57 protein-coding genes and 2 pseudogenes (1 of these 59 running past the window's edge) are annotated in these 57,671 nt (G+C 41.5%); 22 read left to right on the plus strand and 37 right to left on the minus strand.

The genetic code is table 11. The annotated features are described in order from the left end of the window. From L4C37_RS00115 to L4C37_RS00130, 4 genes and pseudogenes are all read right to left on the minus strand, one after another. Window positions 1–117, minus strand: a pseudogene (locus tag L4C37_RS00115) (flagellin); the annotation flags it as partial. 234 nt (window positions 118–351) lie between these two features. Continuing rightward, complete coding sequence (locus tag L4C37_RS00120) at window positions 352–1,485, minus strand: flagellin (protein WP_137373610.1); 1,134 nt, start codon at window positions 1,483–1,485, stop codon at window positions 352–354. Between the two features lie 134 nt (window positions 1,486–1,619). Then, entirely contained in the window at window positions 1,620–2,543 is a 924-nt protein-coding gene (locus L4C37_RS00125) for a Dyp-type peroxidase (protein WP_429767584.1), read from the minus strand. A gap of 63 nt (window positions 2,544–2,606) precedes the next feature. Next, complete coding sequence (locus tag L4C37_RS00130) at window positions 2,607–3,068, minus strand: DUF2919 domain-containing protein (RefSeq protein WP_429767585.1); 462 nt, start codon at window positions 3,066–3,068, stop codon at window positions 2,607–2,609. A gap of 111 nt (window positions 3,069–3,179) precedes the next feature. On the opposite strand from L4C37_RS00130, the gene L4C37_RS00135 reads away from it, so the two are divergent. Both L4C37_RS00135 and L4C37_RS00140 read left to right on the plus strand, forming a co-directional pair. Further along, window positions 3,180–3,524, plus strand: coding sequence for a DUF2956 domain-containing protein (locus tag L4C37_RS00135; protein ID WP_429767586.1), 345 nt, complete (start codon window positions 3,180–3,182; stop codon window positions 3,522–3,524). A gap of 9 nt (window positions 3,525–3,533) precedes the next feature. Next, window positions 3,534–3,869: a DUF4156 domain-containing protein gene (locus L4C37_RS00140; protein ID WP_429767587.1), complete on the plus strand. Its 336-nt coding sequence runs from the start codon at window positions 3,534–3,536 to the stop codon at window positions 3,867–3,869. A gap of 111 nt (window positions 3,870–3,980) precedes the next feature. Here the strand turns inward: L4C37_RS00140 and L4C37_RS00145 are convergent, their stop codons facing one another. Further along, window positions 3,981–4,268: a winged helix-turn-helix domain-containing protein gene (locus L4C37_RS00145; RefSeq protein WP_137373605.1), complete on the minus strand. Its 288-nt coding sequence runs from the start codon at window positions 4,266–4,268 to the stop codon at window positions 3,981–3,983. A gap of 205 nt (window positions 4,269–4,473) precedes the next feature. Between L4C37_RS00145 and L4C37_RS00150 the strand changes: the two genes are divergently transcribed. The 4 genes from L4C37_RS00150 (at window position 4,474) to L4C37_RS00165 (ending at window position 6,927) form a co-directional block, all read left to right on the plus strand. After that, a complete protein-coding gene (locus tag L4C37_RS00150) occupies window positions 4,474–4,821 on the plus strand; it encodes an ArsC family reductase (RefSeq protein WP_429767588.1) in 348 nt (115 codons plus the stop codon). 72 nt (window positions 4,822–4,893) lie between these two features. Next, window positions 4,894–6,030: a succinyl-diaminopimelate desuccinylase gene (gene dapE, locus L4C37_RS00155; RefSeq protein ID WP_273295350.1), complete on the plus strand. Its 1,137-nt coding sequence runs from the start codon at window positions 4,894–4,896 to the stop codon at window positions 6,028–6,030. Between the two features lies 1 nt (window position 6,031). Beyond that, a complete protein-coding gene (locus L4C37_RS00160; protein ID WP_429767589.1) occupies window positions 6,032–6,706 on the plus strand; it encodes a M15 family metallopeptidase in 675 nt (224 codons plus the stop codon). Window positions 6,707–6,714: 8 nt separating this feature from the next. Then, window positions 6,715–6,927, plus strand: coding sequence for a DUF2897 family protein (locus L4C37_RS00165; RefSeq protein WP_273295354.1), 213 nt, complete (start codon window positions 6,715–6,717; stop codon window positions 6,925–6,927). A 96-nt stretch (window positions 6,928–7,023) separates the two neighbouring features. Here L4C37_RS00165 and bamC read toward each other — a convergent pair whose 3' ends face one another. Then, window positions 7,024–8,055, minus strand: a complete 1,032-nt coding sequence (gene bamC, locus L4C37_RS00170; protein WP_137373600.1) for an outer membrane protein assembly factor BamC — start codon at window positions 8,053–8,055, stop codon at window positions 7,024–7,026. 47 nt (window positions 8,056–8,102) lie between these two features. Further along, on the minus strand, window positions 8,103–8,981 hold the full coding sequence (gene dapA / locus L4C37_RS00175; protein WP_171736746.1) for a 4-hydroxy-tetrahydrodipicolinate synthase: 879 nt from the start codon (window positions 8,979–8,981) through the stop codon (window positions 8,103–8,105). 371 nt (window positions 8,982–9,352) lie between these two features. Between dapA and L4C37_RS00180 the strand changes: the two genes are divergently transcribed. Beyond that, complete coding sequence (locus L4C37_RS00180) at window positions 9,353–9,895, plus strand: glycine cleavage system transcriptional repressor (RefSeq protein WP_137373598.1); 543 nt, start codon at window positions 9,353–9,355, stop codon at window positions 9,893–9,895. Between the two features lie 65 nt (window positions 9,896–9,960). Beyond that, window positions 9,961–10,431, plus strand: coding sequence for a thioredoxin-dependent thiol peroxidase (gene bcp / locus L4C37_RS00185; protein ID WP_429767590.1), 471 nt, complete (start codon window positions 9,961–9,963; stop codon window positions 10,429–10,431). 182 nt (window positions 10,432–10,613) lie between these two features. On the opposite strand, the gene L4C37_RS00190 is transcribed toward bcp, so the two are convergent. Further along, window positions 10,614–11,693: an AI-2E family transporter gene (locus L4C37_RS00190; protein ID WP_137373596.1), complete on the minus strand. Its 1,080-nt coding sequence runs from the start codon at window positions 11,691–11,693 to the stop codon at window positions 10,614–10,616. Beyond that, window positions 11,686–11,925 carry a sulfurtransferase TusA family protein gene (locus L4C37_RS00195; RefSeq protein WP_137373595.1) on the minus strand — a complete coding sequence of 80 codons (240 nt, stop codon included), beginning with the start codon at window positions 11,923–11,925 and terminating at the stop codon, window positions 11,686–11,688. Before L4C37_RS00195 ends, L4C37_RS00190 begins: the two co-directional genes overlap by 8 nt. A 196-nt stretch (window positions 11,926–12,121) precedes the next feature. Between L4C37_RS00195 and bepA the strand changes: the two genes are divergently transcribed. The 4 genes from bepA (at window position 12,122) to L4C37_RS00215 (ending at window position 14,987) form a co-directional block, all read left to right on the plus strand. Then, entirely contained in the window at window positions 12,122–13,576 is a 1,455-nt protein-coding gene (bepA, locus tag L4C37_RS00200) for a beta-barrel assembly-enhancing protease (RefSeq protein ID WP_273295359.1), read from the plus strand. Window positions 13,577–13,638: 62 nt separating this feature from the next. Next, on the plus strand, window positions 13,639–13,989 hold the full coding sequence (gene arsC / locus L4C37_RS00205) for an arsenate reductase (glutaredoxin) (protein WP_137373593.1): 351 nt from the start codon (window positions 13,639–13,641) through the stop codon (window positions 13,987–13,989). 6 nt (window positions 13,990–13,995) lie between these two features. After that, complete coding sequence (wrbA, locus tag L4C37_RS00210; RefSeq protein ID WP_429767591.1) at window positions 13,996–14,568, plus strand: NAD(P)H:quinone oxidoreductase; 573 nt, start codon at window positions 13,996–13,998, stop codon at window positions 14,566–14,568. Beyond that, entirely contained in the window at window positions 14,568–14,987 is a 420-nt protein-coding gene (locus L4C37_RS00215; protein WP_273295363.1) for a DUF2069 domain-containing protein, read from the plus strand. The genes wrbA and L4C37_RS00215 overlap by 1 nt, the downstream gene beginning before the upstream one ends. A gap of 159 nt (window positions 14,988–15,146) precedes the next feature. On the opposite strand, the gene L4C37_RS00220 is transcribed toward L4C37_RS00215, so the two are convergent. Beyond that, window positions 15,147–16,343, minus strand: a complete 1,197-nt coding sequence (locus L4C37_RS00220; RefSeq protein WP_429767592.1) for a DUF2066 domain-containing protein — start codon at window positions 16,341–16,343, stop codon at window positions 15,147–15,149. 283 nt (window positions 16,344–16,626) lie between these two features. On the opposite strand from L4C37_RS00220, the gene L4C37_RS00225 reads away from it, so the two are divergent. Further along, window positions 16,627–17,865 carry a uracil-xanthine permease family protein gene (locus L4C37_RS00225; protein WP_137373589.1) on the plus strand — a complete coding sequence of 413 codons (1,239 nt, stop codon included), beginning with the start codon at window positions 16,627–16,629 and terminating at the stop codon, window positions 17,863–17,865. Between the two features lie 149 nt (window positions 17,866–18,014). Here L4C37_RS00225 and upp read toward each other — a convergent pair whose 3' ends face one another. Then, window positions 18,015–18,641, minus strand: coding sequence for a uracil phosphoribosyltransferase (gene upp, locus L4C37_RS00230; protein ID WP_137373588.1), 627 nt, complete (start codon window positions 18,639–18,641; stop codon window positions 18,015–18,017). 169 nt (window positions 18,642–18,810) lie between these two features. Between upp and purM the strand changes: the two genes are divergently transcribed. Next, window positions 18,811–19,851 (plus strand): phosphoribosylformylglycinamidine cyclo-ligase, encoded by a 1,041-nt coding sequence (gene purM, locus L4C37_RS00235; protein WP_137373587.1) that lies wholly within the window; start codon window positions 18,811–18,813, stop codon window positions 19,849–19,851. 174 nt (window positions 19,852–20,025) lie between these two features. Next, window positions 20,026–20,664 (plus strand): phosphoribosylglycinamide formyltransferase, encoded by a 639-nt coding sequence (gene purN, locus L4C37_RS00240; RefSeq protein WP_137373586.1) that lies wholly within the window; start codon window positions 20,026–20,028, stop codon window positions 20,662–20,664. 184 nt (window positions 20,665–20,848) lie between these two features. On the opposite strand, the gene L4C37_RS00245 is transcribed toward purN, so the two are convergent. Both L4C37_RS00245 and lpcA read right to left on the minus strand, forming a co-directional pair. Then, window positions 20,849–21,703 carry a class II glutamine amidotransferase gene (locus L4C37_RS00245; RefSeq protein WP_273294812.1) on the minus strand — a complete coding sequence of 285 codons (855 nt, stop codon included), beginning with the start codon at window positions 21,701–21,703 and terminating at the stop codon, window positions 20,849–20,851. Between the two features lie 107 nt (window positions 21,704–21,810). Then, window positions 21,811–22,386, minus strand: a complete 576-nt coding sequence (lpcA, locus tag L4C37_RS00250; RefSeq protein WP_137373584.1) for a D-sedoheptulose 7-phosphate isomerase — start codon at window positions 22,384–22,386, stop codon at window positions 21,811–21,813. Window positions 22,387–22,731: 345 nt separating this feature from the next. On the opposite strand from lpcA, the gene fadE reads away from it, so the two are divergent. Further along, the gene (gene fadE, locus L4C37_RS00255) at window positions 22,732–25,176 is read left to right on the plus strand and encodes an acyl-CoA dehydrogenase FadE (RefSeq protein ID WP_429767593.1); all 2,445 of its coding nucleotides are present in this window, start codon (window positions 22,732–22,734) and stop codon (window positions 25,174–25,176) included. Window positions 25,177–25,290: 114 nt separating this feature from the next. Here fadE and L4C37_RS00260 read toward each other — a convergent pair whose 3' ends face one another. Then, complete coding sequence (locus tag L4C37_RS00260) at window positions 25,291–26,541, minus strand: TIGR03503 family protein (RefSeq protein WP_429767594.1); 1,251 nt, start codon at window positions 26,539–26,541, stop codon at window positions 25,291–25,293. A gap of 8 nt (window positions 26,542–26,549) precedes the next feature. Beyond that, window positions 26,550–27,302 carry a DNA polymerase III subunit epsilon gene (dnaQ, locus tag L4C37_RS00265; RefSeq protein ID WP_137373581.1) on the minus strand — a complete coding sequence of 251 codons (753 nt, stop codon included), beginning with the start codon at window positions 27,300–27,302 and terminating at the stop codon, window positions 26,550–26,552. A gap of 56 nt (window positions 27,303–27,358) precedes the next feature. Here dnaQ and rnhA point away from each other — a divergent pair, with 56 nt between their 5' ends. Then, entirely contained in the window at window positions 27,359–27,823 is a 465-nt protein-coding gene (gene rnhA, locus L4C37_RS00270) for a ribonuclease HI (protein ID WP_372267402.1), read from the plus strand. Between the two features lie 27 nt (window positions 27,824–27,850). Here rnhA and L4C37_RS00275 read toward each other — a convergent pair whose 3' ends face one another. Then, on the minus strand, window positions 27,851–28,642 hold the full coding sequence (locus L4C37_RS00275; protein ID WP_429767595.1) for a class I SAM-dependent methyltransferase: 792 nt from the start codon (window positions 28,640–28,642) through the stop codon (window positions 27,851–27,853). 53 nt (window positions 28,643–28,695) lie between these two features. Between L4C37_RS00275 and gloB the strand changes: the two genes are divergently transcribed. From gloB to L4C37_RS00290, 3 genes and pseudogenes are all read left to right on the plus strand, one after another. Then, entirely contained in the window at window positions 28,696–29,454 is a 759-nt protein-coding gene (gene gloB, locus L4C37_RS00280) for a hydroxyacylglutathione hydrolase (RefSeq protein ID WP_273294802.1), read from the plus strand. Between the two features lie 241 nt (window positions 29,455–29,695). Next, window positions 29,696–31,099, plus strand: a pseudogene (locus tag L4C37_RS00285) (LysM peptidoglycan-binding domain-containing protein); the annotation flags it as partial. Then, on the plus strand, window positions 31,096–31,773 hold the full coding sequence (locus tag L4C37_RS00290; protein ID WP_429767596.1) for a YIP1 family protein: 678 nt from the start codon (window positions 31,096–31,098) through the stop codon (window positions 31,771–31,773). The pseudogene L4C37_RS00285 and the gene L4C37_RS00290, both read left to right, overlap by 4 nt. A 56-nt stretch (window positions 31,774–31,829) precedes the next feature. Here the strand turns inward: L4C37_RS00290 and L4C37_RS00295 are convergent, their stop codons facing one another. The 21 genes from L4C37_RS00295 to rpsB form a co-directional block, all read right to left on the minus strand. Then, window positions 31,830–32,750 carry an endonuclease/exonuclease/phosphatase family protein gene (locus L4C37_RS00295; protein ID WP_429767597.1) on the minus strand — a complete coding sequence of 307 codons (921 nt, stop codon included), beginning with the start codon at window positions 32,748–32,750 and terminating at the stop codon, window positions 31,830–31,832. A 58-nt stretch (window positions 32,751–32,808) separates the two neighbouring features. Continuing rightward, complete coding sequence (glnB, locus tag L4C37_RS00300) at window positions 32,809–33,147, minus strand: nitrogen regulatory protein P-II (protein WP_017063373.1); 339 nt, start codon at window positions 33,145–33,147, stop codon at window positions 32,809–32,811. 163 nt (window positions 33,148–33,310) lie between these two features. Next, the gene (locus L4C37_RS00305; protein WP_137373573.1) at window positions 33,311–33,625 is read right to left on the minus strand and encodes a c-type cytochrome; all 315 of its coding nucleotides are present in this window, start codon (window positions 33,623–33,625) and stop codon (window positions 33,311–33,313) included. Between the two features lie 59 nt (window positions 33,626–33,684). Next, window positions 33,685–35,031 (minus strand): tRNA lysidine(34) synthetase TilS, encoded by a 1,347-nt coding sequence (tilS, locus tag L4C37_RS00310; RefSeq protein ID WP_429767598.1) that lies wholly within the window; start codon window positions 35,029–35,031, stop codon window positions 33,685–33,687. Window positions 35,032–35,196: 165 nt separating this feature from the next. Then, entirely contained in the window at window positions 35,197–36,156 is a 960-nt protein-coding gene (gene accA / locus L4C37_RS00315; RefSeq protein WP_137373571.1) for an acetyl-CoA carboxylase carboxyl transferase subunit alpha, read from the minus strand. A 45-nt stretch (window positions 36,157–36,201) separates the two neighbouring features. Further along, complete coding sequence (gene dnaE / locus L4C37_RS00320) at window positions 36,202–39,681, minus strand: DNA polymerase III subunit alpha (RefSeq protein ID WP_429767599.1); 3,480 nt, start codon at window positions 39,679–39,681, stop codon at window positions 36,202–36,204. 81 nt (window positions 39,682–39,762) lie between these two features. Next, window positions 39,763–40,383, minus strand: a complete 621-nt coding sequence (gene rnhB / locus L4C37_RS00325) for a ribonuclease HII (RefSeq protein ID WP_137373569.1) — start codon at window positions 40,381–40,383, stop codon at window positions 39,763–39,765. A 1-nt stretch (window position 40,384) separates the two neighbouring features. Beyond that, window positions 40,385–41,569 carry a lipid-A-disaccharide synthase gene (lpxB, locus tag L4C37_RS00330; RefSeq protein WP_429767600.1) on the minus strand — a complete coding sequence of 395 codons (1,185 nt, stop codon included), beginning with the start codon at window positions 41,567–41,569 and terminating at the stop codon, window positions 40,385–40,387. A gap of 83 nt (window positions 41,570–41,652) precedes the next feature. Next, window positions 41,653–42,441, minus strand: a complete 789-nt coding sequence (gene lpxA / locus L4C37_RS00335) for an acyl-ACP--UDP-N-acetylglucosamine O-acyltransferase (protein ID WP_429767601.1) — start codon at window positions 42,439–42,441, stop codon at window positions 41,653–41,655. 1 nt (window position 42,442) lies between these two features. Continuing rightward, window positions 42,443–42,895, minus strand: coding sequence for a 3-hydroxyacyl-ACP dehydratase FabZ (gene fabZ / locus L4C37_RS00340; RefSeq protein ID WP_137373566.1), 453 nt, complete (start codon window positions 42,893–42,895; stop codon window positions 42,443–42,445). A 91-nt stretch (window positions 42,896–42,986) separates the two neighbouring features. Beyond that, window positions 42,987–44,018, minus strand: coding sequence for a UDP-3-O-(3-hydroxymyristoyl)glucosamine N-acyltransferase (gene lpxD, locus L4C37_RS00345; protein WP_429767602.1), 1,032 nt, complete (start codon window positions 44,016–44,018; stop codon window positions 42,987–42,989). A gap of 3 nt (window positions 44,019–44,021) precedes the next feature. Further along, window positions 44,022–44,522, minus strand: coding sequence for an OmpH family outer membrane protein (locus L4C37_RS00350; RefSeq protein WP_137373622.1), 501 nt, complete (start codon window positions 44,520–44,522; stop codon window positions 44,022–44,024). A 27-nt stretch (window positions 44,523–44,549) separates the two neighbouring features. Continuing rightward, a complete protein-coding gene (bamA, locus tag L4C37_RS00355; RefSeq protein ID WP_137373564.1) occupies window positions 44,550–46,961 on the minus strand; it encodes an outer membrane protein assembly factor BamA in 2,412 nt (803 codons plus the stop codon). Window positions 46,962–47,009: 48 nt separating this feature from the next. Beyond that, a complete protein-coding gene (gene rseP, locus L4C37_RS00360) occupies window positions 47,010–48,368 on the minus strand; it encodes a sigma E protease regulator RseP (protein ID WP_429767603.1) in 1,359 nt (452 codons plus the stop codon). After that, on the minus strand, window positions 48,365–49,573 hold the full coding sequence (gene ispC, locus L4C37_RS00365; protein ID WP_429767604.1) for a 1-deoxy-D-xylulose-5-phosphate reductoisomerase: 1,209 nt from the start codon (window positions 49,571–49,573) through the stop codon (window positions 48,365–48,367). The genes rseP and ispC overlap by 4 nt, the downstream gene beginning before the upstream one ends. A 51-nt stretch (window positions 49,574–49,624) precedes the next feature. Continuing rightward, window positions 49,625–50,467 (minus strand): phosphatidate cytidylyltransferase, encoded by an 843-nt coding sequence (locus tag L4C37_RS00370; RefSeq protein ID WP_372267426.1) that lies wholly within the window; start codon window positions 50,465–50,467, stop codon window positions 49,625–49,627. A gap of 12 nt (window positions 50,468–50,479) precedes the next feature. Next, entirely contained in the window at window positions 50,480–51,235 is a 756-nt protein-coding gene (uppS, locus tag L4C37_RS00375; protein WP_137373560.1) for an undecaprenyl pyrophosphate synthase, read from the minus strand. A 97-nt stretch (window positions 51,236–51,332) separates the two neighbouring features. Continuing rightward, window positions 51,333–51,890, minus strand: coding sequence for a ribosome recycling factor (gene frr / locus L4C37_RS00380; RefSeq protein WP_137373559.1), 558 nt, complete (start codon window positions 51,888–51,890; stop codon window positions 51,333–51,335). 97 nt (window positions 51,891–51,987) lie between these two features. Continuing rightward, on the minus strand, window positions 51,988–52,719 hold the full coding sequence (gene pyrH, locus L4C37_RS00385; RefSeq protein ID WP_009847418.1) for a UMP kinase: 732 nt from the start codon (window positions 52,717–52,719) through the stop codon (window positions 51,988–51,990). Between the two features lie 179 nt (window positions 52,720–52,898). Next, on the minus strand, window positions 52,899–53,744 hold the full coding sequence (gene tsf, locus L4C37_RS00390; protein ID WP_137373558.1) for a translation elongation factor Ts: 846 nt from the start codon (window positions 53,742–53,744) through the stop codon (window positions 52,899–52,901). 139 nt (window positions 53,745–53,883) lie between these two features. After that, window positions 53,884–54,618, minus strand: a complete 735-nt coding sequence (rpsB, locus tag L4C37_RS00395) for a 30S ribosomal protein S2 (RefSeq protein ID WP_137373557.1) — start codon at window positions 54,616–54,618, stop codon at window positions 53,884–53,886. 432 nt (window positions 54,619–55,050) lie between these two features. Between rpsB and map the strand changes: the two genes are divergently transcribed. Next, complete coding sequence (gene map / locus L4C37_RS00400; protein WP_137373556.1) at window positions 55,051–55,929, plus strand: type I methionyl aminopeptidase; 879 nt, start codon at window positions 55,051–55,053, stop codon at window positions 55,927–55,929. 161 nt (window positions 55,930–56,090) lie between these two features. Beyond that, on the plus strand, window positions 56,091–57,671 hold the 5' portion of the coding sequence (glnD, locus tag L4C37_RS00405; protein ID WP_429767605.1) for a bifunctional uridylyltransferase/uridylyl-removing protein GlnD. Its footprint extends 1,041 nt past the window's final position; 1,581 of the gene's 2,622 nt are visible here — the first part of the coding sequence; its start codon is at window positions 56,091–56,093; its stop codon lies beyond the right edge, outside the window.

The following is a 57,671-nucleotide window of genomic DNA, read 5'->3' on the forward strand; positions in this document are numbered from 1 at the left end:
ATTAATCTTAGAACCAGAAGCTAGACGCTCCATTGAGGTTTGTTGAGCACTGTTCGCGTTGTTTAGGTAACGTTGCGCTGTCATTGCTGATACGTTTGTATTTACATTCACTGCCATGGTGATTTCTCCAATTGATTTTCCGGTGTTGCGGTTTCCGACGTCTCGGAAAACCAAGTAGTTCTCTCAAAGTTACTTTTTATAACGGCGTAATTTCGAAATTCTTTAGAGATATTTAGAAAAAATATTGGAAAAAATAGGTTTGAAAGGGAAAACGTGATGAGAGGTTTAAAAAGTACAAAAAGATGAAAAAAGGATTAAAGTTCGTATTCATGCTGCCGATATTCGGCGAATTTAGCCAAGTAAAGTTAATGCTAAATTCGGGGCTTGTTTAGCTTGCGCAAGAATAGTAGTGCTGACTTGTTGAAGAATTTGCTGCTTTAACATTTGAGTGGTTTCTTTTGCGTAATCCGTATCTTTAATGCGGCTGTTCGATGTAGCCAGGTTTTCATGAACATTTTCTAGGTTATTAACTGCATGACCAAAGCGGTTCTGCATTGCCCCTAGCTCAGCTCGATGGCTATCAACATACTTCATTGCTGTATCGAGAATAGATACAGCCCTTTGCGCTCCACCAGCACTGGTGATGTCAATATTATCTACTGATTCATATTGCCCACCAGATATCGCTAGTTCATTAGCCAGTCCACCAGAGAACGCGATTGTCCCTGAAGACTCATCGCCTGCCATATATATTTGAAGCTGACCATCATCATTCACGGAAGCTGAGACTAAATCAGTCTGACCATTGATATAAGTCGCCAGCTCTTCAATATCATCACCAGCTTTAGCATTAATAGTAATTTCCTGCTGCTGCCCAAAGCGATCTGTAAATGACATGGTCATATCATTACTTCCACTTTGAACTGACCATGAATCGCTTGCCATTCCATTCGCTATATAACTAAAACCGCCCATCTCAAGGGTGTCTGTTCGCATGTTATTCAAGTTAACTTGAACCGCCTCTCCTGATGCTGAACCAATTTGAAAAGCAGTACTGCCAAAGCTCCCATTTAAGAGTTTTTTTCCACCAAAAGAGGTGGTTTCTGCAATTCGATTCAGTTCATCATTTAGCGCGCTTATTTCTTCTTGTAGTGCTACTCGTTCAGCTTGGCTATTCGACCCATTTGATGACTGAAGTGAAAGATCACGCATTCGCTGCATGATGTTCGTAGTTTCATTCATCGCACCTTCTGCAGTTTGCATGATAGAAATACCATCATTTGCATTTCTAACCGCCACATCAAGACCGCTCATTTGAGCCTCTAGTCGATTCGAAATCTGAAGCCCTGCAGCATCATCTTTAGCACTATTAATACGACTCCCTGAAGCTAGACGCTCCAAGGATTGATTAAGCATATTGTTTGCGTTAGAGAGATTTCTCTGAGCAACCAATGCCGAAACATTTGTATTTACAGTAATTGCCATAGCACACTAAATAAGGTGAAAACTTAAACACCTATCGACCGTTTACAAAAAAACTTTAATAAAAAAGGAGCACAACGGCTCCTTAATATTTCACTGTATTCAGTGATAACTTTTACTGATTTCTTGAATCGTATCTACTTAATGTTTAACTCACCCAACATAGTGCTTGATGGTGCAAAGAAGTACGCGCCAGTTACCGCTTTAGTAAAGCGCAGCAGTTGGTCTGTTTTACCGTCAGTAACGCCATACATACTTTCAAGCATCGCATCAAAGTTATGACGCACATTACAATATGCAATGAACAACAAGCCATGATCACCAGTAGCACTTCCGTAAGGTAAGCTGTGGCGCACAATCTTTAGCCCTTTGCCTTCTTCTTTAATATCAACACGACCAACGTGAGACGCAGCAGGAACATTGTCTAGCTCAATTGAATCAGGTTTAGTTCGTCCAACTACTTTCTCTTGCGCAGAAACACTTAGGCGGTTCCAAGCAGGTAGATTATGGATAAAACGTTGAACCATCACATAACTACCACCAGCAAACGTGCCCTCAGGTACAATTGCTACTTCAGCTCTTTGTGCTTCTTTTGGATTCTCTGTGCCATCTACAAAATCTGTCATATCACGAGAGTCTAAATAACGATAACCATATGTTTCGTCGACCACTTCTACATTGTCTGCGACTTCAGATAGCAGCTTTCTCAGAACATAAAAGTGTAGATCGTGTCGATTTGAGTGACAATGAATCAGTACATCAACCTCACTTGATGGCGCTGTAATTTCGCCCTCTCCAAGTTCAGGGAATGCGATAAGGTCAGAAGGAGCATCTTGTTCAAACTTATCCCAGAAAACCTTAGAAAATGCGATAGACGCCGCTAGATCAGCACCTGGTTGGCTTTGGTTCAGTTCTTCAATTAAGTTCGGCAAACTCTGTAACTGTTCTAATACTGTTGAGTCATTACTCTTCACTTTTAACTGGACATAAAGAGCAAAAGGTCCTGCTTCAGGCAATATTGCACTTTGTACATTTTGCGCGTCATGTGACGTGTTAACCATAAATACATCCTCTCGATTTTTACTTCAGTATAATTTTAATTAATTTTCTTATTTTGATAATTATCAGTCTTTAGCTAGAGTCATTCGGAAACAATCTTTCACTAAGCGGCTATTGAATAAATACAGTGCAAACCATAGCAACATCACAAGGGTGATCGCATTAGCCCAATGGAACCCACCATTATCTAAATATACAAGGTAACCGGTATGAAGCATTTGCAGTAAGACAGTGATCATAGTGATACACCTCCCCCACGTAACCAATCGATTGATCCTTTCCCTATCTGGTGAACGTAGACCAAATAACCACATTGAAGCCAAACTGGGAAAGCTCAAAACTATGCCTACATAAAACATGTCATGATCTGGGTAAATGATCTCTAATATTTTCGCACCAGACTCTCGGCTAGCACCAGCAACAACAAATACGACTAATGCTTTTGCAAGAAACAACCAGACAAGCCAAAGCAACACTGGTGCTTTTAAAAAGCCGTGCTTATCGTATTGATCAAAGGAATATCGCACAAATAACTACTTAACTTTATTTCAAAGCAACACTTTAACGTAATTTCTTCATATTCGGCTAGATTTTGAGTTATCTTATTAGAAAGTCTGTTTCTATTTCACGATATCACTATGAAAAACAAACCAAACACACCCTCAGTTGAATCTCAGCAAGAAGCAATGAAAATAGCCAAAGCAACTCAAAAGCCTAGCCAAACAAAAGAGCAAACAAAATTGATTGCTCAAGGTATAGAGAAAGGTATAGCTCTCTATAAAAAACAACAAAAAGAGAGAAGCCGCCAAGCTGATAAAGCCAAGAAAAAGTCTCAAAAAGACAAGCAGCAAACTCAAGCTCTGCAAAACCAAGAGGCTGTAGAAGCAACCGTAGAGGTAGGTGATAGCTCTAATAATAAACTGCCTTGGGGATTATTAGCCCTAAGTTGGATCGGCTTTGCCGCCTATTTTTTCCAATCCTAAGGTAATTATATGAAAAGACTTTATTTCATTTTTGCGTTGGTGGCTCTACTCTCAGGGTGTACAACACCAACAAAACTTGCCCATTCTGATGCGGCGTCTGTAGAGGTCGACATATTGGGTTTATTTGATGTAAGTAAATGTCAGTATTTAGGCGATGTAACTGGAAATGAAGGGCATTGGTACAGTTTTCTATTTTTTCCGAATGACACCCTGATTCAAGGTGCATTAAACGAGCTTAAAAGTAATGCCATCAACCTCGGGGCTGATACTGTTATTATTTCCGTTCCACAAACGTTCAATACATCAGTTACTATGCTAGGTACCGCCTATTCTTGTGGTAAATAATAGCGAGCATTTTTTTAAACTTAAATACCAAGGGGCTTCTGGTACTTTGAGCATGCGCCTTACAATGTATTTTTAGCTACTACAGATAAAAGAAAGCCAGCTTTCGCTGGCTTATGCACTAAATCCAAGGCTTGTTGCTATATCATTCCGACGCTCAAGCACCCACTGGCTATCAAATGGTCCCCAATCAGATAACTGGTAGTAACCATCATTATGACGCCGCCCATCTTGAATAAACATCAGTTCAATTCCAATCCCCGGTAAAGCCTTGAGTACGTCTTGAATTGTACGACGAGGCCATCCCGTTTTCTCGATGAGTTTAGGCACATTAGGCCTTTCAAGGCTTTCGACTAATAATGCTAAATATAGCCGCCTTGCAAAAACAGGACTCAACTCCATTGACACCTCCTATGTCTGTGCCAATCAATTATTTCTTTTTTCACTCATGACATGTTGAGGTTGATCAATAAGTCTCCAATAGTGGCATTTTCTTACTGTTTTTTTTCGTTCTAGTAAATATTTCACGCTGGATTTTGTCTGATTTACTGCTTCCTGTTAGGATTCAAAGCATAAGAATGAAAAAATATCACCAAAAGGAAGAATAATGACTGTCACCATATTCGGTATTCCAAACTGCGATACCATCAAAAAAGCGAAAAAATGGCTTCAAAGTGAAGAAATTGAGTTCGATTTCCATGATTACCGTAAACAAGGTATCAGTGAAGCGCTCATTACTGAGTTTTGTTCAGAACTAGGTTGGGAGCTAGTCGTCAATAAACGTGGCACGACTTATCGCCAACTGACTCAAGAGCAAAAAGACAATTTAAATGAAGCTTCTGCGATTCAATTATTAATAGAACAACCTGCGATGATTAAACGTCCTATTTTAAAAGTGGATGCGCAATATCATTTAGGCTTTAAAGCCGATCAATACTCAGCTATTTTTGCATAGCTTCGATTTATTCGGTCACGAATCAAATAGCATTACATTCAAAATTACGTTTACTTAACAAGGAATTCAAGGATGACAGATAGCCCAACTTTGGCTCTCGCAAAAGACCTAATTAGCCGCCAATCGGTAACACCAGAAGATGCAGGCTGCCAAGAGTTAATGATTAACCGATTAAAAGCACTTGGCTTTGAGATCGAAGTAATGGTATTCGAAGATACAACTAACTTCTGGGCACGTCGTGGTACTGAAGCTCCGCTATTCGCATTTGCAGGGCACACAGATGTCGTACCATCAGGTCCTGTTGAACAATGGAACACAGCTCCTTTTGAACCAACCATTATTGATGGCGTTCTTTACGGTCGTGGCGCTGCTGATATGAAAGGCTCACTTGCTTCTATGGTAGTCGCAGTAGAACAGTTCATCGCCGAGAATCCAGATCATTCAGGGTCGATTGGTTTTTTGATCACCTCTGATGAAGAAGGTCCATTCATTAATGGTACGGTTCGTGTTGTTGAAGCTTTAATGGCTCGAGATGAACTCATTGATATGTGTATTGTCGGTGAACCTTCAAGTACTAAGTATGTTGGAGATGTCGTCAAAAACGGACGCCGAGGTTCAATTACTGGTGATTTAACTATTAAAGGGGTACAAGGTCACGTTGCTTACCCTCACCTGGCTAGTAACCCAATTCACAGCTCTTTGTTAGCAATTAATGAACTCGCAACAACCGAATGGGATAAAGGTAATGATTACTTCCCACCGACGAGCTTTCAAATTCCGAATGTAAGTGCTGGAACAGGCGCATCAAACGTTATTCCTGGTGAATTTAACGTCCAGTTTAACCTGCGCTTTAGCACAGAGTTAAACAACGACATTATCGTAGAACGCATCTCCGCGATCTTAGATAAGTACGACTTTGAATATGACTTACAATGGACTTTCAATGGTGACCCATTCTTAACAGATGCAGGTGACTTACTTGATGCTGTAGTGGAAGCTGTTGACCATGTTAACGACGTAAAACCAGCATTGCTCACCACTGGCGGTACATCTGATGGCCGATTTATTGCCCGAATGAACGGACAGGTGATTGAATTAGGTCCAGTTAATGCCACTATCCATAAAGTGAATGAGTGTGTGAATATTGCCGACTTAGAAAAACTCACACAAATGTACCAACGTACCCTAGTTAACCTTTTCGGAAAGTAATATGACCCCTGAGCAGCTGACCGGACAAACTGAATCACACCTTACTGAGATGCTAATCGGTGAGAAATACTTTCTCACTCACCCTCAAGTTCAGAGTGATTTACAAAGTTTGGTCAAAGCTGCTCATGATGATGGCTTTAAATTAGAAATTGCGAGTGGATTTAGAAGCTACGCAAGGCAGGCTTCCATTTGGAATAGTAAATTTTCTGGGCAGCGCACAATTTTAGATTCACACAGCCAGCCTATCGATTTTGATTCACTCAATGAGCAAGAACGAATGTGGGCGATTTTAAGGTGGTCTGCACTTCCAGGTGCAAGCCGTCATCATTGGGGCTGTGATTTCGATGTATTCTCACGAACCTGCTTACCCGAAGCTACTCAGCTTCAATTAGAGCCTTGGGAGTATTTAACTGGGCACCAAAAATCCTTCTATAATTGGATGCTTACTAACATAGAGAAGTACCATTTCTTTTTCCCCTACAGTAAAGATTTAGGGGGGGTTGCTATTGAACCTTGGCATATTAGTCATCGTTCAATATCGAAAGATTGCTTATCTCAGTTATCTCCATTAATACTTGGTAATCAGCTGCTATCTGAGCCAATATTAGGGCAAGCGAACATTATTGATCAGTTAGATAACATCTATTCTCAATTTATTGGAAACATCAGCGATTAGGAGCCTTTATGTTAGAGATCTTAACGAATCCATGGGTCATTTGCTTCATCGTGGTCAGTGTTATTGTCGGAAATATCGCGGCATTAAAATACACTGCAAATATGAACGTAGGTAAGCCAAGTAAACTTAAAGGTGAAAGTGATTTAGATAAGCTGAACCGTTTAGATAAATTGAATAGTGCGAGAAAGGCAGCCGAGCAAGACGCCCATAAAGACGCATAATTAAACTTAGTTGATACATAGTTGATCAGTTAAAACCGACAGATATAAAAAAGAGGACTTACGTCCTCTTTTTGTATCAGCTAACCAACTTTTTCTTTATTCAGCTGGTTCTTTAATTTCTACAATTGCGGCTAAAACAGGAGCTAATGATTTAAGGAACTCTTCTTCTACCGGTTTACCTGACGCATCAGTCACGTTAATTGAAGTTCGGTTACCTAAATCACCCATTAGGAAAGTGTACGTCCCTGTCTCAAGTTCAAGAGGTTTAACACCAATGCTTTCCCAAAATTCATCATCTGGAGAGGCATATTTAGCTTTGATTGTTCCTTGAGATTGATTTCGTTCTTCAAGCTCAAAACCCATCGTCGGTAATAGTTCAGGTAAGCGCTGCCACAATACATTGTATGGAGTACGAGCAATAATTACAGGGAATCCACTTCTGTCTGAGCCCATTGTAATTGGGATTCTCTTCACCAATTCTTGAGCTTTTAATGCCGCTTCATCTCGCAAGTCTTGATCGTATCTTGCTGTCACTAAGTTCGTCATAAACGCGTTATAACGTTCTTTGTTCGTTGCTGTCACCGGCTGAACAGTCGTGCCTTCTCGCCAATCAATCAGATTAATCTTAAAACCAAATCGGTTATTGGCTTCAAAACGAGAAATAGAGTATCGGCTGCCGATTTCAGTTTCTTCATCTTCAGAAACCCACGTAACCCAACCTGTCTCTACAGAGTCTGTAGATTGCTCACGAATTTCAATTTGTCGAGCAGATAACATATCCACCGCAGTTTGCCATACTCTGTCAGCTTCCTCTTTACGCAGCAGCCAAAGCGTTACTTCACCATTTTGACGTTCAGCACGAGCACCGGGAATAAGCTCTAAGATTTGCTGAGGTGGTCGAATATCAACACTAGGACCAGTACCGCCAGTGAACTCACCTTGTGGGATATCAAAATTAGGGTAAAAGAATGGCTCAGCACCTTCAGGTACTTGCCACTGTGTAAATTCTGGTGTTTCTAAATACTCAAAATCATCTTTGGCTTGGCGACGTTGAGTCGCACTGCCTGAACACGCAGTAAGAACAAAAACAGCCAGTGAACCGATCACTAGCTGGTGAGAATACTTCATTTAAGCTCCTAAATGCCGAAGTTTACTCCGGCATTATTTCATACTAATTAGTAAATACACGCTTCTGTCATAGCTTGAGCAACCGTAGGTTGTTGTTCAGCTGAAAGTTCTGTCAGCGGTAAGCGTAAACCACCCTCAGAAATTAAGCCAAGCTTGTGAACCGCCCATTTTACAGGAATTGGGTTTGACTCAACAAATAGGTTTTTGTGCAAGGGCATCAGGCGTTCATTAATAATCTCTGCCTCTTCAAACTTGCCTTCTTTGGCTAGTTTAAACATTTTAGCCATGTCTGCAGCTGCAACATTATTAGTAACCGAGATAACACCATCACCGCCACGCTTAACAAACTCAAGACCTGTTAAGTCATCACCACTTAGTAAGATGAAATCTTCGCCACAAAGTTCACGGTGAATTGCAATTCTTTCTAAATCACCTGTCGCATCTTTCAAGGCAACAATGTTTTCAATTTTAGATAAGCGAGCTACCGTTTCAGGTAATAGATCGACAGCGGTACGACCTGGTACATTGTATAGAATTTGAGGCACATCACTCACTTCAGCAATGGCTTTATAATGTTGATATAAGCCTTCTTGAGTCGGTTTGTTGTAATAAGGCGTCACGCTTAAACAGCCAACAATGCCAGAACCATTAAGCAAACGGCTAAATAGTACTGATTCATGAGTCGCATTCGCGCCCGTACCTGCAATAACAGGGATACGACCGTCAGCAAACTCAACAATCTTATTCACGACTTTGACATGCTCTTCAATAGTAAGTGTAGAAGACTCACCTGTTGTACCAACAGCAACCAAACCATCACTTCCAGCAGCTACATGATGATCAACTAACTTTTTAAGGCTGTCGAAATCCACTTCACCATCTAAGTTAAATGGCGTAACGAGCGCAACGATACTTCCTGAAAACATGTCTATCTCCCTTAATTTAATCTTTTTGCATGGTACTGTATGGCGATTGATAAACACAAGACTTTAAAGCCTCTTACCGACCACATCGGCATTAAATATTGTCGTATGTTTGAGGTTGCACCAACTTAAGCTTCGGAAGCTTAAACATTTGGGTAACAACTGTTCGCATGTATGGCTCTCTGGTCCTTATTTAAGGGATAAAGTACCTGCTTGTTTCTATTCAATGAAAGTGACTCAAAACCAAAATCAGCCATAGATATGCGCCCTAAAACGGCATATACCCTTTAAGTAAAAACCTTTACCGTCACTTATTCATTTTGGTAACTGTGCTAACATGCATGAAACAATGGAATATTAAGAGACGTGATTTTATGACTCAGCATCTAGTAATCACAGCTGTGGGCACAGATCGCCCGGGTATATGTAACCAAGTGGTTCAGTTAGTCACCCAATCAGGCTGTAATATTATTGATAGCCGCATTGCTTTATTCGGTGAAGAGTTCACCCTGATTATGCTGTTATCAGGTAAAGCAAGTAACATTACTAGAGTAGAAACTACCTTACCTTTATTGGGGCAAGAGCACGATTTCATTACCATAATGAAACGCACTTCTACTCATGCACAAATCGATAACTCATATACCTTAGAAGTATTCGTCGAGTCCGATGACAAACTTGGTTTAACTGAAAAGTTCACTACTTTTTTTGCAAATCGCCAAATAGGTATTGATTCATTGAGTGCTCAAACAATCAATAAATCAAAGGTTGATCTAGATAATGACCAATTTCATATCTCAATTACCGCTTCCGTTCATTCAGAATGTAATTTGATGCAGCTACAAGAAGAATTCAATTCATTGTGCCAAGAGCTCAATGTTCAAGGTTCGCTCAACTTTATTAAAAACAGCCAATAATTATGTACCCTTTGACCATTTCTGATGGCTCTTTGAAAGCATAGTAACCGTAAAAAGGAAAACTCATGAATACGCTGACAGCTGGCACTCCGGCTCCTGCTTTTTCTCTACTCGATCAAGACGGAAATACCGTTTCTCTTAGTGACTTTTTAGGAAAAAAAGTACTTTTCTACTTTTACCCGAAAGCGATGACGCCTGGTTGTATTGTTCAAGCTGAAGGTCTACGAGATATAAAGCCTCAACTTGATGATCTCAATGTAGTTGTACTTGGTGTGAGTATCGACCCAGTAAAACGCTTACCTAACTTTGTTGAGAAAAAATCCCTTAACTTCACTCTATTATCGGATGAAGACCACGCTGTCGCTGAACAGTTCGGAGTATGGGGAGAGAAGAAATTCATGGGTAAAGTGTACGACGGCCTTCACCGAATTAGCTTCTTAATCAATGAAGAAGGCGTTATTGAGCACGTATTCAATAAATTCAAAACAAAAACGCACCATGAAGTTGTATTGGATTACTTCAACAAAGACGCTTAAGCCTAACTCATAAAAATAGCCCACGGTTTAATTGCCGGTGTAGTTATTTGATATAACGTAACGGTGCCTAACGTTAACGTTGGGTTAGTTGGAAATACAGATAGCAAAAGGGCGAACATTTTCATGTTCGCCCTTTTTATCATCAATAACTAACCCGAGACATATCACGGGGTGAATATGAATCAACCTTTAGCTTTAGACTCTGCTTCATGTAACTCATGACTTGGGAGCGCGTTCCAAACAGCTTTAACTAAAGTTGCTAATGGAATCGCAAAAAAGACGCCCCAAAAGCCCCATAACCCGCCAAACACTAGTACAGCAACAATAATAGCCACAGGGTGCAAGTTCACCGCTTCTGAGAACAATACTGGTACTAAAACATTACCATCCAGAGCTTGGATTATACCGTAAGCTAAAAGCAACCAATAAAACTGTGGCTCTAACCCCCATTGGAACAGACCGACAATCGCGACAGGAACTGTCACAGCTGCAGCACCTATATACGGGATCAACACAGATAAACCGACAGCAACCGCAAGTAAAGCGGAATAGCGAAGATCAAGAATGGCGAACGTGACGTAGCTAACACCGCCTACAATTAGAATTTCAACAACCTTGCCTCGAATATAATTGGAGATCTGTTGATTCATCTCCACCCACACTTTCGTAGCAAGTCGACGATTTTGGGGCAATATGCCACTTGCCATCTGAATCATTTCTTCTTTGTCTTTCAACAAAAAGAAGATGAGCAAAGGGACCAAAATTAAATACACCGCTAATGTCGCGATACTAACCAATGAAGCTAGCGATCCTTTCACGACGCTCTCTCCCATCCCTAACACTTTATTTTTCGCATTAGAAACAACAGATTCAACAATCTGAAGGTTGGCTAATTCAGGGTAGCGCTCTGGAATAGTAGAGATAAAATTCTGCAATCCACCATACATGCTTGGAATGTCATTAATCAAATTTCCCACTTGGTTCCATATTGTCGGGACCAAGCCAAACAATGCTAGAAGCATTAAGCTGAAGAACATCAAAATGACTAACATAACCGACGGTGTTCTAGGAATACCTATTCTTTGCAGTTGAACCACCGGCCACTCTAAAAGGTATGCCAATACAATCGCTACCAATAACGGAGCAATTAGGTGACCAAAGAAGTAAATAGTAATAAAACCGAAAAGAATGATAGCAACTAAGCTGACGGCATGAGGATCTGAAAAACGTCGCTTATACCAGCGACTGACCATTTCAAGCATTTGACTGCACTTCCTTTTTAATAACTTGGATTTGGTGAAAACCAGAACTCGCTTCCTGTTCTACAGAATAAGCTTGTTGTGATAAGAAGTTCACAATGTCTTTCATTGAGCTCATGTCAGATATATATATTAATAATGATTGACCGTTCTCTAACCTAGCAGCATAACGCTTCGCTAATAATAGTGCCATTGGGCAACGCTCTTCGCGTAAATCGAGAATATTAGGTTTCATTCTTGAGCTCGATGCTTATTATAAGAGGCGTATTGTAATCTGTTTTTTAAAACGCGCCATCTTTCTATTTCATTAACACGAGAGATGAGAGTCGCGTATCGTGAAGTTTTATCTCATAAAGCTTTATGAGATAAAGGAAACCAATTCAAACAACCCTTGTCTTAATGTCAGATGAAACGGAGTATTACTGACTAATATGTTAAAACGCACCCGCTCGATTGTTTGCTTGTGTATAGCAACTGCATTAAGCACCCCTATTTCAACCAATGCAAATAGCCTAGATCTCCCAGATATTGGCACTGCTGCAGGTGGCACATTAACCATAGATCAAGAACTCGTTTATGGTGATGCTTACATGAGGATCATCAGAGGTAGCCAGCCTATCGTCAATGATCCGGTGTTAAATGAGTACATCAGTAACCTCGGTCATAGACTCGTTGCGAATGCCAACGATGTAAAAACCCCTTTCGAGTTCTTTATGATTCGTGACCGTAATATTAATGCCTTTGCATTTTTTGGTGGTTACGTCGCTTTGCATTCAGGGCTATTTCTTCATGCCCAGTCTGAAAGTGAAATAGCCTCTGTTATTGCACATGAAATCGCACATGTAACTCAGCGTCATTTAGCTCGTAGCATGGAAGATCAAGCAAGACGCTCCCCAGCAACTATTGCTGCGCTTGCAGCTTCTGTCTTACTGGCTATCGCAGCCCCAGAAGCTGGTATTGCAGCGATTACAGCTACGACTGCGGGTAGTATGCAAAGTCAGATCAACTACACTCGAAGCAACGAAAAAGAAGCTGACCGTTTCGGTATTAACACTTTGGCTAAAGCTGGGTTTGATGTAAAAGCAATGCCACGATTTTTTGGTCGATTAGCCGATGAATATCGCTACGCAAGCACACCACCACCCATGCTGCTTACTCACCCACTGCCTGAAGACCGTATTACTGATTCTCGTGAGCGTGCACGTCAATATCCACCTTTAAAAGTATCGCCATCTCTCGATTACCACCTAGCACGAGCTCGGATTGTTGCTCGTTATGCGGGTATAGAGAATGATTCGGCTTTAGATTGGTTTGAACGTAAGTTGAAGAAAGCCCCTGCATCACTAGTGCCTTCATTAGAATACGGTAAAGCCTTAGTTTATTTAGATTCTAAAAAGCTAGATAAAGCCGAACCAATCCTGACAAAATTGATCACTAATGACCCACTAAATACCTTCTATCTAGATGCTATTTCAGACCTTCACATAGAACAGAATAAACCTGAACTAGCCATAAAAGAGATGAAATCTGCACTAACTCGTAAGCCAAATAACCCAGTATTAACAATTAATTATGCCAACGCCTTATTAGAAAAAGAGCAATACCAAGAAGGGATTCGCGTACTACAACGCTACACTCACGATAACCCAAACGACACCAATGGTTGGCACTTACTATCTAAAGCGAACATCAGCCTAGCGAATAGTGATGAAGATCTCGCAGCTCGAGCGGAAATTCTAGCTTTACAGGCTCAATGGAATAAAGCCATCCAGTACTACACACAGGCTAGCCAACTTGCTGAATTAGGAAGTTTAAAACAGGCACGCTACGATGCCAGAATCGATCAACTGATGATTCAACGTGATCGCTTTCTATCATTACAATAATGGCTCTATTTCTCACGCGGTAACTGTGTAAAATTAACAACAATAATAATTAGGAGAACAATATGTCTGTCGTCATTTACCATAACCCTCGTTGCTCAAAGAGCCGCCAAACGCTCGCAGTGCTAGAAGAAAACGGGGTTCAACCTGAAATCATCAAATATTTAGATACACCTTTTACTGTTGAGCAACTGAAAACGTTATTCTCTCAGCTCGGCTTTGAAAGCGTTCGTGAAATGATGAGAACAAAGGAAGCTGATTACAAAGAAGCGAATTTAAGTGATGAGTCACTTACTGATGAGCAACTTTTTTCTGCGATGGTAGATAATCCAAAACTATTTGAAAGACCTGTTGTTGTTGCGAATAACAAAGCAAAGATTGGTCGCCCACCAGAACAAGTCTTAGAGATCTTATAACTCACGATGAGCATTAAAATACTGGTGCTGTACTACAGTCGCCATGGTTCTACTCAAGCACTCGCAAGACAAATCGCAAGAGGGATAGAATCTATCCCTAATTGTGAAGCCGTATTACGCACAGTTGAAGACATCACCCCGCATGGCGAGCCGATAGAACCGATAGCCACTCTAACTGAACTTAGAGAGTGTGATGGACTCGCACTTGGTAGTCCTGTCTGGTTTGGTAATATGTCTGGCTCTATGAAGCATTTCTGGGATTCAACCACACCACTTTGGTTAAATGGCGATCTTATAGATAAGCCAGCTTGTGTGTTTACTTCGTCTTCGTCATTACATGGCGGGCAAGAAACCACTCAACAAACCATGATGCTGCCACTGCTGCACCACGGGATGATGATATTAGGTATTCCTTACTCTGAACCACTTCTGCACACCACTCAATCGGGTGGAACACCTTACGGTGCCAGCAGTGCCGGTCACTCAGCTTCATTAACAAAAGATGAAATGGAACTGGCTCAGAAGTTAGGTAAGCGCTTAGCTAAAGTTGCTATAAAACAGAAGGAAGTTCAGTTGTAATGGATATGTCACTGCGCACTAAGCAATTTCGTTACCTTGCATTAATCAGTAATGTTTCATTACTTGTTTGGGTGGTTTTGTGGCAGGTCACACTATCGCCCCACCCCCATTTAAACAACTTAACACTAGCTTTTGTATGGGCGATACCATTGTTGTTACCACTGCCAGGGATCATTGCTGGTAAGCCTTATACGCATGCTTGGGCTAATTTCGTGCTCATGCTGTATTTCTTACATGCTCTCACTATTTTCTACGTTGACGGTGGTGAGCGTATGCTCGCCGTGGTTGAATTCGCCCTCACCTCTTTAGGTTTCGTTGGCAATATTCTTTACACGCGTGCGCGCGGCAAAGAACTAAGCCTTAAGTTACCATTGTTATCAGAAGTGGAAAAACAAGAGAAATCAAGATTCAATCAGTAACCCTTATTTTTCTTAAAGTTTGTTTTTTTCCGAATACAAGCTGAGTTCAACAACTTCACAAGACACCGTTTGTTCATAAAAAAAGCCCGATACATCCATTATGGCGTATCGGGCTTTTTATAATCACTTACAGTTTTATTTACTTATCTACAATTTTACTTACTTAGTAAGCCACTCATAAACCAAGTCAGGCTTAACTTCCTGAACGGGAACCACGATTTCGGCTTCATTCAGTTCAGTTGATTCCCCGTCTTGACCTTCGAAAACACCTTCAATAGAAGACTGTTCTACCACCTCAAGAGCCTCACTTTCATCACCAACCGTCTGCGTGTTAACTTGTTTTTCAAACCCTGGCGCAACTTCCGGCATATCAGATTGTCGCTCGATAGCAGTCACCTGACGAATTCGCTCTACTTCTTGTTCAAACTCTTGTTGAGTCGACAATAAGTGAATACGGAATGTCACTTCACTGTTTTGAATTTTTAAAATATCTAAGCTTGCTACAGAGTTTAATCGTTTCAGTGCATTTTCTAGCTCAAAGAAATTTTTAGCATTATTAATACTAATAAACTGAGCCAAAATAGATTCTGAAGATTCGCTTGCTACTGTAACTGCGCTTTTGCTCGCATAGTAATGGCTCACTTCATCAATTAGTTGCTTAGAAGAGGAAGCAGAACCACTTAAAGGTGCTTTAGGTGAGCTTGTCATAAATGCAGGTTGCTGGTCGTATAAAGTCCAACGTAGCGAGTTGCCTTGAGACTTAATCACTAAAACAGCATCGGCAGGGTAACGCTGACTCGCGGTACTGATTGGCCCAACAAAACCTCCCCATAAATCAGAAGTAGCGATTCCTGTAATATCATCAAAATCACCAACAGGCAGAATCAAGGGTAAACCACGGGTTTCAGCATTAATTTGTAAACCAGCAGCTAATTCAGAAGCAGAATGTTCCCAAACAATATTCTTATCAAAGTTTTGCTCTTCTACCAGCCACACTAAAATATTCGAGCGAGTATCTGGCCAGTAAGGTAACTGTGCTTGGGTGAGTAATGAACGAATTTGCGCTGAATTAAATCTCATGCGTAGTGTCGTTTGGTCGCCCTGCTCACCATAGCTTAGCTGAGAGATATATTGAGAGCTTTGGCGCATCGCTTTTTTGATCATGTCATTAGACGCTACGTCTTTTAGACCTGTAGCTCTAACAAGAACTTGCTGCATACCAGTATTTCTAGCGACCGTTTCTGGTTGCTTATTTTCACCGTTAATTACGACTTCGGAACTAAAGATATCGACTTGAGTTAATGCGTAACTCGGTAATGACAAAAAAACCATCAACAACAATGCTATATAGCGCATACTGATCCTAATATTCTAATCTTGTGGCTTGATGATAAGCAACTATCGAAAAAGGGGCAAGGATAGTCCGTTCAGATAGCTTGATAAAAATTAAATTGAAATAGCCTAACTAGGCATCACTCATTCAAAAACGACATGAAATAAAAAATTTTCCTCCTCAATCTATCATTTAGACGAATAAGTTTGATCTACCCGACATAGCAATCGATTGCCAAATGATAGAATCCTGCGAATTTTATTTATCTTAAATTTTATCTTCTCACTTAAGTTCAAAGGATATTCCATGAAGAATGCTTTGCAGGGCGCTCAAATGCTGTTTGTTGCATTTGGTGCACTCGTCCTCGTACCATTATTAACTGGCTTGGATCCAAACGTTGCATTATTTGGTGCCGGCATCGGTACCCTTTTATTCCAACTTATTACACGCCGTTCAGTGCCAATCTTCTTAGCATCTTCTTTTGCATTCATTGCTCCTATCATGTTTGGTATACAAACGTGGGGCATAGGCGCGACCATGGGGGGGCTTATGGCTGCAGGTGTTGTGTATGTGTTGATGGGCGCTCTAATTAAAGTAAGAGGTGTCGGCTTTATTCACAAACTGCTTCCGCCGGTGGTTGTTGGTCCTGTAATCATGGTTATCGGTTTAGGTCTAGCGCCTGTTGCGGTAAACATGGCTTTAGGTAAAACAGGAGATGGTGCAGTTCAGCTTGTTGATGCTGACGCGGCACTTTGGATTTCTTCGATTTCACTGCTAGTAACGATCGTCGTCAGTGTATTCTCAAAAGGCTTCCTGAAGCTGTTGCCGATTTTCTCTGGTATTGTCGCGGGATACGTCACGAGCTTAGTGTATGGTGCGGTAGACTTCACCCCAGTAGCTCAAGCATCTTGGTTAGCTTTACCAAACTTCACAACACCTGAGTTCAACATCAACGCCATCCTATTCATGATATTTGTTGCGATTGCTCCAGCTGTCGAGCACGTTGGTGACATGCTTGCTATCTCTAATGTGACAGGCAAAGACTACCTTAAGAAACCCGGTTTGCACCGTACTATCACTGGCGACGGTGTAGCAACGATTGCAGCTTCTATGTTGGGCGCACCGCCAAACACAACCTATAGTGAAGTAACAGGTGCTGTAATGCTTACTAAGGCATTTAATCCAGTGATCATGACTTGGGCTGCGGTGACAGCAATCGTTCTTGCGTTAGTAGGTAAGCTCGGCGCTCTACTGCAAACGATCCCAGTTCCAGTAATGGGCGGCATCATGATTCTACTGTTTGGTTCTATTGCAACAGTCGGTTTGAATACCCTCATTAAAAATAATGTAGACCTTCACAAATCACGTAATCTAGTGATTGTGGGCATTACTTTAGTTTTTGGTATAGGCGGCATGGCATTTGGCATCGGTGATTTCAGCCTACAAGGTGTAAGCTTATGCGGTATCGTTGCAATATTACTTAATCTAGTACTTCCAGAAGAGCTAGGTGACAACACTGTAGTAGACAAAGCTCAAATCGATTAATCAGTCGTTAAGGCTACCTACAAGAAATTACAAACTAACAAGATCAAAAAAGGGAGAGCATCAAACGCTCTCCCTTTTTATTAATGCGGTTAATTAAGCCAATTCAGCGAGTAAAAAACTGTTCAGATTAACTTAAACAAAAAACCGAATTACTTAGTACCGAAGATTTTATCGCCTGCATCACCAAGGCCTGGAACAATGTAGCCCTTGTCGTTTAGCTTCTCATCGATTGCAGCAGTGTAAAGCTCAACATCTGGGTGTGCTTTTTCTAGAGCAGCAATGCCTTCAGGAGCAGCAACAAGTACAAGTACTTTAAATACTTTACAGCCTTGCTCTTTTAGAAGGTCTAGAGTTGCAATCATAGAACCACCAGTTGCTAACATTGGATCAACAACTAGAGCAATACGCTCATCAATGTTAGACGCTAGCTTGTTGAAGTATGGTACAGGCTCTAGTGTTTCTTCGTCACGGTAGATACCCACCACACTGATACGAGCACTTGGCATGTGCTCAAGTACACCATCCATCATACCTAAACCAGCACGAAGAATTGGCACTACGGTTACTTTCTTACCTTTGATTTGGTCAACTTCTACTGGGCCGTTCCAACCATTAATGGTTACTCGCTCAGTCTCGAAATCAGATGTCGCTTCATACGTTAGAAGGCTACCCACTTCTGTTGCTAGCTCACGAAAACGCTTAGTGCTAATGTCACCTTCACGCATCAGGCCAATTTTATGTTTTACTAGCGGGTGTTTCACTTCAACAACTTTCATTTCCAACTCCGGCAATATTTAAACAAACCTGTAGATTATACACGAACTTTGTGGTTATTTCAGAATCTTTATTCTAATAAAAAAAACCGCGCAAACGTTTGCTCTTCGTAATCAAGCCCTGTTAGAATAGCGCCGTTTTCACATCCAACTTAAGTTCGAGGACTATCCCGTGAGTGGTAATACTTCTTCTCTAAGCTACAAAGACGCTGGTGTTGATATCGATGCAGGTAACGCACTAGTAGACCGTATTAAAGGTGCTGTTAAACGCACTCGTCGCCCTGAAGTAATGGGTGGTATTGGTGGCTTTGGTGCCCTATGTGAACTTCCAACTAAATATAAAGAGCCTGTTCTCGTTTCTGGTACTGACGGCGTTGGTACTAAACTTCGCCTTGCTCTGGATCTGAAAAAGCACGACACAATTGGTATTGACCTTGTGGCTATGTGTGTGAACGACTTAATCGTTCAAGGTGGTGAACCTCTTTTCTTCCTAGATTACTACGCGACAGGAAAACTAGATGTTGATACTGCAGCTGATGTAGTTTCTGGTATTGCTGAAGGTTGTGTTCAAGCAGGTTGTGCACTTATCGGTGGTGAAACTGCTGAAATGCCAGGCATGTACGAAGGCGACGACTATGACGTAGCTGGTTTCTGTGTGGGTGTTGTTGAAAAAGCAAACATCATTGATGGAACAAAAGTAGCAGCGGGCGATGCTCTTATTGCTGTTGGCTCAAGCGGTCCTCACTCAAACGGTTACTCTCTAATTCGTAAAGTTCTAGAAGTTTCTGGTGCTGATAAGAGTGAAGAACTAGAAGGTCGCACGATTGGCGAACACCTATTAGAGCCGACTAAAATTTACATCAAATCAGCACTTAAAATGATTGCAGAACATGACATTCATGCTATCTCGCACATTACTGGTGGTGGTTTCTGGGAAAACATCCCTCGCGTACTTCCTGAAGGTACGAAAGCCGTAATTGATGGTAAGAGCTGGGAGTGGCCTTCTATCTTTAACTGGCTACAAGAGAAAGGTAACGTGGAAACATTCGAAATGTACCGCACTTTCAACTGTGGTGTAGGTCTTGTGGTAGCTTTACCGAAAGATCAAGCAGATGCTGCTGTCGAACTACTGAAAGCTGAAGGCGAAAACGCTTGGGTTATCGGTGAGATTGCCAATGCTGAAGCTGGTGAAGAACAAGTAGAAATCAACTAATAGCCTTTTATCTGTTTTGGTTTTATCCAAAACATTATTAGTGAATTTCACGAATGAGGACCTTATGGTCCTCATTCTGCTATTTAGCCCCCAGAAAACCTTAAAATGTATAGGTACATTACATAAAGCTTATTCACTATGAATGTACTTTGAACAAACGAGTTAGACTACCGCATGAAAAATATTGTTGTTTTAATTTCAGGAAACGGAAGTAACCTTCAAGCCATTCTCGATGCTTGCGAGGATAATATCATCGACGCTTCTGTAAAAGCGGTCTTTTCAAATAAAGAGGACGCTTTCGGTTTAGAGCGCGCAAGATCAGCTAATGTTCCTGCTCGTAGTCTAAGCCCTAAAGCTTACGAATCTCGTGAATTGTTTGATATTGAGTTAATGAAGCAAATCGATGAATACCAGCCAGATTTAATTGTTCTTGCTGGCTATATGCGAATCTTAAGCCCTGAGTTTGTTCGTCATTACTTAGGTAAAATGATCAATATTCACCCATCACTGCTTCCTAAGTATCCTGGTCTGCATACCCACCAGCGCGCTATTGATGCTAAAGATACCGAGCATGGAACAAGTGTGCATTTTGTTACGGAAGAATTAGATGGCGGTCCGGTTATATTACAAGCCAAAGTACCGGTTTTCTCCGATGACGACTCCGATGCGTTGGCTAACCGTGTTCTGACTCAAGAGCATAATATTTACCCTCTAGTAAGCAAATGGTTTATTGAAGGTCGATTAGAGATGAATAACGGAAAAGCACTGTTAGACGGTGAATGTTTAGGTCAACACGGCTACGCCGAAGAATAGAAACAAGTGAACAATCAAATAAAAAGCCGCTTAAACTAAAAGCTCAGTTTAAGCGGCTTTTTAATGAGTGCTATAAAATCATACTCACTCGTTAACTGTCTGTAATTAACTACCCAAGCTGTAGTTAACTATCATAGATTAGCTATGAACAGCTAACTACATAGCAGAAACGTAACAGAAACTGTTAGCAATCACTGGTTAAAGGTTCCGTGGGAGCCTGGCTCAACACTTTTTTCGGGGCGTAGGCCACATCTGAAAGCTGCTCATGATTACTATCCACCATTTCGCCAAAGTGGAACAATGTAAACTCCCCTGGCTTCATACGACACCATTCCTCGTTATCTGTTAAAGGCTGGGTCGCCACAACAGACACCACATCATTCGGCGTCGTTTCTTCTTGGAAGTTAATCTCAACATCTTCGTCGATTAGACTCGCTTTCCCGAAAGGAGCGCGTCGTGTAATCCAGTACAAATGGTTAGTGCAATAAGTCATTACATACTCACCATCACTCAGCAGCATATTAAATACGCCTTTTTCTCTGAGGGTATCGCAGCACTGCGCAACAAAGCGGAACATGCTTTCTTGATCTTGTGGTGGCTCTGGGTAACGTTCTTCTAATTGCTTTAATAGCCAACAAAAAGAAAGCTCACTGTCTGTTTGACCAACAGGACGAAAGCGACCACTTTTTAGATCATCATAATCAGTAAGCTGACCATTGTGAGCAAATGTCCAATACCTTCCCCATAGTTCTCGCGTGAATGGGTGAGTATTTTCTAAATTCACTCCACCTCGGTTTGCCTGACGAATATGGCTAACAACAGCGCAGCTCTTAATTGGATAGTTTTGAACAAGTTCAGCAATTTTAGATTCACAGCTAGGGTTAGGATCTTTGAACGTCCTAAAGCCCTTTCCTTCATAAAAAGTAATACCCCATCCGTCTCTATGCGGACCAGTATTCCCCCCACGTTGAATGAGCCCTGTAAAACTAAAGCATATATCAGTTGGCACATTGGCGCTCATACCGAGCAATTCACACATGGTCTAACCTACTCCCTTGTTATCACCATCATTGGAGCAAAGCATGCTCCAATTTATATCTGTTTAATTCACTATAAATTCTGTTTAACTAGCTTTAGATATAGCGATTATTCCATTTCTTTTTCAACAAGCTGAATAACAATATGGATAATTTTAATATGTACTTCTTGAATACGGTCTGCGTAGCCAAAATGTGGCACACGGATTTCAATATCTGCACAACCAGCCATTTTACCGCCATCTTTACCGGTTAAAGCAATAGTCTTCATACCCTTTGCTTGCGCCGCCTCAATGGCTTTTAAAATGTTGCTAGAGTTACCTGAAGTCGACAAACCAAACAACACATCGCCTTTACGGCCAACCGCTTCTACATAACGAGAAAATACGTGATCGTAGCCAAAATCATTACTCACACAAGAAAGGTGGCTTGGATCTGAAATTGCGATACCCGCATAACCTGGGCGATTCTCACGGTATCGACCTGTTAGCTCTTCAGCAAAATGCATAGCATCACAATGCGAACCACCATTACCACAAGAAAGAACTTTGCCATCTTGCTTAAAAGAATCTGCGATCATTTTAGCTGCGGCTTCTATCTGAGCAATATTATGATCATCACTTAAAAATTTATTTAGAACGTCAGCAGCTTCGTTCAATTCACTTTTGATTAGGTCTTGGTACATAAGGCTTATCTCTTATATTAGTTCACGCAGCGTATCGCTCGTAAAGTGAGAACTGAAGGTTATTCCTTCTATTATCTGAGTTTACCCAGAAACATTTCATAGTGTCGACACTTAAGCTAAAAGATTGCCACGTTAATTCCCTTCCTAAGCCGAAACTGAGCACTTCTTCACCGCCCACCTCTCATAATTAGAACTTTAACTCTACTTAGATCACTTTTTATGCAGTTAGGGATTTTACAAATATTCAACAATTCAATTACACTTAACTGGTTCGACCTCTTTATTAGCTTACATAAAAATTTTAGTAACTAAAAACAAGAATAATGTCTGAAAAGGAAATCAACAATGGACATATTGCTCTCCCTACTCTGCGTCACTTTAACTGCTGGTGTGTGCTTATATCATCGCCTTAGCTTAACTCGTGCTCTATTAGCCATTACGCTGGTAATGATAGGGCTAACCTTTAATGGAAACATAGGTGCAACGGGTTGGTTAACTTACTTACTGTTCACTGCAATTTTCGCTGTACCAAGTATTAGACAAACCCTAATTAGCCAAAAAGCCTTAGTTCTGTTTAAAAAAGTGCTGCCTGCTATGTCTCAAACCGAGAAAGAGGCACTAGATGCTGGTACGGTTTGGTGGGAAGCCGAACTTTTTAAAGGCAAACCACAGTGGGAGAAGCTTCAACAAATCCCTGCGCCATCGCTATCTAAAGAAGAACAAGAATTTTTAGATGGACCCGTTAACCACGTCTGCGAAATGGTCAGTGATTATCACGTAACTCATGAACTGGCAGATCTACCGCCAGAAGTATGGCAATACCTCAAAGACCATAAATTTTTCGCGATGATCATTAAGAAAAAATATGGTGGCTTGGAATTTTCAGCTTATGCACAGTCTCTGGTATTGCAAAAGCTAACGGGTGTCTCAAGCGTTCTATCTTCTACTGTTGGAGTTCCTAACTCCCTAGGTCCAGGTGAGTTATTACAACACTACGGCACAGAAGATCAAAAAGACTACTACCTGCCTCGCCTAGCTGAAGGGAAAGAGATTCCATGTTTTGCTCTGACCAGCCCTGAAGCAGGTTCAGATGCAGGTTCTATCCCTGACTATGGCATAGTCTGCAAAGGTGAATGGGAAGGTAAGCAAGTACTCGGTATGCGTCTGACTTGGAATAAACGCTATATAACACTAGCACCAGTGGCAACCGTGCTTGGTCTTGCTTTTAAGCTACGAGATCCTGAAGGTTTACTGGGTGATAAAGAAGATCTAGGGATCACTTGTGCCCTGATTCCAACTGACTTAAAAGGTGTTGAAATTGGTAACCGCCACTTCCCATTAAATGTTCCTTTCCAAAATGGTCCAACTCAAGCGCAAGATTTATTTGTGCCGATGGACTTCATCATTGGCGGTTCGAAAATGGCAGGTCAAGGTTGGAGAATGCTGGTTGAATGTCTTTCAGTTGGTCGTGGTATTACTTTACCTTCCAACTCGACTGGAGGCATAAAAACAGCCGCTCTTGCAACTGGAGCTTATGCTCGTATTCGTCGTCAATTCAAACAGCCTATAGGGCGTATGGAAGGAGTGGAAGAACCACTAGCTCGCCTTGCAGGTAATGCTTATGTTCTGGATGCTGCAAGTACTCTAACCGTAGCGGGAATTGATCTAGGCGAGAAACCTTCTGTTATCTCAGCCATTGTAAAGTACCATTGTACCCATCGTGGACAGCGCAGCATTATTGACGCAATGGATATAGTAGGTGGTAAAGGGATTTGCTTAGGTCCATCTAACTTCCTAGCTCGTAGCTACCAAGGTGCGCCTATTGCAATCACCGTTGAAGGGGCGAATATTCTTACTCGTTCTATGATTATCTACGGACAAGGCGCGATTCGCTGCCATCCTTATGTTTTAGAAGAAATGGAAGCCGCTTATTCCGATGATGCTAACTCTGTAGAAAAATTCGATTCTGCACTTGCAGGGCATGTAAGTTTCACACTCAGTAACTTTGTCCGCAGCTTCTGGTTAGGTTTAACCGATGGTATTGGGTCTAACTCTCCAACTAAAGATGAAACTAAACGTTACTATCAGCAGCTCAACCGCTACAGTGCAAACTTGGCATTCCTTTCAGATGTTTCGATGGCAGTGCTTGGTGGTTCATTAAAACGAAGAGAACGTTTATCGGCGAGGCTTGGAGACATTCTTAGCCAACTTTATTTAAGCTCTGCAACCTTAAAACGTTATGAAAGCGACGGCAGACATAGCGAAGATTTAGCTTTAGTTCACTGGGGTATGCAAGATAGCCTACAACAAGCTGAAGTTGCCATAGATGAATTCTTGATGAACTTCCCTAACCCAATTCTTGGTCGTGCGTTACGCGTAATTCTAATGCCATTTGGTCGTGTTCGCCGCGCGCCAAGTGACAAACTGGATAGCCAAGTGGCGCATATTATCCAAACACCAAGTGCTACTCGTTCACGTATAGGTCGAGGCCAATACCTAGAACCTACAGAGCACAATGCCGTAGGGAAAATAGAACAAGCTTTAGAAATCATTCTGAAAGCCGAACCTTTGTTCGACCGCGTTTGTAAAGAAACTCATAAAAAGAGACCTTTCCTTCGCTTAGATCTGATCGCTGATATTGGGCTAGAAAAAGGCATCTTAAACGCGCAAGAAGCTGAGCTATTAAAAACAGCTGAAGTACATCGTTTATACACAATTAACGTCGATGACTTTAACCCAGAGGAATTAGCAGCAAAGCCTCAGTACCCAACGATTGAGAACGTCGCTTAGTTTATTGTTTCTAAGTACATTTAAATTCAATCTAGTACACTCAATAAAAAAGGGACTCTGATGAGTCCCTTTCTGTTTGTTCTATCTTCTATCTTCTATCTTCTATCTTCACGATTATTTCTTAGGAGCCTGTAATTGCATCTCTGGCATAGCTTGTTTCTTAGCCTTTATCTTTCTAATCACAAACCAAATCAACAGCCCTAAAAGGATTGCAACTACGTTTCCAACGCCAATGATAATCATATTTTTTTGTCTATCCGCTTCTCTTTGCTCTAAGATGCGTTGCTCTTCTTCTAGCTTTTTCTGTTCCGCTAAAGCCGCTTCTTGTAATCTTCTAGATTCAGCTAGGTCAATCTCTTCAACCACACTATAAGTATGCTCTTGAATTGGGAACATCAACGGACGCTTAGTTGAAGCATCATTAGCAAACACTTTTCCGAACCATGAATAAATCCCTAATTCACCATTATAATTAATAGTAAGCGGGACTTTCTTTTCATCAGTGCCAGCCTGACCTTGCTCATAGTAAACATATTCATCAGGCGCTTTATGTTCAATATGGACAGCTAATGTGCCAGGTTCAATCATCCCCTGCTCACCAGAAACCACCACACTATGAGGTTTTCCTTCTTTTCTGGATTGGATGAAAGTAGTCGAAATCGGCGAAGGGTAAACTAAAACTTCTTGCTCCTGAGCTCTAAGAAAGACGCCATTGCCTGAAGTAATTCGCACTCGGTATTTTCCCGGCTCGATATCAACGGGCAGAGCAACGGTAAACACTCCATCACCAGGTATTTCATCCAAACCTTCACCGTCATCGGCAAACTCACCCATAACCATAGGAATTGGGCGAGCTTCTTTAACTAATGTGTCTTCATTTTCAACGAACTTAGTAAAAGTGACTTTAAGCTTCACCCTATCTAAGAAATCCCGCAGGACTAAAGGCTTACCATCAGAAGAAAGCCGAGCAGTAAACTTAATGTGCTCGCTTTGATAAAGCCTATTCGGGAAGTTGCCCGTTTTTAGCACAAGGTGCGAAAGGAGCTTAATATTATTCTTAGGGGAAACTTTACCAACCGCCTGCCAAGGACCAGGCATAGGGTTATCAATCGAAATAATATCCATGGACGATTCTTCATACCAACGTACATTGTCGGCATTTCTCCACGAGTAATACTTTTTACCATCAGGGCGAACAAGTACAACGGGTTGGGAACTTTCCGCACGATAAATTACGAAGGTAATCTGCTCAATAGTCGGATCAACTCGAAAACGATTATCCAACAAACTCATTGTTGATTCAGTAGCAGCTTTTGCACCAAGGCTCATCAATAACAAACAACAGGTAACCATTACCCTCAACATATATTCTCCTACTGACGCCAGAGGCAGCTTCCGCTTTTCTCTACGATATCTAACCGATTTTGATGTTCATCTAGTTCATCGGCCGAAGCCCTTAAAACCTTTAATAGTTTTCGCCCAGTCTGTGCTCGGCGAATACTTTCTGCTCCACCATCTTGCTGACCAGCATTAAATTGCAGTGATGTTTGACCACCCGTCATTAATAAATAAACGTCGGCCAAAATCTCAGCATCGAGCAAAGCGCCGTGCAAAGTACGGTGAGAATTATCAATTCCGTATCTTTCACATAAGATATCTAGGTTGTTTCGCTTACCTGGAAATATCTTTTTTGCCATCGCTAAGGTATCGGTCACTTCACAGAAGTCACTCGTCTTACCTATGGTTGGATCTAGCTTTTCAAACTCATAATCCATAAACCCTGTATCAAAGGGCGCATTATGAGCAACAAGCTCGGCACCATTAATAAACTCAAGAAACTCTTTATGAACATCTCGGTACAATGGTTTATCAATCAGAAATTCATCTGTAATACCGTGAACTCCAACTGCCTCATCTTGAATCATTCGATCTGGCTTCAAATAAACGTGAAAGTGACGCCCCGTTAATTTGCGATTAATGATCTCAACGGCACCAATTTCAATGATTCGGTGACCAAGATAGTGAGGGCCACTCTCGGTGTTCATACCGGTTGTTTCGGTATCGAGTACGATGATGCGCTTGTTTTTAGCGTCGGTTTGTCGTTCAGAATTGCTGCTGGTATTCATAAGGATAACTGTGTCAGACTATGCCAATAATGTGCTTAAAGTAATAGTATCAAATCATGACGAAACAAGTCGAAATTTTCACTGATGGGTCTTGTTTAGGTAACCCAGGTCCCGGTGGCTATGGTGTTGTACTTCGCTATAAAAAAGTCGAAAAGACCTTAGCAAAAGGCTATACCCTCACCACAAATAATCGCATGGAAATGCTCGCTGCTGTTGTCGGGCTAAAAGCCTTAAAAGAACCTTGCTCTGTTATTTTAACTACCGATAGCCAGTATGTTCGCCAAGGTATCACTCAATGGATACATAACTGGAAAAAGAGAGACTGGAAAACCGCAGACAAAAAACCAGTAAAAAATGCCGATTTATGGAAGCAACTTGATCAAGAAACTGCACGCCATAGCGTAGATTGGCGCTGGGTAAAAGGCCACGCGGGCCATCGAGAAAATGAAATGTGTGATGAATTAGCAAGAACCGCTGCAGAAAACCCATCTGAAGAAGATACTGGCTATCAACCCAGTTAACCAGCATCGAGCCTTTAATGAAAGCCGTTAGTCGGCTTTTTTATGCTTTGTAGGGTGCTGAGTTTTTTCAGGTGATAAAGACCCAATATGCGCCGTACACCTCGTAGTCAAGCTTGCTCCTACGGGGGAAAATCGTCGTTTTAAGTGCCAGTGTGGTTTAATTGGTTTGATAGGATAAGTGCGCTTTCTCGCGACAATGAAATATTGGCTTCCGGCAGATGATGCCCAGTCACCAAGACTGTTCTCTAACCAAGTCCACACCGTTTGATATTTCTTCATCGGAAATAAAGCATAGCTATCACATTGGATTACTTGATAGTTAAGTACCCCTAGCCAATCTTTCATTCGACTTGGCGTGTACATCCTTCCACTCCAAGGTAAGCTGTTTTTCCGCCATGGCATTAAGCTCGCTAAACCCGTTAAGCTAAACGGATTAAAGCCTGAGATAATCAGATAGCCATCATCCATCATCACGCGGTCAACTTCTCGAAGTAATCTATGGGGGTCGTTGCTATAATCCAGTTGATGGCTGAGAACTACAACATCAAAACTTTTTTCGACAAAGGGTAAATTATAAACATCCGCAATCACATTATGTAATGGGTTCTGGATATCTAAGTTTACTTGATGTTGAATGTTACAAGTACAGCTAGCAAGCTCACTACTAAGTCCGCCGAGTTTGAGCATATGGTAACCAAAAAGTTTTGGGCACCATTCATCAAGTCTCATTTGAATTGATTCCCTTACCCATTCACCATTATGTAACTGGGACCAAGTATAAGGGCGTTCAAATTTCTTTTGGCTACGCGCGGGCTTCATCAATAATCTGTCTCACTTATTCTGTCTCACTAAAAGTGACTGGAGAACCAATAATGTTACATATCAAAAGCATACCTGCATTTAATGACAATTACATCTGGCTGATTGAAAATAGCGATCGCCGTTGTGCTGTCGTTGACCCAGGTGATGCCGCTCCAGTATTAGAGTATTTGCAAAAACATGAGCTTACTTTAGATGCAATTCTCGTTACGCACCACCACAACGATCACATTGGCGGTGTTCCAGAGTTAGTTAGACAATACCCAGACATTGATGTCGTGGGACCAAGAAATGAACCAATTCCAACATTGACTCACCCAGTGGAAGATGGCGACCAAATTAAACTATTTGATGAAGTTTTTCTTGTACTAGGTTTAAGTGGACATACTGCAGGACATATTGGCTTTGTAGGAGACGCCAAACTCTTTTGTGGTGATGTCTTATTCTCTGCTGGATGCGGTCGTATTTTTGAAGGAACACCAAAGCAAATGTTTGACTCCCTCAATAAGATCGCAGCCTTACCTCAGGAAACTGAAGTCTATTGTGCTCATGAGTATACGGCTAGTAATGTAGCTTTTGCGTTGGCTGTTGAACCTGATAATGATCTACTTCACCAATATCGAGACAAGGTGAACCGTTTACGAGCCCAGAATCAGTCCACTATTCCTACAACACTTAGACAAGAAAAGTGGATCAATCCATTCTTACGTTATACGCAACCAAGCGTTATAAAATCAGTCTCAAACAGAACTCAAGAAACCGATCCAATCTCTGTTTTTACTGCATTACGTGAGTGGAAGAACGAATTTTAACGATTTGATACTTGTCACTCCTAGGGGGTGACAAGTATTATCAGCAGCCGTTTATTTAAAAGGCTGTATCATGCGAGTTAAGTACAGCTGGGCATTGGCGCTTCTGCTTTCTGGTTGCCAATTAACTCAGTCAGACAATCAACAACAAGATCCCGAACCAACGAATCAACCTACGCCTGATCACGTCGTCTCATCTGAAACAACGGCTGAACCTGTTATTGAATCAAAAACTCAAATACAAGCACCGGTTGTCACTCCACAAGATCAACAGGATGTATGGCAACGTATCGCGATGCAATTGGAGCTCACGGTTCCAGATCATAAAAAAGTCGACTACTACCGTACTTGGTATCTAAAACATCCCAACCATCTTCGCACAGTGTCAAAAAGAGCCGAGCCTTTTCTTTACTTAATAACAGAGAAAATTGAGCAGCGTGACCTTCCATTAGAGCTGGCTTTACTGCCTGTTGTAGAAAGCTCTTTTGATGCCTTTGCATACTCTCATGGCAGTGCTGCTGGTCTATGGCAGTTTATTCCAGGGACCGCTGAATGGTTTGGTCTAAAGCAAGATTTTTGGTACGACGGACGCCGTGATGTTGATGCATCAACGGATGCCGCGCTAGATTACCTGACTTATCTAAACAAACGTTTTGAAGGCAACTGGAACCATGCAATAGCTGCATACAACAGTGGTGGTGGTCGTGTATCAAATGCAATCAAAAGAAATAAAAAACAAGGAAAGCCAACTGATTTCTTCTCTCTAGAATTACCCAAAGAAACCAGTAGTTATGTCCCTAAACTCCTTGCTCTTGCTGATATCGTAGCCAACCAAGAAAAATATGGCTTAGAGATCCCTGCCATTGCGAACGAGCCTGTTCTTCAATTAGTGAATCCGAATGAACAACTCGATCTCGCGATTGCAGCTAAGTACGCTGATATAACCGTGAAAGAGCTACAAGGGCTAAACCCAGCGTATAACCAATGGGCGACATCACCTGATGGTCCTCATCAACTATTGCTTCCTATCGAATCTATTGAGCGATTCAACCAACAAGTTGAAGAGAATCGCGGCAAAGGCATGAAGCTTGTTCGTTATAAAGTGCAATCTGGGGATAGCCTTAGCGTATTAGCAAACAAATACAGCACCACCAGCAAAGTGATTCGTTCTGCCAATAATATGACCAATAACAATATACGAATTGGTCAGTACCTTATGATTCCAACATCAACCAGTAACGATAATGTATATGCGTTAAGTGCATCAAACCGCTTAACAGCCACACAATCAAAATCTCGTGGGCAATATAAACTGACTCATACTGTTGAGCCTGGAGATAATTTATGGACGATTGCCAGAAAGAATAAAGTTTCACATCAGTCTCTAGCGAAATGGAATGGAATGGGACCTCGCGATACATTACGTGTCGGTCAAGAACTGGTTATTTGGAAAAACGGCTCTGACGGCGCAATAATCCGCACCGTTTTTTACAATGTACGTTCAGGAGACACCATCAGCGGGATTGCTTCAAAATTCAAAGTAAAAAGTGCTGATGTTGTAAAATGGAACAGTTTGAAAAATAAAAAATATCTGCAGCCTGGGCAAAAACTGAAGCTGTATGTTGATGTAACTAAGGTAAGTGTATGAACCCTTCAAGTAACCCGCTCGTGATGTTGTTGGATATATTCCGTTCACCAACATCTTGTTTTTTAGCACTTCATCAACGTGGAGCTTGGGGGTGGCAACCCTACATTGTATTAATATTGAGTCCATTTTTGTTTTGGGGTGCGTATTTTTCAAATGTCGATTTTACTTGGCTAAGTGCTGAGTTATCCCAACAACTTAATCCAAAACAACTGGAACTATTAGACAGTAATACCCTACTTGCCAGTGAAATTATCAGTGATGTATTTGGTCGTACTCTTGCCGTTCTGATGCTTGCTTTTTGGTTTAACCTCGCGGCAAAACCAAGTGTCCACCAGCACGGTTACTGGAAGTGGTTTGCAGTATCTTCAGCGGTAATGTTCCCTGCTGTATTGGGTGATATTGCAAGCTACGCAAGTTTAATACTGAAACACGGTAACGTGATGTATTATGCTGCTGATCTTAATAGTTTAAATGGTTTGATTAAGCTTCCATTGACCAATGACTGGTCTCAATTTGCAAGTTCGCTACCATTGTTACTACCTTGGTATATTGTTCTAGGGTATTCAGCAGTATTGACATGGACTGAGTTTGAACGCGGTCAAGCACTTGTTATCTCAGCTTTACCTTGGGTTGGTTACTACTTGATCTGGGCTATTTATATTCTAGTTTCTTAATCGAACGATAATCTGAGTCATGTAGGGTCATAAACTGTTCGCCCTCCTCAGTTTGATTAGTTAACCTTCGCTGAAAAGGTCACCTGTAATGGGTTATGGTCAGAAGCGTCCGAAATGGGCGCTTTTGTTTTTTTCACTTCGAGTCCACGATAAAAAACATGATCAAGTGGCAGACCGGTAACAAATTGAGTCCTATTATCAGGCTCAAACGTCACTTCCTGTAAGCCTACCTTCTTTAAAGCTCCTTTTAATACGGTAAACCTAGCTTCACTCCAACTATTAAAATCCCCAGCAAAAATAATTGGCCCCTTATGAACTAGTAACTGATTAGTCAGAACATCTAACTGTTCAAAATAGTCTTCTGTACCAAACGTAAAATTAACAGAATGGATATTAACAACAGCCAATTTTTGCCCGTCACTCAGTTGATATAATGTCCACAATGCTGATTTAGGTAACTGTAACCACGGCTCTTCATGCGTATAAGCACACGCTTTAATTGGCAAGACTGATGCAAGGTTAAGCACTCCCGCTTGTGTATTAAAAGCTTCAAATGCATTCACTTGGTTTACTCTCCACTCGGAGCTACTAATGTAACTTCTCAGCTCATCGGTCATGCTCGCTTCTTGTAATAAGATCAGCTGGCGATCTTTAGAGAGCTCCTCTAAAGCCTCCTGCCAATTCACTTTATTTTGCTTATAGATATTCCATACTAAGATCGATAAGCCATTAGATACATCAAGAGACTGAGGGGATGATTGAGTAAAACAGCTGTGCTCTGCCACGCCAATTTCATTTAATGAAGAAGAAGCGGTTCGATTTGAGTTTGAGTTTGAGTTTGAGTTTGAGTTTGAGTTTGAGTTTGAGTTAGTGATGGTATTTAGCTGTACTTGAGAAGGGACGGTAAAAATAGCTTTGAAAGAAATAAAACTAACAAGAATAATAAGAGCAGCTAAACACGTTAATTTTTTGAGCATAGGTCGATCTACTTAGGAAAGAAAAAGGAGCGATAAACGCTCCTTTCAATAATTCATTTTAAACAGCGTCTTCGTCTTCTTCGCCAGTACGAATACGAACTACACGCTCAACTTCAGTAATGAAGATTTTGCCATCTCCAATTTTTCCAGTTTGAGCTGTTTCAATGATGGTATCCACGCATTGATCTGCAACTTCATCTGTCACAACAATTTCTAGTTTTACTTTCGGCAAAAAATCAACCATGTACTCGGCGCCACGATATAATTCTGTATGTCCTTTTTGACGTCCAAAGCCTTTAACTTCTGATACTGTCATGCCTGTAATGCCTACTTCAGCTAACGCTTCACGTACGTCATCCAGCTTAAATGGCTTGATGATGGCTTCAATTTTTTTCATGTTCATCCCTTAAACTCTACGAATATGACTATTATCGGATAGCTATACTAAACATTCAATCAAAAAAGCCAGAGCATAAAGGCTCTGGCTTCCAAAATAATTCATAAATCATAACAGCTTATATAACCATTACGGCTGCCTTTTAGGACAACGTAAAGCTAAGTTACTTCAAACTTGAGTAATACGCCGCTAAATTTGCAATATCTGCATCATTAAGCATAGAAGCCTGAGCTTGCATAACTACGGCTAAACCACCATTACGCTGCTTTGTTTTGTAGGCATTCATTGAAGAAACTAGGTATTGCTCATTCTGACCTTTAAGATTAGGGTAGCCTGGGATAACAGCAATACCGTCAGCTCCGTGACATGCTGCACAAATAGCAGCCTTTGCTTGTCCAGCTGCAACATCACCAGCTGCGAGAGCGTTACCACTTAATAAGCCAAAACCCAAAACCAATCCAAGAGTAATTTTTTTCATTGCTCATTCCATTATTTATTTTTATATAAGATTAAGAGTAATTGTGACATAAATAAAAGTCACTTACTCCAAAGAACCTCACAATCTTGACCTTGATATTTTTGGTCAACAAACACTCCAAGAACAGCAACGACATTTTCACCATCCATAACAATCGGCGTTCGTCTTCTTAACCAACTCGGCACATTATATTCTTGGAATAGTTTCTTCATCTTACGACTATGATTACGCCCAACAGGGTGTGCTACTAAACCTTCAGGGTTAAATATTACCCGCAAACATTCCGCATCTTTTATAACATCAAGCGACAACATTCCAACGCTATCCATTTTATGCTTTCCAAACTTATTTTCGTCAGTTTGTAAGCATATTGAACCGATACGGTCAGGCAATGAGATTAGTTCATTCAGCGAAATTGATTGAGACCAATTTGTGATGTCCTTAGCATTTTTTACTGCATATAATCGCCCTGAATAGCGTCGAATTTCTACACTATTCAATATAAACTTGGGGTTAGCATCATGCTTTGCTTCTGCCACTTCATCCCAAATCAACTGTAGCTGCGTTCTACTTGGCATGGTAAAACCTAATTTTGCCAGCCACATTCGAATTAAGCGTGCACGTAATAACGTCGTTTGATTTTCAAGAAACGTAATATCTAAGCTCTGATCCAGATGATAAGCCTGAGAAAATTGTGGGGCTAAAAGCTCATCAAGTAATTGCTCTTGTTCAGCACATAACTGTGCACTGCGTTGAACTGAAGCACTAAAGCTGGACCACCTTTGTTGGAAGCGAGGAGCAATTTCATGGCGTATAAAGTTTCTGTCAAATCGTAAATCAGTGTTACTTTCATCCTCTACCCAGCTTAAACCTTGCTGATGAGCGAATGCTTCTATATCTGTACGTGAAGCTGCCAAAAGAGGTCTTACTATAAAGGCGTTTCTAAACGGCATTATTTGCGCCATTGAAGAAAGCCCTTTAGGTCCACTTCCTCGCTTTAGCGCTAATAGAAACGTTTCGACCTGATCATCACTGTGCTGCCCTGTAAGAAGGAAATCACCATCATCAAGATATTGGCTAAGCACTTGGTATCTTGCATCTCTTGCTAGTTTTTCTAAACTTTCCCCTGAATTCTCATCTAATGTCACTTTCTCTATAAAAAACGAAATTCCTAATTGATCACACCAAGTTGAGCATTGCTCCGCCCATTCATCGGCATGAGCACTCAGACCGTGATGTACATGTACAGCAATCACTGCAATTGACGGGAACGTTTTTTGATATCTCGAGCTCAACTCAAGCAACACTCTTGAATCGACGCCACCACTAAACGCAATCACAATACGCTTTGGTTGATGAGTGATAGGTTGCATTGCTGATGTAAATATCTCAAACAAACTCGACATGAAACGCCCTAGAAGTGACTAAAATTAAATAAAGAATAGTTTTAATAATAAAAAAGGGCTGGCACTGAGTCCAACCCTTTCATTCTATCGCTGATTTATACTATTTCTTGATCACCAATACTACTCGATGAACAATGCTACTTGACGAGCAATGGTACCTGATGATCAGCAGTAACCGTAACTCATTAAGCGCTGGTAACGACGCTCTAACAAATCATCATTATCAAATTGCTCTAGCTCTTCTAGTTGCTTAACTAGCGTCGCTTTCATATTCTCAGCCATTTGAATTGGGTCACGGTGTGCACCACCTAATGGCTCAGGAATAATTTCGTCAATCAACTCTAACTCTTTTAAACGCGGAGCGATCAAACCCATAGCTTCCGCCGCTTGTGGCGCTTTATCAGAATCACGCCATAAGATTGAAGCACAACCTTCTGGAGAAATTACCGAGTAAGTTGAGTACTGAAGCATATTGACGTAGTCACCTACACCAATTGCAAGTGCGCCACCAGAACCGCCTTCACCAACAACATTACAAATAACTGGGACTTTTAGACCAGCCATTACTTTTAAGTTTTTAGCGATCGCTTCTGATTGCCCACGCTCTTCAGCATCAACACCAGGATATGCCCCAGCTGTGTCAATAAACGTAATGATTGGCATATTAAAACGTTCTGCTGTTTCCATTAAGCGCAAGGCTTTACGGTAACCTTCAGGTTTCGGCATACCGAAATTACGTTTTACTTTTTCTTTTGTCTCGCGACCTTTCTGATGACCAATAACCATCACAGGACGGCCATTCAGACGAGCCATACCACCGACAATCGCTTTGTCGTCAGCAAAAGCACGGTCACCCGCAAGCTCTTCAAATTCAGTAAAAGCGTGCTCTAAATAATCTAAAGTATATGGACGCTGTGGGTGACGAGCCAATTGAGCGACTTGCCAAGCACCTAAGTCACTAAATACTTTTTGTTTAAGCTCTAAGCTTTTTTTCTCTAGTTGTGCGATTTCTTTGTCTAGATCTACCGCTGTGTCACCACCATGACGAGAAACGTCACGTAGCGCTTCAATTTTTGCTTCAAGTTCAGCGATAGGCTTTTCAAATTCTAGAAAGTTCAGGCTCATCTATGAATCCTTGTTGATTCAGCTCTCAAGTAAGTGGAGCTAAATTTAGTTAAATTCGAGTTCTACTTGGTTATTTCCAAGCAGCTGTTTTAATTCATCAAGCAATGTATCACTTGGCGTTACACGCCATTCTGTGCCCAAAGTTAACCGCGCTCTAGCGTCGGCACGTTGGTAGTATACATTGACTGGGACTGTTCCGGCTCTATACGGTTCTAAGATTTGACCAAAGCGTTCAAAAAATTGACCCGTTATTTGGGATTCTTCAATTGATATTGATAATCCTCGAGCATATTTTTCGCGGGCGCTTCCTAAGTCCATCACCTCGCGCGCGGACATTTTAAGGCCACCGTTGAAGTCATCAAAGCTGACCTGTCCAGAAACGACCACAATTTTGTCTTTTTCTAGTAATTCTGCGTACCTATCTAAGGCATCAGAGAATAACATGACTTCCATTCGGCCTGATCGGTCATCTAAAGTCATCAATCCGATACGGGTTCCACGCTTTGTCGTCATGACTCGCGCGGCAATAACTAAACCTGCGATGGTCAGTGATTGATCTCGCCTTGTTGGAGTTGCATCATTTAGGCGGCAGCTCGTATATTTAGCCAATTCTTTAATATACGCATTAACTGGGTGACCGGTTAAGTATAAGCCAAGCGTTTCTCGTTCCCCTTCTAGCCATACTTTTTCAGGCCATTTGGGAACTTGCGTATATTTATGTTCCACTTCTTCTGGCGCATCAGTTAACACACCAAACATATCCGATTGACCGAAAGATTCAGCATGATGATGCTGGCTCGCCGCTTTCACCGCATCTTTAAGTGATGCCATCATTGCAGCTCGGTGAGGACCTAATCTATCAAGTGCGCCCGAATAAATCAGTTTTTCTATCACACGCTTGTTAACTTTTTTCAAGTCAATGCGAGCACAGAAATCAAATAGGTCTTTAAAATACCCGCCTTTTTCTCTAGCTTCAATGATCGCTTCAATCGGACCTTCACCTACACCTTTGATAGCTCCGATACCGTAAACAATCGCTCCTTCGTCATCAACATTGAATCGATAAAGTCCTGAGTTAATATCTGGTGGAAGCAGCTTGAGCTTCATTCTGATACATTCATCAACTAAGCCGATGACTTTCTCTGTGTTATCCATATCAGCAGTCATTACTGCAGCCATGAATTCAGCAGGGTAATGCGTTTTTAACCATAATGTTTGATACGAAACCAGTGCGTAAGCCGCTGAGTGAGATTTGTTAAAGCCGTAACCTGCGAACTTTTCTACTAAGTCGAAGATCTTCATCGACAGTTCGCCATCTACACCGTTTGCTATTGCACCATCTTTGAAAGTGCCACGCTGCTTTGCCATTTCTTCAGGCTTTTTCTTACCCATCGCACGACGTAGCATATCTGCGCCACCTAGCGTATAACCCGCTAAGATCTGTGCAATTTGCATTACCTGTTCTTGGTATAGAATGATTCCGTATGTCGGATCCAATGTTTCTTTTAGTGATTCGTGCTGCCACGTTTCATCAGGATAAGAAACCGCTTCTCTACCATGTTTACGGTCGATAAAGTTATCTACCATGCCTGATTGCAGTGGACCAGGACGGAATAAAGCTACCAATGCGATTATATCTTCAAAACAGTCTGGTTGAAGGCGCTTGATCAGATCTTTCATACCACGAGATTCCAATTGGAATACAGCCGTAGTTTCAGAGTTTTGCAAAAGGTTAAATGACGCTTGATCATCTAGAGGAATCGAGTCTATTCGTATAGGGTCTTTTCCTTCTTTAGCCAAGCGAGGGTTAACCAAACCTAAAGCCCAATCGATGATGGTAAGTGTACGTAAACCTAAGAAATCGAACTTAACTAAGCCCGCCGTTTCTACATCATTCTTATCAAATTGAGTAACCGGGAAGTTGCCTTCCGCGTCGGCATAAATTGGGGCAAAATCAGTGATCGTGGTGGGTGAAATTACAACACCACCAGCATGTTTGCCTGCGTTTCGCGTACAACCTTCTAGAATCCGGCATTTATCGATCAGTTCGCGAACTTCTTCATCACCATCATAAAGCTCAGGCAATGCGGGTTCTGCTAGAAATGCTTTTTCTAGAGTCATGCCAGGATCAGGCGGAACCAGTTTTGAAATGCGGTCAACGAAACCAAATGGATGGCCAAGCACACGACCCACATCTCGGATTACCGCTTTTGCAGCCATAGTACCGAACGTGATGATCTGGGATACCGCATCGCGACCATACATTTCAGCTACGTGATCAATAACTTGATCACGCTTATCCATGCAGAAATCGATATCGAAATCGGGCATAGATACACGTTCTGGGTTCAAGAAACGTTCGAAGAGGAGATCATATTCAAGTGGATCAAGGTCTGTGATATCAAGAGCATAAGCAACCAAAGAACCAGCACCAGAACCTCGTCCAGGACCTACAGGTACATCATTGTCTTTTGACCATTGGATGAATTCCATTACGATCAAAAAATACCCTGGAAACCCCATGTTATTGACAACTTCGAGTTCTATTTTTAGGCGGTCGTCGTATTCAGGTCTGCGTTCTTCACGGACTTTTTCATCTGGAAATAAGAACGCCAAACGTCGTTCTAAACCTTCTTCTGATTTTTTGATTAAGAAGTCTTCAATTGCCAAACCTTCGGTTGGAAAGTTTGGTAGAAAGTATTCACCTAGCCTAACTGTCACATTACAGCGCTTAGCAATCTCAACACTATTTTCTAAAGCTTCAGGAATATCAGAAAACAGTTCGCACATCTCTTCTTCAGTTCGAAGATATTGCTGCGGGCTATAGTTCTTAGGTCGGCGAGGATCAACAATGGTATAACCGTCATGAATCGCAACACGAATTTCGTGCGCGTCAAATAGGTCTTCTGTTAGAAAAACAACTTCATTGGTAGCAACCACAGGAAGTTCAGCTTGCTCTGCCAACTCTAGGGCAAAATGCAGATAAGACTCTTCGTCTGGGCGTCCAGTTCGAATTAATTCAAGGTAGAAGCGATCGGCAAAATGTGTTTGATAAAACTCAACACAGCTTTCAACCAATTCTTGGTTACCTTTTAAAAGAGCTTTACCAATTTCACCTTCTTTAGCACCAGATAAAATGATCAGCCCTTCTGCATTCTCAACCAACCATTCTTTATCTATGACAGGTTGATGCTGAACATGACCTCTCAAATAGGCTTTAGAAATCAATAATGTGAGGTTGTTATAACCTTTATTGTCGGTAGCTAATACTGTGAGCTTAGTAAGCTCCTCACCAAATTCAGCGGATTGCATTAAGAAATCTGCACCAATGATTGGCTTAACCCCACACCCATGGGCAGTACCGTAAAACTTCACCAAACCACAAAGGTTAGTGAAGTCGGTAAGAGCTAATGCTGGCATGCCCATTTCAGCGACTTTTTTAACAAGGGGTGGCACTTTAGAGAGACCATCCACCATTGAAAAATCACTGTGTACGCGCAGGTGAACAAATTTCGGATCTGACATTATTATTCCTGAGTTCTAGACGTTCTCGCCTAGGGTTCTAACTGGGTGTATTCTATTTTTTTACTTACTGGCTAAACAAGGTTAATCTAAACCTAAAATACGCTTAACCGGTTTAAAACTTTTACGGTAATGCTCGGTTACGCCATGTTTCTCAATTGCTTCAAAATGCGCTTTAGTCGGATAACCTTTATGCTTAGCAAAGCCAAACTCCGGGTGCAGCTTATCTAATTCTTCCATCTCTTGGTCACGAACTACTTTCGCAATAATTGAAGCGGCACTGATTTCCGCGACTCTTAAATCGCCTTTTACAACGGCAATACCATCCATTGGTAAATCAGGTACCCTATTACCATCAATTAAAGCAAGATCAGGCTGAGTAGCTAACCCTGCTATCGCTCTTTGCATTGCGATCATGGTTGCTTGCAAAATGTTCCATTCGTCAATTTCTTGTGGAGAACATCGTCCAACAGACCAAGCTAACGCCTTTTCTTTGATCTCTGGGAAAAGGGCAAGTCGCTTCTTCTCAGAGAGCTTTTTGGAGTCATTCAACCCTTCAATTGGGTTGTTTGGATCAAGAATAACAGCAGCAGTCACAACATCCCCGACCAGAGGACCTCTTCCAACTTCATCAATACCAGCAATCAGCTGATAACCTGATGGATATTCAAAAGGTGGAAGTTCTTTTTTATCTTTCGCTGCCATTTTATTTCTCTATTAATTTTAGAACTGCGTTCGCAGCTTGTTGATCGGCATCTTTTTTGATCCATTGATGCATTTCAGTAAACTTCGCTATCAATTCAGAATTATCATTAGAAAGCACCTTATCCATTGCTGGATACAAGAAATCTGGATGACACTCTTCTTGAATGAACTCTTTAACTAACTCTTCACCGGCTAGAACATTTGGAAGAGACACAAACTCTGTAATCGACAACTTCTGAGCTATCCACCCAGTGAGTTTAGTAACTTGATAACCCACAACCATAGGGCGTTTGATCAACATACATTCTAATGCAACCGTTCCTGATGCAAGCAATACCGCATCCGCTGCTGTGATGACATTACGCGCCGTATCTTCAACGATAACAAAATCTAATTCAGGGGCTGTTGCTCGCCAAATATCTATAAACTGCTGTTTACGCTTTTCATTAACGGCTGCAACTACAAAACCTATCTCGGGATATTTTTGCTTAATGCGTTGGCAAGTTTCAATAAATGGCTTAGCAATTAATGCTACTTCACCACCACGGCTGCCTGGTAAAACGGCTACCCACTGCTTGTCAGTTTCTAACTGTAAGCATTCACGAGCTTGGTGTTTGTCCGACTGTAATGGAATCGCATCAGCTAATGTATGACCAATAAACTCACATGCAACGTTATATTTGTCGTAGAAAGCCTTTTCAAAGGGTAAAAATGCAAGAACCAGATCCGTTGCTTTATCAATTTTGAAAATTCGCTTCGGACGCCAAGCCCACACTGAAGGGCTCACATAATGAACCGTCTTTATACCCGCATTTTTCAAATCTAATTCAAGTCTCAGATTAAAATCAGGAGCATCGATACCAACAAAAACGTCTGGTGGGTTTTGAGTAAAATACTTAACCAGTTCGGCTTTAACTTTCAGCAGCCTAGGCAATCGACCTAATACCTCAACTAACCCCATAACAGCTAACTCTTCCATATCAAAAAGAGAGTCGCAGCCTAACGCATTCATTTTAGGACCACCGATACCAACAAACTCTGCGTTAGGGTATTTGGATTTGATCGCTTTGATGAAACCTTCACCTAGGGTATCACCAGAAAGTTCACCCACGACGATACCAACTCTTATTGGTCTAGAGTCTACATTAATGTCTGCAGATAATGTTTGAGACTGCTGTTGTGTCATTGTTCTTCCTAATTTCATCCAAGCTTAAAACAAAAAAGATCGCTCAATAGTAGGCGATCTTTTCTTTACTCCAATTCAAATCGCTATCGAATAATACCGCGTTCTGAACTTTCAAGCATATCCAACATAGGGTTAATTGAAGGAAACTCTTCTGCCATCTCAGCAAGAGTGACCTTAGCTTCCTCTAAAGTTTTACCTGAACGGTATAACTCTTTGTACGCTTTCTGTAGTGCTCGGATTTCTGGTTTCTCAAAACCGTTACGCTTCAAGCCCACTAGGTTAAGACCGAATGGCGCAGCGTGGTTACCTTGAGCAAGTACATATGGAAGCACATCTTGCACAACAGCAGAACAGCCACCAATGTAAGCATAAGCACCAATAGAACAAAACGGGTGAATCGCAGAAAGAGCCATAACACCAGCGTAATCACCAACTGTAACGTGACCACCAAGGATAGCGTTGTTACCAATGTGAGTGTGGTTACCAACGATAACATCATGCGCTACGTGAGCATTTACACAAAGTAAGTTGTCGTCACCAATCACTGTGGTTGCTTTGTCTTGAGTCGTACCACGGTGGATCTGAACGGCTTCACGAATCACGTTACGATCGCCGATCACTACCGTTGTTTCTTCGCCACCGTATTTTTTATCTTGGTTTTCTTCGCCGATAACCGCATTAGGGAAAATTCGGTTCTCTTTACCAATCGTAGTGTGACCTTTGATTACAACATGTGACATCACTTCAGTGTCATCACCAATCGTTACATTACCCGCAATATAAGTAAATGGACCTACAGACACATTAGCACCAATAGTCACATCACCTTCAATTACGGCTGCTGGATGAATTTTTGCGGTTTCATGAATCATATTAAAACTCTCTACGAGCACACTTAAGTTCAGCTGAACACACCACGTCGCCGTCAACTTTGGCAACACCAGTAAATGAAGCAATACCACGTCGTTCTTTCAAAAATTCAACTTCAATCACTAGCTGGTCACCAGGAACAACAGGCTTACGGAATTTAGCTTTATCGACACTCGCAAAATAGTACAGTTCATTTTCAGATGGCGCACCAAACGATTTAAATGCCAATAAGCCAGTCGCTTGAGCCATAGCTTCCAAAATTAGAACACCTGGGAATACTGGTAATTGTGGAAAGTGGCCAGTGAATTGAGGCTCATTCACAGAGACATTCTTAATAGCTGTTAGCGTTTTAGCTTCATCGAAGTTAGTCACACGATCAATCATTAAGAATGGGTAGCGATGAGGAAGTAGCTCCTGAATTTCAGTAATATTCATCGTTTTCTGTTCAGTAGTCAAAGTCGTATTCCTATTTGGATTCTTTATTCAATTATGAGGATTATAAACGAAAAAGGCCCGCCTTTCGCGAGCCTTTTATTAGAAAATGGAATTATGATTCCACATTCTTTTCGATTTGCTTTTCGACAGTTTTTAAACGCTTGTTCATTTCATCAATACGATGGACGTGAACTGCTGTCTTGCGCCAGTCTTTATTGGATTGCAATGGAATGCCAGACGAGTACATACCTTTTTCAGTAATATTACGCATCACCATCCCCATTCCAGTAATTGTGACTCCGTCTGTGATTTCAATGTGTCCATTAATTACACAACCACCACCAACTATGCAGTATTTACCTAAGCTTGTACTGCCAGCAATAATAGTACCACCCGCAATCGCTGAACCATATCCGATGTGCACGTTATGGGCGATTTGAAGTTGGTTATCAAGAATAACGTTATCTTCGATAATCGTATCATCCAGAGCCCCACGGTCTATAGTAGTACACGCACCAATCTCAACTCGATTGCCTACTTGAACAGAGCCAATTTGTGGAATCTTAATCCACTCGCCTTTTTCATTCGCATAGCCAAAACCATCAGATCCAATAACAGTGCTTGATTGAACTAAACAAGCTTCACCCAAAACCACATCATGGTAGATACTGACGTTTGCCCAAAGCTTAGTTCCAGCCCCAATTTTTGCATTCTTACCAATGAAACACCCGGCTCCAATAACAGAGTTATCGCCAAGTACAGCACCAGTTTCAATCACAGCATTAGCGCCAATTGAAACATTAGTACCGATAGTCGCAGTGCTTGCAATAACGGCAGAGTCTGCGATTTCACAAGCGGGAGCCGGTGTGGTGTCCATAACCTGTGACACCCTTGCAAAAGCAATATACGGGTCATCGACAACAATTGCGTTACTAGAACATAGCTCTAATTCACTAGACTTAACCATTACGGCTGATGCATTACAACTTGCTAAATGCTTACTGTATTTAGCATTAGAAAGGAATGTAATATCCCCTTCTTTTGCTTTATCCATTGGAGCGATTGCTGAGATGATCGCATCACCATCACCGTGAAGTTCACCACCAGTGATTGTTGCTATTTCGGCTAAAGTCAGATTTTTCATAAATTATTTCAGTGCTTTGATTACTTTTTCAGAGATATTGTATTCAGGTTTGCCGTACTGCATTGCTTGAATATCCACAACAAGGTCGTAGCCTTCTTTCTCAGCTACTTTTTGCACAGCATCTTGAATTACTTTAAACAGTTTTTGCTTTTCTTGAGCTTCGCGACGTTGGCTCGCTTTCTCTAAAGCCTGAGCTTTAATTTTATACTTGCTGTCTAGTTGACCAATTTCGATACGAAGTTTTTCTACTTCATCAGGCCCTAGTAGCTCGCCATCACGCTTCAGCTTCTCAATTTTAGTTTTAGCTTCTACTTGGATGCTTTGAAGCTCTGCCGCTTTATCTTTAAATTCTTCCTGCATTTTCTGAAGAACAACTTCACGCTGAGGCAAAGCTTGAAATACTTGAGCAGTGTTAACATATCCAACTTTTTGTGCAGCTTCTGCAGCTGTTGCAAAGAAAGATGAACTCAGTACTACAAGACCTAGGCCTGCTGCTTTAATCATTTTATTCAAAATATTGTCCTTTAAATTTTAGAAAGTTCTACCAATGGTGAATGTAAAGAATTCTTCATCATCACCTTCGTAAATTTTTGTTGGTTTAGCAATTGAGAAAACAAGTGGTCCCATTGGTGACATCCACTGTAAAGCTGCACCATATGAAGCTCGGTAGTTCGTTGGATCTGAGTAATCGTAATAATACTGACCACCAGATGTTATCTGACTACTGCTTTGATAATTAAACTCAGTATCCCAGACACTAGCCATATCGAAGAAGACACTGGTTCTAATTTGGCTACGAGCTTCATCAGACGCAAATGGTGTTGGAACAATAAGTTCTAAACTTGCTAATGCTACTGCATTACCACCAACAGAATCATCGGTTACCGATGTGTGGTTAGGGTTATTACCGCCACCATCAGCATACACAGCTTTTGGACCTGCAGAGTTCGAACCAAAACCACGTAAAGTTGTAAAGCCACCTGCGTAGTAGTTCTCATAGAATGGGAACAAGTTGTCGTTACCATCCGTTTGACCATAACCATTACCGTAGCCTAAACGACCACGCATCAACAGAGTGAACTCATGCTTTTTGGTCAGGGGAATGTAATGTTTTACATCATACTGCGCTTTAAAATATTGAACATCTGAACTAGGTACCGTCATTTTAAAGAACGCACGTTGATGGTTACCAGCCGTTGGGAAAAAACCACGGTTTAAGTTATTACGTGTCCAAGAGATATTGACATCAAAATCGTTTACTAAAATATTTTCATCACCATACTGACCAATACTTTTAGCAAATTGTTCAACTTGAATATAAGTCGGGACATTACCGATCTTGTTATGCGTATAACCAACACCAAGGTCAATACGATTCAGCTCATCCATAGGGAAACCCCATGTTAAGCTTGTGCCATAACTTTCATTGGTATAGTCAACAATACCCGCTTCAGAAGCTTCAAATGTATTGTAGAAAATCTTACCACCAAGACTTACACCATCTAGCGTCCAGTAAGGGTCTCGATAGTCCAAGCTTACATTTTTTTGGTAATCATTCATCATCGCGCTGATACCAACACGATCACCAGAGCCTGCAAAGTTATCTTGCTGTAAACCAACCTGGAAACTCACACCTGACTCAGTACCGTAGCCGACACCAAAGTTTACACTGCCAGAGTTTGCTTCTTTGACGTTGTAAACCAAATCGACTTGGTCTTCACTTCCAGGCACTCGAACCGTTTGTACATCAACCGTTTCAAAGAAACCTAAACGATTCAAACGACCTTTACCTGTATCAATAGCTTTCGAGTTTAACCAACTACCTTCCATTTGACGCATTTCACGGCGCAAAACTTCATCTTTCGTTGAGTTATTCCCTGAGAAACGAATATCGCGTACATAGATACGACTTCCAGCTTCAACATTGATAACAAGTGATACTTCATTTGTTTCATCATTAAATTCAGGGATAGTGCGAACCTGAGGATATGCATAGCCAGATTCACCAAGAACTCGCTTCACGTCCTCTTCTAAGCTTGTCACTCTAGAGCCGTTATAGGTATCACCATCTTCAAATGGAACCAGAGCTTTAAAGTCATCTTCACGTCCGATTAGCTCACCACGAAAAGAGACATCTTTTACCGTGTAAGCTTCACCTTCATCAAGCCCAAGGGTAATGTAAACCCCTTTCTTATCTGGAGAGATCGCAACCTGAGTAGAGTCGACTTTAAACTTCAAGTAACCGCGATCTAAGTAGTAAGATTTTAGAGCCTCAATATCACCAGCTAATACTTGCTTCTGATATTTTTCATCAGCCAGGAAGTTCCACCAAGCAACATCTACATTTAAGTTGAAGCGACCAAGTAAATCAGCATCTGAATAAACTTCATTACCAATGAAGTTTATTTGCTGAATCTTTGCAGATACACCTTCAGTAAAAATGAATTTTAGATCTGAACGATTACGAGGTAGTGGAGTAACAACCGCCTTTACCGTTGCGTTGTACTTACCAACACTGTAGTAGAAATCTTCCAGACCTTTTTCGATATTACTTAACGTCGTTCTATCTAAAGCTTCACCTTCACGTACACCTGAAGCATCTAGGTTCTGTTGAAGTTGCTCTTCTTTTATCGCTTTATTTCCTGAGAATGAAATGCTGGCAATTGTTGGTCGCTCTTTAACTTGAACAATCAAAGCCCCTTCATCGCGCAGTACTTTTACATCTTCAAAGTTACCAGAGGCATATAATGCTCGAATAATTTCTGACACATCATTCGGGCTTAATTCATCACCAATACGAACTGGCATCTTCAATAAAGCCGCACCTAAAGCAACACGCTGTAAGCCTTCAATTTGAATATCTTGAACTACAAAATTTTGTGAGCCGTTCGCAGCGACGCTTGTGGCCAAGAGGCTTGCGAACAGGATTTTCTTAATCGCCATACTTATTCTAATTATTCCTTGCTACTACTAAAGCCTGTGAGAAACCATTCACAGACGAGTAAAATCGTTAAATATTGCTAGAGCCATGAGGGAGAAAATAATCGCCCCTCCCAGTCGATATCCCATTTCCTGAATTTTTTCAGGTACTGGTTTACGAGTGATTGCTTCAATAGCGAAAAAGAGTAAATGCCCACCATCTAACATCGGCAGTGGAACTAGATTTATAATACCTAAATTGACACTTATTAAGGCTAAGAAGCCTAAAAAGTACACCAATCCATAATCAGCAGTAGTGCCTGCACCTTTAGCAATTGAAATCGGTCCGCTCAAATTATTGAGACCTACATCGCCAACAATTAATTTTTTTAGCATACTCGCGGTAAGCCCAATGACTTGCCCAGTTTTATCTATCGCTTTGCCAATAGATTCAATTACACCAAATTGTAATTCAAAGCGATAATTTTCAGGCCACTCTGCGACTTCAGGAGCAATGCCAGCATAACCAATACTTGTACCGTCAGCTGCGTTACGGCTATTTGGGGTCAAAGCCAGCTCGACTTCATACCCATTTCGCAATACAACTACTTCTATAGTTTTATTGGGATTAGAACGAATAAGCTCAACAACTGACTGCCAGCGCTCAATCTTCTGTCCATCGATTGCAACTATATTATCTCCCGCCTCAAAGCCAGCTTGCTTAGCTGCACCATCTTCAATCACTTGAGCTAATACGGTTGATATTTCAGGGGTGTAAGGCAAAAAGCCTAATGATCCCATCGCGGATTCTGTCTCTGGGTTAAATTTCCATTCAGAAGTATCAACCACTATTTGCTGTTCTACACCAATATTATCAGGTGAGGTTACAGTCATTGCTATTGATTCGTCACCGATATGAGAAATCAAACCCATATTTACAGATTCCCAATCAGCGGTTTTGATTCCTGAAATAGATTTAAGTTCCATTCCCGTTTCAATTCCTGACTGTGCTGCAATAGACTGAGGAGTAACTTCACCGATAACGGGCTTTACCGCAGGAATACCGATGAGGAAAACAAGCCAATATGCAAAAATAGCAAAAATAAAATTAAATGCAGGTCCCGCAGCAACGATTGAGCTTCGCTTCCACAAAGGCTTTTTATCAAAAGCATATTGATGTTGGCTAGCTGGGACATCATCGACCCGGCTGTCTAGCATTTTCACGTACCCACCTAGAGGGATAATAGAAAGGCTATATTCAGTGCCGTCACGTCCAACTTTACTCCAAATTGATTTACCAAAACCAATTGAGAATTTTTCAACTTTTACGCCACAGCGTCTAGCTACCCAAAAATGACCATATTCATGCACGGCAACCAGAATGCCCAGAGCGACTATAAAGGAGGCAAAGTTCCACAAAACTCCGGTCATGATAGATTCTCTTCAATATATTTAACGGCAAATTTACGCGATATATTATCTAGCTCTATCAAGCTTTCCAAGCTATCTAACTCATCAGAGCCATATTGTTCGCAGACTTTGTTCATTACATGCTCATTGATCATGGCAATTTGTGTAAATTTAATTGCAGAGTTTAAAAAAGCATCAACAGCAATCTCATTGGCTGCATTAATTGCAGTGGTAGCATGTTGGCCTTTATAGCAAGCATCTATTGCCAATTTAAGGCAAGGATAGCGTGCAAAATCAGGTTCAAGAAAAGTTAACTCACCCACTTTTGTAAAATCTAAAGCTTGAACGCCGGCCTCAATTCTATCAGGGTAAGATAGAGATAAAGCAATAGGCGTTGCCATATCTGGCTCCCCCATCTGCGCAAGGACAGAGCCATCTTTATATTGAACCATGGAATGGATAACAGACTGTGGGTGAATAATGACTTTTAACTGCTCCTCGGAAGCATTAAATAACCACTTAGCCTCGATAAACTCTAAGCCTTTGTTCATCATGGTTGCAGAGTCTACAGATATCTTGGGACCCATCGACCAATTAGGATGAGCAATAGCTTGCTCTGGGGTGACAGTATCGAGGTATTTAACTTCAGTGTATCTAAAAGGTCCGCCAGAGCCTGTCAGCAAAATATGGTTAACACCATGCTCTTTAAGATCACAATAGCCTAAATTCGTCTGAACCTTCTCACTTAAGCATTGAAAAATTGCATTATGCTCACTGTCTACAGGCAGAAGCTCCGCACCATATTGTTTAACTGCATCAATAAATAGCTGACCAGACATAACCAAAGCTTCTTTATTGGCAAGTAACACTCTCTTACCAGCCTTTACTGCAGCCATTGTTGGAAGTAACCCAGCAGCGCCAACAATTGCAGCCATAACAGTATCGGACTCTTCAAGAGAAGCAATCTGACACATTCCTTCCGGTCCTGAAAGAACTGAGGTATCAAGGTTATTCAATTTGAGAGTATCAGCTAGCTTGCTAGCGGCTTCAGGACAAGCCATAGCGACATACTTAGGCTTCCATCTGTCGATCAATTCGATCATCTTCTCGACATTGGAGCCAGCTGCTAAACCAATTACTGAATATTGCTGAGGATTTTGTTCAACAACTTTTAATGTACTCGTTCCTATAGAACCAGTAGCGCCAAGAATCGTTATATATCGCATTGCGTATGACCGTTGAGATGTAATAAAGGGCAGAATGCCTGCCCTTATTTATTAGAATGCTAGATAAAGCAGAGCAAAGACAGGGAAAGCAGCGGTTAAACTGTCAATTCTATCTAATATGCCACCGTGGCCTGGAATAAGATTACTGCTGTCTTTTATCCCGGAGACTCGTTTGAACATACTTTCAACAAGGTCGCCAAGCACAGAAATCACTACAGTTATTAATGTAATAACAACCATGTGAACAGGGCTAGTAAATTGAATATCAAACACGCCAGCAAAGATCCACGCAATGACTAAAGCAGTGATAATTCCGCCAATTAAACCCTCAATAGTCTTATTAGGGCTGACCGATGGCGCCATTTTTCGTTTACCAATACTCTTTCCAGTGAAGTACGCTCCACTATCAGCAGCCCAAACGATAAAACAAACAAACATCACTAACTTTGCGCCGTGGTAAGGGTCTACGCTGATATTTGTCGCTCTTAAAATAATGATACTCCAAAAAAATGGGAGTAATGTTAGCAGACCAAAGCTGTGCCTCAATACCGTTGATTGTTGCCATGAAGGTAAAGATTTAGGATAGCTAATGGCTAATCCACTGGCTATTATCCACCAGATAAACCCAGCACTTAAGATGGCATAATGGGCACTTGAAATGTCATTTAAACTGAATGCATCGAAGGGGATAAATACGAGGCTAAGCGCACTAATAGCAACAGTAGGTACAAGTGCGAGATATCGAGATTTGCTTTCAACAAATTGAGTCCACTCCCAAAAGCCTAAAATGGTTATGGCAGCAAGGGCCAAAATAAAATGGGGCAGAGCTAACTCAAAAATGCCTAGAATAACTAGGGGAGCTAAAATCAACGCTGTAATAATTCGTTGTTTCAAACTTATAAATCCTTATTCGGTTTCCATCAATGCTTTGACTTGTTCGCCTGTACATCCAAATCGACGCTCTCGATTAATAAACCAAGTAACGGCTTCAACAAGGCTATCTTCATTAAAATCAGGCCAGTATTGTTCCGTAAAATACATCTCGGCATAAGCGAGTTGCCACAGCATAAAATTGCTAATTCGGCATTCACCACTAGTACGAATCAACAGATCAACTTCTGGAATATCAGACATGGTTAGATGCTGTGTAATCAAAGACTCGTCAATAGCCTCTACATCTAAGCTCCCAGCTTGTACTTTTTGAGAAATCGATTTCACCGCCTGCTGGATATCCCATTTACCACCATAATTAGCAGCAATATTAATAACCATACCGGTATTAGTACTGGTTAGAGTTTCAGCTTCTTCAATTTTTTTTTGTAAACGTTCATTGAAGCGACTTTTGTCGCCAATAACTCTAAGTTGTAAGTTGTTTTTGTGTAGCTTTTTTACTTCGCTGGATAAAACGGTAATAAAAAGCTCCATCAACACACCAACTTCAGCTTCAGGTCGACGCCAGTTTTCACTACTAAAAGCGAATAAAGAGACAGCTTTAATACCTAGTTTAGCGGCTGAAGAAATGGTTTTTCTGACTGCTTTTACGCCATTTTTATGACCAAAGACACGTGGCTTGCCTTGAGCTTTAGCCCAACGACCATTGCCATCCATAATGATAGCAATATGCTTAGGAAGGGAATCTGAGAATACTTGAGAATTATGCATAAAGAGTGAACTACATTCTAACAGCTGGACAGATTAGCATAAAAAAACGCTGAACTGTGTGAGTGCAGCGTTTTTCCAACATAAAGAATAAGGAAAATTAAACTTCCATCAACTCTTTTTCTTTACCAGCTAGTACTTCATCTACATTTTTTACTGCAGCATCAGTTAGCTTTTGAATTTCGTCTTGTGCTTTACGATCTTCATCTTCAGAAATTTCTTTGTCTTTCAGAAGTGCTTTTAGATCGCCATTTGCGTCACGACGGATGTTACGGATAGCAACACGACCACCTTCAGCTTCGCCACGAACGATTTTAACTAGGTCTTTACGACGCTCTTCCGTTAGCGGTGGAAGTGGAACACGGATAACTGTACCAGCAGACATAGGGTTTAGACCTAAGTCAGACGACATGATTGCTTTTTCAACAAGAGGCGTCAGTGTTTTATCAAATACAGTGATCGCTAGAGTACGTGCGTCTTCAGCAATAACGTTAGCAACTTGGGTCAAAGGCGTTGGTGCACCGTAGTACTCAACAGTCAGACCAGAAAGTAGGCTCGGGTGAGCACGACCTGTACGAATCTTTTGCAGGCTGTTTTTGAGTGCATCAACACTTTTTACCATGCGCTCTTGAGCGTCTTTTTTGATTTCGTTAATCACAATTTCACCTTGATTATGTTCTTTCTTCAAGAAAGCTTTTTATTTGGAGTGATAAGGATAAGCCTACCAAAGTGTAAACCTCAGTAGGCCCGAAAAATTAGTCAGCATCGCTGATTAATGTACCTTCAGTTTCACCCATAACCACGCGACGTAGTGCGCCTGGTTTATTCATGTTAAATACACGGATTGGCATTTTATGATCACGAGCTAGTGTAAATGCAGCCAAATCCATTACTTTCAATTCTTTCTCAAGAATAGTGTTGTAAGACAAAGTATCATACAGCTCTGCGTCTGGGTTTGCTACTGGGTCAGCTGTAAATACACCATCTACTTTCGTCGCTTTTAGAACTACGTCAGCTTCAATTTCGATACCACGTAGACACGCAGCAGAATCTGTAGTGAAGAATGGGTTACCTGTACCAGCAGAGAAGATCACAACGCGACCTTGGCGCAGTTGGCTGATTGCATCTGCCCAGTTGTAATCGTCACACACACCTTTAAGCGGAATAGCAGACATTACACGTGCGTTTACGTAGGCACGGTGCAAAGCATCACGCATTGCAAGACCGTTCATTACCGTTGCAAGCATACCCATATGGTCGCCTACTACGCGGTTCATGCCAGCTTCAGCAAGGCCTGCACCACGGAAAAGGTTACCACCGCCGATAACCACACCAACTTGAACACCAAGTTCTACCAATTCTTTCACTTCTTGAGCCATACGATCAAGGATCGTTGGATCAATACCAAAACCTTCTTCGCCTTGTAGGGCTTCACCGCTAAGTTTTAACAGGATACGTTGATACGCTGGTTTAGGGTTCGTAGTCATGGAGTTTACCTTTCAAAAAGTTGATGATTAACAGTCATGGATGAAAACTAAATGCTCAAAGCAATTTTCATTCATAACGGCTAAATTCTAAAATATGACCTAATATTCGTTGAAAAAGTACTAGTCATAAAAAGACCGTAGCAATGGCCACGGTCTTTATTCAATCAATACACTAAGGATTAACCTTGTTGTACCGCTGCAACTTCGTCTGCGAAGCTCATTTCAGCAGCTTTCTCGATACCTTCACCAACTTCTAAACGAACGAAGGTAGATACTGATGCGCCTTTCTCTTTAAGAATGTCAGCAACAGTTTTCTTAGGTTCCATGATGAATGCTTGACCAGTAAGAGATACTTCGCCCGTGAATTTCTTCATACGGCCGATAACCATTTTCTCAGCGATCTCTTGAGGCTTGCCTTCGTTCATAGCGATTTCTACTTGAACAGCTTTCTCTTTTTCTACTACGTCAGCAGGTACGTCAGATGGGTTAACGTACTCAGGCTTAGAAGCAGCAACGTGCATAGCGATGTGCTTAAGCGTTTCAGCTTCGCCTTCACCAGCAACAACAACACCGATTTTTTCGCCGTGACGGTAAGAAGCTAGTGCTACACCTTCAACAAGCTCAACGCGACGGATGCTGATGTTTTCACCGATTTTAGTTACTAGCGCAATACGTGCGTCTTCAAATTTAGCTTGAAGTGCAACGATATCTAAACGCTCTGCTAGAGCAGCTTCAGCAACTTCGTTAGCGAATGCAAGGAAACCTGCATCTTTAGCTACGAAATCAGTTTGGCAGTTCACTTCAAGAAGAGCAGCAACGCCGGCTTCTTCTTTAATGATGATTGTGCCTTCTGCAGCAACGTTACCAGCTTTTTTAGCTGCTTTCGCTGCGCCAGATTTACGCATGTTTTCAATTGCTAGCTCGATGTCGCCTTCAGCAGCAACAAGCGCTTTTTTACATTCCATCATGCCCGCAGCTGTGCGTTCACGAAGTTCTTTAACTAGAGCTGCAGTTACAGTTGCCATTCTCTATTCCTCAGTTAATTCTAAAAAAGATAAAAAACAGGGGCCTCATTAAATGGCCCCTGATATTGACTGTATTTAGTTTGTTTCAGCTATCTATAATGACAGCCGAATATGAACTAAATATGGCTCAGAGCCGCTATTATTCAGCTTCTACGAAACCGTCTTTTTCAGCAGCAGCAGCGATAACAACATCTTTGTTACGGCCTTCTTTAACCGCATCAGCAGCAGCGTTTAGGTAAAGCTGTACTGCACGGATTGCATCGTCATTACCAGGAATGATGAAGTCAATGCCGTCTGGGTTAGAGTTAGTATCAACTACAGCGTAAACTGGGATACCTAGGTTGTTAGCTTCTTTAACTGCGATGTGTTCGTGGTCAGCATCGATTACGAATAGAGCGTCAGGTAGGCCGCCCATGTTCTTAATACCACCAAGAGACTTCTCTAGCTTCTCCATTTCACGAGTGCGCATTAGAGCTTCTTTCTTAGTAAGCTTGTCGAAAGTACCGTCTTGAGCTTGCGCTTCAAGTTCTTTCAGACGCTTGATAGACTGACGAACAGTTTTGTAGTTCGTTAGCATACCGCCTAACCAGCGGTTGTTAACGTAGAATTGGTTGCTGTTGATAGCAGCTTCTTTAACAGCTTCAGATGCAGCACGCTTAGTACCAACAAATAGAACTTTACCTTTCTTCTCGCCAACTTTAGCAATTTCAGCTAGAGCGTCGTTGAACATTGGTACAGTTTTTTCTAGGTTGATGATATGTACTTTGTTACGAGCACCAAAGATGAATGGCTTCATTTTTGGGTTCCAGTAACGAGTTTGGTGACCGAAGTGAACACCAGCTTTAAGCATATCGCGCATTGATACAGTTGCCATTTTAAAATCCTCTATGGGGTTAGGCCTCCACATTTCCCATAAATCCGACCCCTAACATCTACTTGTTTAAGCACAAGCAGTTTTATTGTTGAGGCACCCCGGAGCATGTGTCGAAATGTGTGTGATTTAAAGATAATTAGTATAGACAGAAAGCCTAATTCGCCAATGTGGAGAAATCAGTCCTTGTGTCCGGCGCGCTTTATACCATATTTCGTCTATCTTTGGCTAGAAAAAAATAAGAATCTCGATGAGATCACACCGAATCTTTAGCCCAAAATAGATCGCTTAGACGGTCCCTAAAATTTGCTATAAAACGCCAATTATCTAAAACCACTTTCCTTCTCGGGTTATCGGATTGTTGCGCTTATATGCTGCACTGCTAGAATAGCGCCATATGCACACTCAGGTGCTACAGAATTTAAGAGACATACAATGGCTGTAAAAATTAAAACTGCTGATGAAATAGCAAAGATGCGCGTTGCTGGCAAGCTTGCCGCTGAAATCCTAGAAATGATTGAACCTCACATCCAAGTGGGTACAACAACAGAGGAACTGAACACGATCTGTCACGAGTACGCACTAGCAAAAGGCGCATATTCAGCACCACTTGACTATCATGGTTTCCCTAAATCAATCTGCACATCTATCAACCACGTTGTTTGCCATGGCATTCCAGCATCACAAGATGAAATGGGCAGCAATGGTCAGTTGAAACCAGCGGTTTTAAAAGACGGCGATATTCTTAACGTCGACATCACTGTGATTGTTCCTGATGACGAGAATGCAGATCTTAGTGTTCGTCCACAAGGCTTCCACGGTGACACGTCAAAAATGTTCCTAGTTGGTGAAGTCTCTCCTGCAAACAAACGTCTATGCATGGTGGCACAAGAAGCGCTTTATGAAGGCATGCGCCAAGTAAAACCAGGAGTACAACTGGGTAAAGTTGGTACAGCAATTGAGAAATACATAAAAACAAATAACAAGAACAACCCAAGAGCGAAGTTCTCAATTGTTAAAGATTACTGTGGTCATGGTATTGGTTCTGAATTTCATGAGGATCCTCAGGTTGTTCACTACAAAAACAATGACCGCACTGTGTTAAAAGCAGGCATGTGTTTCACCATTGAGCCAATGATTAATGCAGGTAAATTCGGTTGCAGCCTAGACGATGAAGATAACTGGACAGTCTACACTGGCGACAGCAAGAACTCGGCGCAATGGGAACACACTTTAGTTGTCACTGAAACTGGCTGTGAAGTGCTGACTTTACGCAGTGATGACGCGATTCCACGCATCATGAAAAACGTATAAATCACAAACTAATAAGCCATCAGAACTCACATGATGGTCATTATTAGAATAGTAACTCCCCTATCCTCGCTCATGCGGGGATATTTTTTATCTAATCTCTTCTGTTCCATGTTCAACATCTGTTAAATTGAATTTATCTCGACCTGCATGGATAGCAAACAATGCCGTACCAATCTCCTCTCACGTTCACTGATGAACAAATTGATATTTCAGTGTTAAAAAGCCAGTTAGAAGGTTTTACGCTCTATCAAAAAAACGAATTTCTTAACCACCACCCGGTTACTGATCTTGTACTTGGTCGTTCTGAGTATATGGATTTGCTGCTCAACCGTTTGTGGCGGCATTTTGGCTTCAGCGATTTACCCCATATAAGTTTGGTTGCGGTTGGGGGCTATGGAAGAGGAGAGCTTCACCCACTGTCTGACATCGACATCCTCGTTGTTTCAAAGAAAACGCTACCAGCAGCATTAGGCGAGAAAGTCAGCCAATTTATTACCATGCTATGGGATTTAAGATTAGAAGTGGGTCACGCAGTTCGAACGATTGAGGAGTGCATTGAAATTGGAGGCGAAGATTTAACCGTTGCCACCAACCTTCAAGAATCTCGCTTACTTTGTGGAAGTGAGGACACCTTTAAAATCCTCAAACGTAAAATAGATTCGGACTCATTCTGGCCTAGCGAAACTTTTTATCGCGCAAAGATTCAAGAGCAAAAAAGCCGACATGCTCGTTACCATGATACAACGTACAATCTTGAGCCTGATATTAAATCAACGCCTGGCGGGTTAAGAGATATACATACGTTGAGCTGGGTTGCTCGCAGGCACTTCGGTGCAACTTCACTTCTAGAAATGAGTAAATATGGCTTTCTAACGGATGCCGAATACCGTGAACTGGTAGAGTGTCAGGATTTCTTATGGCGCGTTCGCTTTGCTTTACACGTTGAGTTACGCCGCTACGACAACAGGCTAACCTTCGCACATCAAGTCCAAGTTGCCGAGCATTTAGGCTACATAGGCGAAGGAAACCGCGGCATCGAAATGATGATGAAAGAGTTCTACCGCACCTTACGTCGCGTAGCTGAACTCAACAAAATGCTACTTAAATTATTTGATCAAGCGATTATCAATGGTGGAGCTACGCTAGAGGCTGAAATCATTGATGGAGATTTTCAACGTAGAGGGGCACTTATCGAGGCTCGTAAGCCTGCGCTATTCCAAGCAAGACCTGAAACCATCCTCGATATGTTTATCCACATTGCCAATGACTCTTCGATCGAAGGTGTTAGCCCTCCGACACTTCGTCAGCTGAGAACCGCAAGACGTAGACTAAATAAATTCCTACATTCTATTCCCGCTGCTCGTGAAAAATTCATGGATTTAGTCCGCCACCCTAATGCTTTACATAAAGCGTTCAGTTTAATGCATAAGCTTGGTGTACTTTCTGCCTACCTGCCTCAGTGGAGCCAAATTGTAGGTCAGATGCAATTTGATTTATTCCACGTTTATACGGTAGATGAGCACAGTATTCGCTTACTAAAACACATCAATAGTTTCAGCTACGCTTCTAATCGAGATCGTCACCCGATTTGCTGTGAAGTCTATCCTCGCATCTATAAAAAAGAATTGTTAATTCTTGCGGCAATTTTCCACGACATTGGTAAAGGTCGAGGAGGTGACCACTCAGAAATTGGAGCGGTTGAAGCCTATGATTTCTGTATGGAACACGGGCTTTCTAAGCCA

The sequence above is a fragment of the Vibrio kagoshimensis genome, assembly GCF_050337535.1.
In the GTDB taxonomy this organism is placed as follows: Bacteria; Pseudomonadota; Gammaproteobacteria; order Enterobacterales; family Vibrionaceae; genus Vibrio; species Vibrio gallaecicus.

What these genes read in the sequence shown, in the direction of transcription:
- L4C37_RS00180 (WP_137373598.1), top strand. Translation starts at nt 9,353, where the DNA reads ATGACTCAGCATCTAGTAATCACAGCTGTGGGCACAGATCGCCCGGGT.
- tsf (WP_137373558.1), bottom strand. Translation starts at nt 53,744, where the DNA reads ATGGCAACTGTAACTGCAGCTCTAGTTAAAGAACTTCGTGAACGCACA.
- glnB (WP_017063373.1), bottom strand. Translation starts at nt 33,147, where the DNA reads ATGAAAAAAATTGAAGCCATCATCAAGCCATTTAAGCTGGATGACGTA.
- L4C37_RS00150 (WP_429767588.1), top strand. Translation starts at nt 4,474, where the DNA reads ATGACTGTCACCATATTCGGTATTCCAAACTGCGATACCATCAAAAAA.
- lpxD (WP_429767602.1), bottom strand. Translation starts at nt 44,018, where the DNA reads ATGAAAAATCTGACTTTAGCCGAAATAGCAACAATCACTGGTGGTGAA.
- L4C37_RS00295 (WP_429767597.1), bottom strand. Translation starts at nt 32,750, where the DNA reads ATGCTCAAAAAATTAACGTGTTTAGCTGCTCTTATTATTCTTGTTAGT.
- lpxA (WP_429767601.1), bottom strand. Translation starts at nt 42,441, where the DNA reads ATGATTCATGAAACCGCAAAAATTCATCCAGCAGCCGTAATTGAAGGT.
- rseP (WP_429767603.1), bottom strand. Translation starts at nt 48,368, where the DNA reads ATGACCGGAGTTTTGTGGAACTTTGCCTCCTTTATAGTCGCTCTGGGC.
- pyrH (WP_009847418.1), bottom strand. Translation starts at nt 52,719, where the DNA reads ATGACTACGAACCCTAAACCAGCGTATCAACGTATCCTGTTAAAACTT.
- dapA (WP_171736746.1), bottom strand. Translation starts at nt 8,981, where the DNA reads ATGTTTTCAGGAAGTATCGTTGCGCTCGTTACGCCATTTAACTTAGAT.
- ispC (WP_429767604.1), bottom strand. Translation starts at nt 49,573, where the DNA reads ATGCGATATATAACGATTCTTGGCGCTACTGGTTCTATAGGAACGAGT.
- wrbA (WP_429767591.1), top strand. Translation starts at nt 13,996, where the DNA reads ATGAGCATTAAAATACTGGTGCTGTACTACAGTCGCCATGGTTCTACT.
- lpcA (WP_137373584.1), bottom strand. Translation starts at nt 22,386, where the DNA reads ATGTACCAAGACCTAATCAAAAGTGAATTGAACGAAGCTGCTGACGTT.
- arsC (WP_137373593.1), top strand. Translation starts at nt 13,639, where the DNA reads ATGTCTGTCGTCATTTACCATAACCCTCGTTGCTCAAAGAGCCGCCAA.
- L4C37_RS00215 (WP_273295363.1), top strand. Translation starts at nt 14,568, where the DNA reads ATGGATATGTCACTGCGCACTAAGCAATTTCGTTACCTTGCATTAATC.
- L4C37_RS00120 (WP_137373610.1), bottom strand. Translation starts at nt 1,485, where the DNA reads ATGGCAATTACTGTAAATACAAATGTTTCGGCATTGGTTGCTCAGAGA.
- L4C37_RS00165 (WP_273295354.1), top strand. Translation starts at nt 6,715, where the DNA reads ATGTTAGAGATCTTAACGAATCCATGGGTCATTTGCTTCATCGTGGTC.
- rnhB (WP_137373569.1), bottom strand. Translation starts at nt 40,383, where the DNA reads ATGGCAGCGAAAGATAAAAAAGAACTTCCACCTTTTGAATATCCATCA.
- rpsB (WP_137373557.1), bottom strand. Translation starts at nt 54,618, where the DNA reads ATGGCAACTGTATCAATGCGCGATATGCTTAAAGCTGGTGTTCACTTC.
- L4C37_RS00275 (WP_429767595.1), bottom strand. Translation starts at nt 28,642, where the DNA reads ATGAAGCCCGCGCGTAGCCAAAAGAAATTTGAACGCCCTTATACTTGG.
- L4C37_RS00225 (WP_137373589.1), top strand. Translation starts at nt 16,627, where the DNA reads ATGAAGAATGCTTTGCAGGGCGCTCAAATGCTGTTTGTTGCATTTGGT.
- L4C37_RS00125 (WP_429767584.1), bottom strand. Translation starts at nt 2,543, where the DNA reads ATGGTTAACACGTCACATGACGCGCAAAATGTACAAAGTGCAATATTG.
- L4C37_RS00160 (WP_429767589.1), top strand. Translation starts at nt 6,032, where the DNA reads ATGACCCCTGAGCAGCTGACCGGACAAACTGAATCACACCTTACTGAG.
- uppS (WP_137373560.1), bottom strand. Translation starts at nt 51,235, where the DNA reads ATGCATAATTCTCAAGTATTCTCAGATTCCCTTCCTAAGCATATTGCT.
- L4C37_RS00305 (WP_137373573.1), bottom strand. Translation starts at nt 33,625, where the DNA reads ATGAAAAAAATTACTCTTGGATTGGTTTTGGGTTTTGGCTTATTAAGT.
- L4C37_RS00145 (WP_137373605.1), bottom strand. Translation starts at nt 4,268, where the DNA reads ATGGAGTTGAGTCCTGTTTTTGCAAGGCGGCTATATTTAGCATTATTA.
- purN (WP_137373586.1), top strand. Translation starts at nt 20,026, where the DNA reads ATGAAAAATATTGTTGTTTTAATTTCAGGAAACGGAAGTAACCTTCAA.
- bcp (WP_429767590.1), top strand. Translation starts at nt 9,961, where the DNA reads ATGAATACGCTGACAGCTGGCACTCCGGCTCCTGCTTTTTCTCTACTC.
- L4C37_RS00135 (WP_429767586.1), top strand. Translation starts at nt 3,180, where the DNA reads ATGAAAAACAAACCAAACACACCCTCAGTTGAATCTCAGCAAGAAGCA.
- L4C37_RS00350 (WP_137373622.1), bottom strand. Translation starts at nt 44,522, where the DNA reads ATGATTAAAGCAGCAGGCCTAGGTCTTGTAGTACTGAGTTCATCTTTC.
- L4C37_RS00260 (WP_429767594.1), bottom strand. Translation starts at nt 26,541, where the DNA reads ATGTTGAGGGTAATGGTTACCTGTTGTTTGTTATTGATGAGCCTTGGT.
- L4C37_RS00190 (WP_137373596.1), bottom strand. Translation starts at nt 11,693, where the DNA reads ATGCTTGAAATGGTCAGTCGCTGGTATAAGCGACGTTTTTCAGATCCT.
- L4C37_RS00220 (WP_429767592.1), bottom strand. Translation starts at nt 16,343, where the DNA reads ATGCGCTATATAGCATTGTTGTTGATGGTTTTTTTGTCATTACCGAGT.
- L4C37_RS00290 (WP_429767596.1), top strand. Translation starts at nt 31,096, where the DNA reads ATGAACCCTTCAAGTAACCCGCTCGTGATGTTGTTGGATATATTCCGT.
- tilS (WP_429767598.1), bottom strand. Translation starts at nt 35,031, where the DNA reads ATGTCGAGTTTGTTTGAGATATTTACATCAGCAATGCAACCTATCACT.
- L4C37_RS00245 (WP_273294812.1), bottom strand. Translation starts at nt 21,703, where the DNA reads ATGTGTGAATTGCTCGGTATGAGCGCCAATGTGCCAACTGATATATGC.
- dnaE (WP_429767599.1), bottom strand. Translation starts at nt 39,681, where the DNA reads ATGTCAGATCCGAAATTTGTTCACCTGCGCGTACACAGTGATTTTTCA.
- L4C37_RS00195 (WP_137373595.1), bottom strand. Translation starts at nt 11,925, where the DNA reads ATGAAACCTAATATTCTCGATTTACGCGAAGAGCGTTGCCCAATGGCA.
- lpxB (WP_429767600.1), bottom strand. Translation starts at nt 41,569, where the DNA reads ATGACACAACAGCAGTCTCAAACATTATCTGCAGACATTAATGTAGAC.
- gloB (WP_273294802.1), top strand. Translation starts at nt 28,696, where the DNA reads ATGTTACATATCAAAAGCATACCTGCATTTAATGACAATTACATCTGG.
- rnhA (WP_372267402.1), top strand. Translation starts at nt 27,359, where the DNA reads ATGACGAAACAAGTCGAAATTTTCACTGATGGGTCTTGTTTAGGTAAC.
- fadE (WP_429767593.1), top strand. Translation starts at nt 22,732, where the DNA reads ATGGACATATTGCTCTCCCTACTCTGCGTCACTTTAACTGCTGGTGTG.
- accA (WP_137373571.1), bottom strand. Translation starts at nt 36,156, where the DNA reads ATGAGCCTGAACTTTCTAGAATTTGAAAAGCCTATCGCTGAACTTGAA.
- bamA (WP_137373564.1), bottom strand. Translation starts at nt 46,961, where the DNA reads ATGGCGATTAAGAAAATCCTGTTCGCAAGCCTCTTGGCCACAAGCGTC.
- upp (WP_137373588.1), bottom strand. Translation starts at nt 18,641, where the DNA reads ATGAAAGTTGTTGAAGTGAAACACCCGCTAGTAAAACATAAAATTGGC.
- dapE (WP_273295350.1), top strand. Translation starts at nt 4,894, where the DNA reads ATGACAGATAGCCCAACTTTGGCTCTCGCAAAAGACCTAATTAGCCGC.
- map (WP_137373556.1), top strand. Translation starts at nt 55,051, where the DNA reads ATGGCTGTAAAAATTAAAACTGCTGATGAAATAGCAAAGATGCGCGTT.
- bepA (WP_273295359.1), top strand. Translation starts at nt 12,122, where the DNA reads ATGTTAAAACGCACCCGCTCGATTGTTTGCTTGTGTATAGCAACTGCA.
- dnaQ (WP_137373581.1), bottom strand. Translation starts at nt 27,302, where the DNA reads ATGAATACCAGCAGCAATTCTGAACGACAAACCGACGCTAAAAACAAG.
- bamC (WP_137373600.1), bottom strand. Translation starts at nt 8,055, where the DNA reads ATGAAGTATTCTCACCAGCTAGTGATCGGTTCACTGGCTGTTTTTGTT.
- L4C37_RS00140 (WP_429767587.1), top strand. Translation starts at nt 3,534, where the DNA reads ATGAAAAGACTTTATTTCATTTTTGCGTTGGTGGCTCTACTCTCAGGG.